This is a genomic window from Vibrio astriarenae, from assembly GCF_010587385.1.
In the GTDB taxonomy this organism is placed as follows: domain Bacteria; phylum Pseudomonadota; class Gammaproteobacteria; order Enterobacterales; family Vibrionaceae; genus Vibrio; species Vibrio astriarenae.
In genome coordinates this window covers 2,421,544-2,479,214 of sequence record NZ_CP047475.1, presented here as the reverse complement: position 1 = coordinate 2,479,214, position 57,671 = coordinate 2,421,544, and the positions used below count along the sequence as shown (strand labels likewise).

Here is a 57,671-nt window from a genome sequence, read left to right as displayed (position 1 = left end):
GCTTGGTGTGGGTAGTCGCTATATTCGCTGACGGCGAGCAGCTTATCCCCCAAACCGGCGCTGAAGGCAAGTTCAGTGGCAGAAGGTGCAAGTGAGATAACCCGTTGTGCAGCGTTGGGGGTGCTGTGTATTGGGTTTGCAATCGCAGAAGCGGATAGACAAAGTAGACTCAATGAAACGAGTGTTAGGGGCTTAAACATCGGGAATCCTAATATGATGCGCTTAAACAGATTACTGTTATAAACCTTGATGGAATATAGCCAAGAGCAAGCTAGTACCGAGTATCCACACTGTCAGTCGAGAAAACATCAACTGCCTGAGTTGTGAAAGGTGAATGGCAGCGGGGGCAATCCGGCCACCTATTTTGGCTCGGAGAGTTTTACGTGTGTCATAAATCGCTGGACCACCGAGAGAGAGTTCATACTTGGCGGCACTCGTAATGAGCAACCAACTCGGTCCTGGCAGAGGCCACGATTTATGTTGTTGCTTGAGTAATAAAAAGCTCTGCTGGGTGCGATGTCCCACCAAGATCATGAGACTAAAGAGTCTTAAAGGCAGGAAATCTAACAGCGCAGTCAATCGCGTAGCAGCACGGCCAAATGAAGCAAAGGTTTGTCGCGTAGGAGACCAAACGCGCGCTAGCTCAAAAGTGAGTCGATAGACAAATGCACCGATTCCACCAAAGAGACAGTACCAGAAGAGCACCCCAATTACGCCTCTCCCCATGGCTAATAGATAGGTTTCTGCACCAGCTTTACCGAGGCCAAGCAGTGAAAGCGTTTCTGTCTCTCGATTAACCCATGGCTTAAGAAGCTCACGAGCTTGCTGCTTGTTCTCATGTGCCATAGCGGCGCTTAAATGGCGAACGAGAGCATCGGTGTTGCGCCAATCTAGCGCGAGTAATAGCAGGGCGAGTTGATACAACTCATTTTGCCAAACTAAGGGTTGGAGAGCGAGTAGAATAACAATAGCGGGAAGCAGCATAAGAGCAACAGACAGCCAACCAGCAAGCGATGCTTGCCTCGGGTTGGTGCTGTTGACTTTATCAGACAGAAGCAAGGCAAAGCGTCGCCAAAGAGCCATAGGGTGGCTTTGCCTTGGGATGGGCACAACAAGCTGCAGTACAATGGCTGCCCACATAATGAGCACCATCCCATTTCCATAAAGCGGTTGAATGATGTCTTCCATGACGTTCTTCTAAATAGGATTACTTCAGAAAATCAACCATTTTGATCACCATCTCTGATGAGCTCTTCGCTGCAAGCGGTAGGAACTCTTCAAAGCTCATTGGTGACTCTTTGTCGGCTACGTCAGAGATAGCGCGAACCACAACAAATGGTGTATTGAACTGATGACAAGCTTGTGCAATCGCTGCCGCTTCCATCTCAACGGCGATGACTGAAGGGAAGTGAGTACGGATGAACGCTTGACGCTCTGGTGTGCAAACAAACGCATCACCAGTGCAGATTAGGCCACGCACTGCGTGTTTATCTTCCATTTGCTCAAGTGCTTGCTCTGCGATTGTCATCAGCTTCTCGTCCGACTTAAACGCTGCAGGCTGACCCGCCATTTGACCAATCTCGTAACCAAAGGCCGTTACGTCAGCATCGTGATGGCGAACTTCAGTAGAGATCACCACATCGCCCAAATTCAGCGTTGAATCAAAACCACCTGCAGAGCCGGTGTTGATCACGACATCAGGTTGATATTCATCAAGCAAAATTGCAGTACCAACAGCAGCAGCAACTTTACCAATACCTGATTGCAGTAGTACCACGTCTACGCCATTGAGTTGACCTGAGAAGAACGAACAACCGCCTTTCTCTACATGCTCAAGGTTTACAATTGCGTTTTTAAGGATAGAAACTTCTTGTTCCATCGCACCGATGATGCCGATTTTCATAATGGGTTCCAAGTATCAGGGATCAAGTTATTTGTGGGGTAAGAATAACAGAAGTCGCGATTGAAGTTCTATTGTTGAAGCGCTTTCAGGGGTGGTTTGTTGGAAATAATACCCAAGAGTGTTTGAACTATGTTGCTCATCATTTATGTGTTTGGTTTACGTTGCATTTTGTCGCATCAAAACTGTGGAACAAGATCACGAGTAAGGCTCAATGCAATAAGACTGACATGAGATTTAAACTGAGCTGTCATCTAAAGCCTCTAGTGTTCCCATCAATTTGTATTACTAATTAGAGTTGAACGATGAAGTTAAAAACGCTGTCACTGGCGATGCTGAGTACAATGACCTTATTAGGTTGTAATTCAGACTCGAATGATGAGCCAAAACCAGTAGAGCCGATCACGGGTCTAAAAGTCGCATTTATGCCAGATATTCACTTCCACGATGTTTATGGTGTATTCGAAGATGGTTCATTTGACGGTTTGCCAAACAGCATCTCTGGTAAGAACGCGACTATACGTACCATGCAAGCACAGATGAACTCGACTCGTCTGTTCAACGAAAACTACTTTGCGATAATTGCTGCGTTAGATGATGTTGTTGCTCGTGGTATTAAATATGTCGCGCTACCAGGTGATTTTAGTGATGACGGTCAGCCGATCCATATGCGTGGTTTGGTTAACATCTTTGATGAGTATCGTGAAAAGCATGGCCTGCAGTTCTTTGCGGCACCAGGTAACCACGATCCTGTCCGTCCATTTACGATTGATGCGGGTAAAGGCGGTCCTACTAGTGGTGGTGACGGTGGTTTCCTCGGTGAAGACGGTGAAGAAATCCGTATTTTCTCAACTGGGCATACGGTCTGTATTGATGGTGATGGTAGCGATATGCAAACCATTTGTACCGATGAAATGGTTGAGTGGGGCTACTTTGAGATCATGGACATCTTAGGCCACCACGGCTTCTTCCCTCAGTCTGAGTATGTTTATTTCGAAACGCCTTATAGCTCAGATGAAGCTCGTGAGAACTACTCTCTAGCACTCGCCCAAAAAGAGGCAGCCTTTGAGAGACGCCAGTATGAGATCTGTCACCAAGGTAGTGGCGGTGAATACAAAGAAGAGGACTTTACGGACTGTTCTTACATTCCAGATTCCACCTATCTGGTTGAGCCTGTTGAAGGGCTTTGGTTGATGGCGATTGACGCTAACGTGTACAAGCCAAAAGCGGGCTCGGGCGATGGCTCTACTGACGGTAATGACTTTGATGGCAGCTCGAATGCGGGTTACAACATGATGTTGACGCATAAAAAACACGTTATCGAGTGGATTGAGGCGACGGTAAAAGCGGCGAAAGAGCAAAACAAAGTTCTATTCTCGTTCAGTCATTTCCCGATGACAGACTTCTACAACGGGGCTTCAGAGGAGATTGAAGATATCTTCGGCGAAGGTAACTTCCAATTACGCCGTGAACCAGAAGATGATACCAGTAAAGCGCTCGCTCAAACCGGACTGAGCATTCACGTAGGTGGCCATATGCACTTCAATGACACCGGCATGAAACAGTATGATATCGATGGTGAAACATACACCCTCTTTAATATCCAAGCGCCTTCTCTTGCTGGCTATATCCCTGCTTATAAAATTTTAGAAATCAAGCCGGACAATCAAGTTGAAGTAGAAACCGCCATTATCGAAGATGTGCCACGCTTTGATGAACTTTTTGAGCACTATGCAGAAGAGCAAGCTCACCTGCAAGCTATCGATAAAGAAGATCGTTGGAACGCAGATATCCTAACGGCTGAAACTTACTATGAGTTAACCGACTGGCATATTCGTGAACTTACACGTTTGCGCTTCCTTCCAAGGGAGTGGCCAGAAGATGTCAGAACGATGCTATTTAACATGGATGGCGATCAAATGCTGACCTTGTCTCAGCTTGATACCGACATCACGGTTTGTCAGCTGCGTCTCGCTTTGAGTGAGGTTTCTGATGTAGAGCCATGTGCAGAGTCAAAAAATGGTGAAGATACGCTAGAACAGTTTATGCGTGAGTGGGCAATCGCTAAACTCAAAGCGCGTGATCTTGCTCGTAGCGAAGGTCTCACACTTGCTCACTTCGCCTTGTGGAATGGTCAAAACTTGGCAGAGGATTTCTATCGTTTACGTAATGCGGATGAGCTGGCTTTCCGTGATATTGAAACAGACCGTTTAGCGCAGTATAAGGTATTGAGTGAAGCCTTGTCTGAGATTGAATTTGATGTATCGATTGAAGACGAAGATGCGGGAGATACCACTGTGGGAGAGGTGTTCAAAGTACGCTTCGGTACGCTTTTCTACATTATTGACCGTTTTGCAACGGGGCAAGCTTCTGATAACTTCTTGATCGATGTTGACAAAGGTGAGCTTTACGATCTGAAAACGGCTTTTGATCGCGATAGTCTTTAACACGATGGCGCGCCGATAAGGTATTGAGAATAAAGCCAGTACATTGTGACTGGCTTTATTCTTTGCCACTGGTCAAATAGCGGTTGCTAACCCTAAAGGGTTCGCATATAATTCGCGCTCCTCGTACCGGCTGAATCAGAGATTGGCGGTACAAATATTAACCTTACTCTTATTAGGAGAGAATTATGTCTCTGAATGCAGAAACTAAAGCAGCAATCGTTGCAGAATACGCGCGCACTGAAGGCGACACTGGTTCACCAGAAGTTCAAGTAGCTCTACTTACAGCTTCTATCAACCACCTACAAGGTCACTTCAAAGCTCACAAAGGCGATCACCACAGCCGTCGTGGTCTTCTACGTATGGTTTCTAGCCGTCGTAAGCTTCTAGACTACCTAAAAGGTAAAGATCTAGGTCGCTACCAAGAGCTAATCAAACGTCTAGGCCTACGTCGCTAATCAGCGTCTGCATAGAATAGTTTGTAAAAAAGGGGCTTATAGCCCCTTTTTTGTTGTCTAAATTTAGCCAAACCTCATTTATGCCGTTATACTACGGGCGGCAAATCCTGATTAGGATTTTCAATTAGCTCATTGCATTACAATTGCCATTTGGGCCAGTCATAGAATTTAGTTTCTAGCTTCTCGTCATACTCAGAAAAAAATTCTGGGAGCTAGAAACTAAACTCTAGACTGTTTAATTCGTAATGCCTTGAGTCTTAATCAACTTTTTAGATTCAGCTCCTTAAGTGACGAATCTAGACACAAGGAATAACAATGTTCGAAAAACCAGTTGTTAAAACGTTCCAGTACGGTAACCACACAGTTACTTTAGAAACTGGCGTTATTGCACGTCAAGCTACCGCTGCCGTTATGGTTACTATGGACGATACAGCCGTATTCGTTTCTGTAGTTGGTAAAAAAGAAGCAGTTGAAGGTCAAGACTTCTTCCCGCTAACAGTAAACTACCAAGAGCGTACTTACGCTGCTGGTAAAATCCCTGGTGGTTTCTTCAAGCGTGAAGGTCGTCCTTCTGAAGGTGAAACGCTAACGGCTCGTCTAATCGACCGTCCAATCCGTCCACTTTTCCCAGACGCATTCAAAAACGAAGTACAAGTTATTGCAACGGTTGTTTCTGTTAACCCAGACGTACAGCCAGACATCGTAACGATGATCGGTACTTCTGCAGCGCTAGCTATCTCTGGTATTCCGTTTAACGGTCCTATCGGTGCAGCACGTGTTGGTCACGTTGATGGTCAACTTGTTCTTAACCCAAGCAACACTGAGCTAGAAACGTCTAAGCTTGACCTAGTTGTAGCGGGTACGGAAGGCGCTGTTCTTATGGTTGAGTCAGAAGCGGATAACCTAACTGAAGAAGAGATGCTATCTGCAGTGGTATACGGCCACGACCAACAGCAAGTTGTGATCAACGCAATCAACGAATTCAAAGCTGAAGTTGCGACTCCTGCTTGGGATTGGGTTGCTCCTGAAGAGAACACAGCGCTTGTAAACAAGATTGCTGAACTAGCAGAAGCTAAGCTGGTAGAAGCTTACCAAATCACAGAAAAGATGGCTCGTTACGACCGCATCCACGCGATTGCTGGTGAAGTTAACGATGTTCTTCTTGCTGAAGATCCAGAAGCAAACACTAAAGAAATCCACACTATCTTCCACGATCTAGAGAAGACAGTGGTACGTCGCAGCATCATCGCGGGTAACCCACGTATCGATGGTCGTGAAAAAGACATGGTTCGTGCGCTAGACGTACGTACAGGTGTGCTTCCACGTACTCACGGTTCATCACTATTTACTCGTGGTGAAACTCAGGCGCTTGTTACTGCGACTCTTGGTACGCAGCGCGATGCTCAAATCATCGACGAGCTAACGGGTGAGCGTAAAGATCACTTCCTTCTACACTACAACTTCCCTCCATACTGTGTAGGTGAGACAGGTTTCGTTGGTTCTCCTAAGCGTCGTGAAATCGGCCACGGTAAACTGGCTAAGCGTGGTATTGCTGCTGTAATGCCATCAGTAGATGAGTTCCCGTATACAGTACGTGTTGTATCAGAAATCACAGAATCTAACGGTTCTTCTTCAATGGCTTCTGTATGTGGTACGTCTCTAGCACTTATGGACGCGGGTGTGCCAATCAAGTCTTCTGTTGCGGGTATCGCAATGGGTCTTGTTAAAGAAGGCGACGACTTCGTTGTTCTTTCTGACATTCTTGGTGATGAAGACCACCTAGGCGACATGGACTTTAAAGTAGCAGGTACTAACACGGGTATCACTGCACTTCAAATGGACATCAAGATCGAAGGTATCACTAAAGAGATCATGCAAATTGCTCTTAACCAAGCGCAAGGTGCACGTAAGCACATCCTATCTGTAATGGATGAAGCTATCTCTGGCGCTCGTGAAGACATCTCTGAGTTCGCTCCGCGTATTCACACAATGAAGATCAGCGCAGAGAAGATCAAAGACGTTATCGGTAAAGGTGGTGCAGTTATCCGTGCTCTAACTGAAGAGACGGGGACAACGATCGAAATCGAAGACGACGGTACAATCAAGATTGCTGCAACTGAAGGTACAGCGGCGAAAGAAGCAATCCGTCGTATCGAAGAGATCACTGCTGAAGTTGAAGTAGGCCGCATCTACACAGGTAAAGTTGCTCGTCTAGCGGACTTCGGTGCATTCGTGACAGTACTTCCTGGTAAAGATGGTCTAGTACACATCTCTCAAATCGCTGACAAGCGCGTTGAGAAAGTGTCTGACTACCTAACTGAAGGTCAAGAAGTGAAAGTTAAAGTTCTTGAGATTGACCGCCAAGGCCGTGTTCGTCTGAGCATGAAAGAAGCGGTTGAGTCGACAGACGCACCTGCAGCTGACGCAGAATAAGCTATTGAGTGCAGGCTAAATTAGCCGTACGCACTTAAGCGTGATATAAAAGGGGGCATTAGTGCCCCCTTTTTTTATTTGTACCCAAGACAGAATTGGTTTTGACAGTGAAAGCTCTGCTATTCTCTATCTGCATCAGAGCGAAGTATTTTCGGGTATACAAGGAGTTTTCTACGTGAAATGGTTTAAAACGGCGACATTGGGTGTTGCATTAGCGCTTCTTGGTGGTTGTGCTTCAATGGAGTCGGCGAGTGATAACGGCAGCCAGTGGATGTATCCACCAATGGCAGTGCCTCTGCAAGCGAGTGTTCAGCAAGAGGTACAGATTGCTCGATTGAGCCAATTATTGTTGCGTACCGATCTGAGTGATGAGATCCGCGCTAAGATGCTTTATGAGCGTGGTAACTACTACGATAGTGTTGGTTTACGTGACTTAGCTCGATTAGACTTTAATCAGTCCCTGAGCTTGAACCCAGCACAGCCTGATATTTTCAATTTGCTTGGGGTTTATTACACGCAAATCGCTGAGTTTGATGCGGCTTATGAAGCTTTTGATTCAACCTTAGAGTTAGACCCAAGCAACAGTTATGCAACGCGTAATCGCGCGATTGCTTTATATTACGGTGGTCGTCTTGAACTAGCACTTGAAGATATGCAGGCGCATTTCGATGAAGATCCGAACGATGCATTCCGTGCACTGTGGCTATACATCATCAAAAGTGAGGTGGAGCCGGAGCAAGCGCGCGCGGAGTTGCTGGCACGCTATGAAGATCGTGACGAGCAGTGGGGCTGGGTGTTGGTGGCTCTAATGCTAAATGAAGTATCTGAAGAGCAAGCATTTAAAGTCATTTACTCTACTAGTACCGACAACATGGTACTTGCAGAGCAGCTAACGGAAGCTTACTTCTACTTGGCTAAGCGCTATCAACAAGAGAAGAAATATGCCGATGCGATTTCTCTCTACAAGCTTGCGATGTCATTTAATGTCTATGAGTATGTTGAGCACAGATATTCGTTCCTAGAATTAGGAAGAATCTATACTCAACTGCGCCAAGAACAGGTAGAGGCGGGAGAGTAACTTTCGCATCGACAAAAAATGAATGCCGCCTTCGGGCGGTTTTTTTGTTGCCTTAATAAGTGAGCAATCCTAAAATAGTTAGCCTGGCTAACTAAATTTTGGAGATAAGATGTCTTTGGAAGAAACGCTAATTAGGCTTGAAAGCCAAAGTGCTAAAGCTTGGCGACGTTATGCCAGCCAAGATGCACTATCGAGTTTGAGTTTTAATGAGTTTGAGTATTTAAGAGTCATTAAAGAGTCCGGTGAGAGCGGGATTCGTATTACCGACATCGCACACGAGATGTCGGTGACTAAGCCCTCAGCTTCCAATATGGTCGCAAGGCTTGAAAAAAGGAACATGGTGAAACGTATCTTGTGCGCTGAAGATGCACGTTCAAAGCGTATTGTCGTCACTGGCGAAGTTATTGAAAGTTGGGCATTGGAGAACGTGGTTTATCAAGACTTAGCCGAGAAGATGCGCACAAAGTTGAGTGGCAGCGAAGTAGAGCTATTAGAGCAACTGCTAGAAAAATCCTTGGGCTGAATCTGAGTCTTATTTTGTCTATTTAGTTAGCTAAGCTAACAGAGTTAAAGTGTTATGAAAGCTGAAGTTACTCGCCAATTTTGGCGCTATACCATTCCGACCGTTGCTGCCATGTTGGTTAACGGTCTGTATCAAGTGGTGGATGGTATCTTTATCGGTCGCTATGTCGGGGCTGATGGTCTGGCTGGAATCAATGTCGCTTGGCCACTCATCGGCACGATACTGGGCATAGGTATGCTGGTGGGCGTGGGTACGGGTGCTTTAGTGTCGATACGCCAAGGCGAGAAAAAGACCGCAGATGCAAAGCGCATTTTGAGCACTGGCTTGCTGTTGCTTGTTGTCGTGGCACCGATGATTGCCTTCGCTTTGCACCATCTCGCTGATGACTTTATGCGCTTGCAGGGCGCGCAGGGGCGCGTGTTTGATCTGGGTTGGCAGTACATCTCAATCTTGATCTATAGCTGTTTTTTTTCTCTCGGTTCAATAGCAATCCCGTTCTTGCTGCGTAATGACAATAGTCCGAATCTCGCGACGGTATTGATGGTGATAGGCGCTGTCGCCAATATTGTTTTTGACTATTTGTTCATCGCTTGGTTGGGCTGGGAGTTGGAAGGGGCTGCGATGGCCACTGCGTTATCACAGATGATTGTGACGGTGCTTGGTATTGGCTATTTCTTCTCGCCGTATGCAACGTTAAGAATCGAGCGCAAAGACCTGCGCATTCAGTGGGCAGTCATTCCTCAAATATTCGCTATTGGTACCTCCAGTTTCTTTATGTACGCCTATGGCTCAATGATGGTGGCTCTGCACAATGGCCTATTTGCTAGCTATGGCAGCCCAGTATTGATTGGTGCGTACGCTATTTTGGGCTATATCGTGACGGTTTATTATCTTACAGCTGAGGGCATCGCCAACGGTATGCAGCCTTTGGTGAGCTATAACCATGGTGCGGGTAAACCTGAGCATATCCGTACTCTATTGAGAGTGGCAATGAGCAGTTCGGTACTGGTGGGTGTTGCGTTTGTGGTGATTCTGAACCTGTTCCCATACCAGTTCGTCGCCATCTTTAATGGAGAAGACCAAGCATTATTGGATGGTGCCGTGATGGGGATACGCTTGCACATGTTTGCGCTGTTCTTAGATGGCTTCTTAGTGGTTGCCGGCGCCTACTATCAAGCGATCAATAAGGGCAGCAAAGCGATGTTTGTGACGCTGGGCAATATGCTTATCCAGCTACCTTTCTTATACGTAATGCCGAAACTTTGGGGCGTGACAGGCATTTGGTTGGCGTTCCCACTGTCGAATATTGCTTTAAGCTGCTTGGTGGGATGGATGCTGTGGAAGGATGTTAAGCGAACACTTTCTTCTGCGCAGACAAACCGCTGCTATGCTTAAGGGGCAATAGTTAAGACAAGGAGATTATTGATGAGAACTGTTCTTCTAATGAGTGCTTTTTTGTTTCCGATATTGGCGAGTGCAGATGTAACAATATCAGGCGATAAGATGGAGTTGAGTAAAGATTGTCTTCGCCTGGAGGGAGATAACGTCAAAATTACCTCTGAAGAGTGCAAGTCGTCTAAAAACAAACACGATAAAGACGGAGATAATCGCAGTGTTCATGGCGATGACAACCCAGGCAAAGGTCACGGAAAGAAGAAAGATAAAGATTAGAATCAGCTCCCCCATTGTTGAGTGTTCAATCGTTGGGGGAGCCTCAGACAGTGAACTAGATATTTTTTACATCTAATCCAGCAAGTTGATGCCAGTAGCCGTTACATTGTCGGTCTTCAATTTTTTGCGGGTGTTGACCGGTTTCATTGTTACGGAACTGCTCGAGCTCAGAGAAAGTGCTCACACCAAGAGGGCTTAAGCGCACGATATCCACCAAGCCTTTCATGCCTGGAAGGTCATTGATTAGGTTGTAGCAGTAGCCTGACTGGGTCTGGATACCATTGAGATTGAACACCTCTTGCCCTTCTTGGCTGCGCACTTGAATACCGGTTGGGTACTTGATGCAGCAGGTTTCACAGTCATCTTTAGAGCGGTTCTCTGCGCGAGCAGTAAAGCAACGAGCAGAGTATGCCAATGGCAAGTAACCGTGGCTGAACACTTCCACTTCAAAGTCACCACGAATACCAAGCTCATCACACTGGTTAAGTGTGTTAGTTAGCCAATCACGAGACAGTTCAACGGGCATACACCAACGAATCATACCTTGTTGGCGAAACAGCTTTAGTGTGTGCGCGTTGTAGGTGTTAACCGCAGGACCAACAACAAATGGCACCTTCTTTTCGCTGGCGAGTTGAATCGCTGATACATCGTTGGCTTCAATAGCAAAGTCACCGTTATCGATGTACTTTTTCATGACACTGACTTCGCTTGGCGCTTCTAGCAGTGCCATGGTTGAGATCACCACTTGTTTACCCGCGGAAGAGAGCTCTTTGGCAATATCAAACCAGTGATTAACCTTCATCTCTCGGCGCTTTGAACAAACAGATTCACCCAGATAAACAATATCTGCATTGCTGCTCATGGCTTGTTGATAAAAAGCTTCCACATCTTGTTTCGGCCAAAAATAGAGTAGGGGGCCTAGCGCGTATTTCATCAATTGTTCCTTTATTGCCATTTACGGTGGTATGCACCGAGTGTGGTTTGTGAGCCTTCAGAGACGTTGGCTAGTGCGGCATCCCATGCAGGTTCAACAGAATAGCCTTCAGGGTTGGCTAAGTAGCGATCGATGGCTGCACGCCATGTGCGAGTGACCTGCTCAACGTAAGCAGGGCTGCGTTGGCGACCTTCAATCTTAACCGAGGCGACATTGGCTTTAAAAAGCTCAGGTAACATTGAAAGCGTATTAAGACTCGTTGGCTCCTCTAAAGCATGGTAGCGCTTTTGTTCACCTGCAAGATCTGTGGTGAATCGACCCTTACACAAGGTTGGATATCCTGCGTTCTCTCCGTCGGCATAACGGTCAATCAAGATATCATTGAGGCGCGACTCAAGACCATTGTCCGTTTCTTGCCAGCGAACATATTTGGCTGGTGAACATGCACCGACGGTGTTTGGTGACTCTCCCGTCATGTACGAAGAGAGGTAGCAGCGACCTTCGGCCATGATGCACAGACTACCGAATGCGAAAACTTCTAGCTCTACATCGCTGGTGATATTGCGTGACAGTTGCTTAACTTGATGAATCGACAGTACACGAGGCAATACAACACGTTTAACGTTGAAGTTCTGCTTGTAGAAATCAATCGCTGCAATGTTGGTGGCTGAAGCTTGGACTGATAAGTGAAGCTCTAAGTGCGGGTATTTGGTCGCGGCATATTCAAGCACTGCGATGTCAGCAACGATCAGCGCATCAACGCCCAATTGTGCCGCTTGGTCAACCGCATTTGTCCAGCGTTCAAACCCGTCTGGGTGAGCAAAGGTATTGAGTGCCACATGAATTTTCTTGTTGCGGTCGTGAACGTATTGCACCGCTTTATCGAGTTTTTTTCCAGTGAAGTTCAATCCAGCAAAGTGACGTGCGTTGGTGTCATCTTTAAAGCCGATATAAACCGCATCTGCACCGCAATCTATCGCGGTCTTCAGGGCAGGTAAGTTACCTGCTGGGCATAGTAATTCCATTGCTCTGTTTCTATTTGTTATCGAGAGTTCAGCGATTTTATGAAGATATGTGAACGGTAGATTTGATGTAAGGCAGTTTTCGGGCAACTAATCGGTAAATACCCAGTAAGAAGTAGGAATTTGGTCTGCGATTAGAGACCTTGTGTTAATTCTTGTGGCGACGGTTTTGTGCAAACAGTTCCTCGACCTCTTGTTTTGGTTGAGGACGATAAAAATGGAAGCCTTGAATCGAGTGACAGTTGAGGTTCGATAACAGAGTGGCTTGCTGCTGGGTCTCAACCCCTTCTGCAACCACAGTGAGATCGAGAGATTTACCAAGATTGATAATGTTTTCGATAACCGTCACTTGCTTTGGTAGTTCATCAATATCGTTGATAAAAGCACGGTCGATTTTCAGCTCATCAATCGGGAAACGCGCAAGATAAGACAGAGATGAGTACCCGGTGCCAAAGTCATCAATGGATAGAGAGAAGCCGAGTCTTTTTATCGCACGTAGCATCTGTATGGTGTGCTCTCCATCACTCATTACCGCGCTCTCGGTGAGCTCAAAGGTGATGCAGCTTGAGTCTAACCCTGTCGACTTTAAAAGTTTCTCCATATAGTCGATCAGCTTAGGGTTACCAAACTGCTCCGGAGAGAGGTTAATGGCTACTCGACCAGGTAAGATGCCCTGCATGCGCCAGCGCTTAACAGTGGTAAATACTTCGCGCATCACCACTCGACCTAGTTGCTCGATCAAGCCTGCTTTTTCTGCTACCGGGATGAAAGAACCAGGACTGATGTAGCCTTCAACCGGGTGCTTCCAGCGAATAAGAGCCTCAGCACCATTGATACTGAAATCTTTCGCACTGACTTTCGGTTGATACCAAACTTCCAAGCCATTTTGTTGCAGTGCTTTTTGTAGCTCGATCTCCAACCAAAGACGCATACGCGCCTCTTTGTTCATTTGGTCATTGAACTTAATCAGCCGGTTTCGCCCGCGATCTTTGGCTTCATACATAGCAGTATCCGCATTTTGCAGCAAAATCCGAGCGTCATTGCCATCGCCGGGATAGGCAACACTGCCAATGGAGCAGGCAAGGCGCTTACTAAAGTGGTGCAGATCAAACGGTTGGTTGATGAGGCTGATAATGCGTTCTGCTAACGACTCAACCACAACAGAACTTTCAGGCTCAGGCAGAATAATGCCGAACTCGTCGCCCCCTAAATGACCCAAAGTTGCATGCTGGGGTAGTAGGCGTTTTAGACGAGAAGAGACCTCTTTAATCACCTTGTCGCCGATGTGATGACCAAGCGAGTCGTTGATATTTTTGAAGTTATCAATATCAAGGTAGAGCATCACTAAGGGAGTCTCATTCGCGATATACTGTTCTAGTTTTTTGGTGAATCCGAAACGGTTAAACAATCCAGTTAACGAATCAATATTGGAGAACGTTTGTGTGGGTGTCGCCTGTTTTGCTTGTTGGTCAGCATCTTGCAGAACAACGATATGAGATGGTGAACCCATCACGTTGAGTTTGTCACAGTACAATCGAACTCGACGTTCTATATGACAGCGTGGGCCACTTAAGCACTCGAGTGGAGCTGTGCTTAGAATGTGCAGAAGCTTTTGATTGAAGACGGCTTTGGTTTTTTGATCGACAAACAGTCGTGACAACTCTTCACCCAGCAACTCCGTATGGGAGCTGAACCCTAGCAAGTTCGCTGCAGCGTCATTAGCGGACATGATGTAGTCATCTTCAACAATTAAGATGCCTTCAGGGATCAGGTATGAAATCTTGTTGAATTTGTCTTCTGACTCCTCCAGGGAGCGAGCTAGGATCTGTTTTTCAGAGGTGTCGATGGCATGCAGAACAATGTGTTCGATTTGTTCGCCATTGAACATTGGAGAGAGACTGAAGTGAAAACTCGTTTCAGTATCCACGAGATAGAGCGTAATTTCAGCTTCGATCTGTTCACCAGAGAAAGCACGTTCATAATAAGGTTTGAGGTGGTGATAAACATGCGTACCTAACACATCGGTGTCATTCATCCCGATGAGGCTGTCAGTATCTAACCCAGAGATCTCACAATATTTCGAGTTTACCGTTACGTATCGGTGCTCGACATCCAAAATAGCAAAATAGAACGGACTATTAGATGTAAATTTGGAGAACCAAGTTTTTAATTCAGAGGTAGGCATTAACTACAACCAACTCGCTTATTCATCAACGTCCTTTTTGCTAATTCCTGTACTATAACGCGCTATTGCGACAGATAAAAGTACTTGCTCAACTGAGGGTTTTCTTGATACACAACAGGAATCATGAAACGTAACTCTCTTAATATAGAGAGCAGTAACGACAAATTAACGGAAAAGACGCGTGATTAACAAGATTCGCACTCAATTAGTTCAAAATGCAGCTTCGATTTTGAGATCTCCGATCCATTTATTGCCGAAAACTGTACAAAAAAAAGCCCTTCTTGAAGGTCTGAAGTTAGTTTTTCAAGAAGCGCTAGAAGATGGTGATTTTGAATTTCTAGAAGATAAGTGGCTGAAAGTAGAGGTATCAGACTTAAACGTGAGCTGGTTAATCAGTTATCAAGATGAAAAACTTGTGGTTGCTGATCAACCCGTTCAAGAAGACGTGAGCTTTAGTGGCAGCTTGAATGATTTGGTGTTGATCGCTGGTCGAAAAGAGGACCCAGACACCCTGTTTTTCCAACGTCGCCTCTCTATTGAGGGAGATACTGAACTTGGGCTTGAGGTGAAAAATCTGATGGATAGCATCGATTTAGACTCTTTACCAAAAGCGATGCAAGTCATGCTCAATCAACTGGCCGATTTTGTTGAGAAAGGTCTCAATGATGCTCAAGCACCTAAAGAGGTAAGCAATGCTTATTAGAACCGAAGCTCCTGCAGATATGCTCGTGATTGGGCAACTGCTACGTGACACTTTTGAAACACAAGCTGAAGCTGATCTCGTTCAGACACTGCGTGAAAATGGGCGTATCACTCTGTCACTGGTCGCTTGTACTGACGAGGGGCAAATTGTTGGTCATGTGCTGTTTACACCGGTTGAAATCGAAGGCCATGATGTGACTTGGCAAGGGTTAGCGCCACTTTGTGTTCATCCTGAGTTCCAGAAGCAAGGTATTGCTCGTCAACTACTTGAAGAAGGCTTCGACTCATTGGCGGAGCTTGGCTATAACGGCTGTGTCGTACTCGGCGATCCTAATCTTTATGGTAAGTTTGGTTTTGAGTCAGCAAACCAGCACGGCTTCCATTGTCAATGGGATGTGCCTGAAGGCGCTTTTCAGATTAAGCCACTGATTCCTGGTGCTTTTGATGGTCAACAAGGCCTGATTCGTTACTGCCCAGAATTTGCTGAACTATAGAGCGCTCATATCGATACTATCTCTGATTGACGGGGATAGCTCAGTGGAGATATTCGCTGTCTTTTGCTAGTATCTCCATGCTCAAATATTAGGTTCAACGCATCTCATGACTCACCTCAATCAAAGTCAACGTCACGCTGCTTATCTCAAAGAGATGGGTATCACTCAATGGACAGTCACACACCCAGAACGTCTCGAAGCTATCGAGGTCTCTAAGCAGACACTTGATGCGTCGTGTCGTCTATTACTGGTCTCTCCCTCTTGCCCTCAGGGCGCCTTGGTTGAGTTTTTAGCAAAAGTGCTAAAAGCGATGAGCCTCTCGTTAGAGCAGATCAGGCATATCGAACCACAAAACTGGTCTCAGATTGAACTAGAAGGCGTTGAATGGGTTTGGTTTGCGGGATGTCCAGAGCAAGAGTCGACAGCAAAAGTGCTGACGAGCCCGTTACTTGAACAGATCGACGGTAATAACCAGCAGCGCCGTGCGTTGTGGTCTCAAATTCAATCACAGCAGTAACTCTTATGACTCAATTCTCCGTTGTTGCGCTTGATGCTTCGCATTTAAGTGCCATTAATCTCATTGAAAAGTGCGCCCATACTCACCCTTGGAGTGAAAAGCTGCTTGGAGATATCAATAGTCGTGGTGCGGAGCACCATGTCATGCTTAAAGACGACCAAGTGATAGGGTACTTCTACGCCCAAAACATTGTTGGAGAGGTGACGCTGCTTAATATTGCTATTGACCCGGCACACCAAGGTAAAGGGTTCGGTAAGCAACTGCTGAACGCGTTTCTCGATCGCTGTGAGGCACTTAAAGCGGACAGTGCCTGGCTTGAGGTTAGAGAGAGTAACACTCGTGCTTTTGAGCTTTATCAGGCGGAAGGCTTTAATGAGGTGGATCGTCGCCGTAACTACTATCCGACTGAGACTGGCAAAGAAGACGCCATTATCATGAGCTATCTTTTCTTGTCATTCTAAGTTGACTTGGCTTTTAAAGCTGCAGAACTATAAATAGTGACTTGGCTCTTGGCTATAAAGAGTCGCGAACATAGCGACTTTTCTGTATAATCCGCGCACAAAATTTTAAGGTAGAGAGTGGCGAAACCCTCTCTGCGCTTCACTCATGAATCAAAGCAAAGGGCGTTTATGTCTTTTCAACAAGAAGTAAGCAAGCGTCGCACGTTTGCGATTATCTCGCACCCTGATGCGGGTAAAACCACCATCACAGAAAAAGTACTTTTATTCGGAAACGCGATTCAAAAGGCGGGTACGGTTAAAGGTCGTGGCTCAGCACAACACGCTAAGTCAGACTGGATGGAGATGGAAAAAGAGCGTGGTATCTCGGTAACGACCTCGGTGATGCAGTTCCCTTATAACGACTGCCTAGTAAATCTGCTTGATACTCCGGGACACGAAGACTTCTCTGAAGATACATACCGTACCCTGACTGCGGTTGACTCATGCCTGATGGTTATCGACGCGGCGAAAGGTGTCGAAGACCGTACGCGTAAGCTAATGGAAGTCACCCGTCTGCGTGATACCCCTATCGTGACCTTCATGAACAAATTGGACCGTGACGTTCGCGACCCAATGGAAGTTCTGGACGAAGTAGAAAGTGAGCTAGGTATGGCGTGTGCGCCAATCTCTTGGCCTATCGGTTGTGGTAAAGAATTTAAAGGTGTTTACCATATTCACCGTGATGAAACGATCCTATATGAATCAGGTCACGGCCATGAAATCCAAGAAGTTCGTATTATCAAGGGCTTAGATAACCCTGAGCTGGACGAAAAAGTCGGTGCTGACCTAGCCGAGAGCGTGCGTGAAGAGCTTGAACTTGTGATGGGTGCTTGCCCAGAGTTCGACCTAGAGCTATTCCTAGCCGGCGAGCTAACGCCAGTGTACTTCGGTACCGCACTGGGTAACTTCGGTGTTGACCATATGCTTGATGGCCTAACAAAGTGGGCGCCTGCGCCGAAAACTCGTCAAGCGGTTGAGCGTGATGTTGAAGCGACAGAAGAGGACTTCTCTGGCTTTGTATTTAAGATCCAAGCGAACATGGATCCTAAGCACCGTGACCGTATTGCCTTCATGCGAATTGTATCGGGTACCTATAAGCAAGGTATGAAGATGAATCACGTCCGTACAGGCAAAAAAGTCAGCATTTCAGATGCGGTGACCTTCATGGCTGGCGATCGCTCTCGTGCCGAGAATGCGTTTGCGGGTGACATTATTGGTCTGCACAACCACGGTACTATCCAGATTGGTGATACGTTCACTCAAGGTGAAGCGCTCAAGTTCTCTGGTATTCCAAACTTTGCACCGGAGCTATTCCGTCGTATTCGCCTAAAAGATCCATTGAAACAGAAGCAGCTACTAAAAGGTCTCGTACAGCTTTCTGAAGAGGGCGCGGTACAGGTATTCCGTCCACTGCAGAACAACGACCTGATCGTTGGTGCCGTTGGTGTGCTTCAGTTTGATGTGGTTGTGGCTCGTCTGAAAGCAGAATACAACGTAGAAGCTATCTACGAAGGCGTTAACGTTGCGACTGCACGTTGGGTTGAGTGTGGCGACGAGAAGAAGCTGGAAGAGTTTAAGCGTAAGAACCAAGCAAACCTTGCTCTGGATGGTGGTGACAATCTGTCATACATCGCTCCAACCATGGTCAACTTAAACCTAGCGCAAGAGCGTTTCCCGGATGTAGATTTCCGCGCGACTCGCGAGCACTAATACGACGAGTGCGCTTTGGGTTCACCGCTACTGTTTATTAGATATTGAAACAAGTTTAATATGACGCGCTATTAGCAATATGAAGTGCTGATAGTGATTTAAAGTGCAGATGGTCATGTGATTCAGGATGTTTGTGATTTCATATACCCAATACAGTGCCATCCTGAATATCAATGTCATCCTGAATTTATTTCAGGATCTACTAAAAGCGCACTTATGACTTATTGTTAGTCAAGCCTAAAAAATAAAAATGCCACTTCAATCGAAGTGGCATTTTTGTATCTGATTCAGCGTAGAAAATTATTTTTTCTTCTTCGCGACTTTCTTCTTCGCGCTTTTTTTCTCTACTTTCTTTTTGTTCTTTTTCTTGAACGTTGGCTTTTTGTGTTTCGGGCGCAGCTCTTTAATGAAACGCTCTTTGATGTCCTCTTTCACATAACGAGCGACACGATCCATCATAGGTTGGTCATGCATCTCAACCAGTGAAATCGCATTACCTTTCTTACCCGCACGCGCTGTACGACCGATACGGTGCAGATAAACATCAGCGGTACGCGGCATGTCATAGTTAATCACATGGCTAACATCTGGAAGGTCGATACCACGCGCAGCAACATCGGTAGCCAGCAGTACATTCACTGTACCATCGCGGAAGCGTGAAATCGCGTTGTTACGGCGATCTTGCGGCATTTCACCTTGAATCCAAGAGCATGGGATCTGTGCGCTCTCTAATTGAGCACGTAGCTCTGCTAAGCGCTCACGTGTCTTAAGGAAGACGATGGTGCGCTCTGCTTGCTCAGTGATGATCACTTTCAGCAGGGCAAGTTTGTGTTCCATGTCATCGGCACGGTGATACCATTGCGCGATTTTCTTACGCTCACGGCGTGATGGTTCAGCATCGACCTCTGCAGGATTTTTTAGTAGATCCGCAGTAAAGCCTTCAACACCACGGCCTTCAAGTGTTGCAGAGAACAGCAGTGTTTGTTTACGCCAGCGGCACTCGCCAGACAAACGGTCGACAGTTGGTCCAAAGCCCATATCCAGCATACGGTCAGCTTCATCTAAGATTAGCCATTCAATTGCGCGGCAGTCAAAACGTTCTGCATTGATGTATTCCATCAAGCGGCCCGGGGTTGCTACAACAATATCTTGTGTTGTTTTGAGGATATCTGCGTGCTCTTCATACTGGACGCCACCGGTGATGGTGAAGATGTTGAGCTTGGTGTTCTTAGCCAGTGCGCGCGCTTGGTCAGCGACTTGCATTGCCAGCTCGCGAGTCGGTGTCAGGATAAGTACGCGGGCAGGACCTGCCTTCTTGCGAGGGAAGTCTTGCAGATATTGCAGAGCAGGGATCACGAATGCAGCTGTTTTACCCGTGCCGGTAGGCGCAGAGGCAAGAACATCTCGACCTTCAAGCGCTTGTGGAATCGCTTCTGCTTGAACTTGAGTTGGGCGAGAAAAGCCCATTTCTTCGATGGCATCCAGCAGGTTAGGATCTAGGTCTAAATCTGCAAACGTTTTAATCACAGTGGTTTCTCCACAAGCAGGGTAAAAAGTAAAGGGCGCGTATTATATACCCAGTCGAAATAAGAAGCGAGCTTGAGTGATCTAGATCACGACATCTAACCGGCTTATTCCGCTGACTTGCTTACATTTTAAGGTAAAACTCACGAGTGAGTTGAGTAAATTCGGCGCTGTATGTTCCATCTTGCATAATGGTGAGTGCGCTGTTTTCGCATTTATTAGCCTGGTGTTTGAGCTCAATAAGCAATCGAGAGGCTGGTTTGGTATTGGTCGGATGAACATAGCAGAGTCGAGAGGCGTACAGATGGTGACGTTGTGCGAGTAGCAGAAATTGTTCTCCCTCAACAACCGGAAGGATCAAGCTCGCTTTGCCGTGATGGTGAAGTAACTGACTGATATCTCGTGCCAGAGCTTCATGGCTAAGTTGTTGAGTGTGTCTAGCGGTGGCTCTTTGCAAGCTTTGCGCAGTTTCCCCACTATTGAAATAGGGTGGATTGCATATGATATCTGAGAATAATTTACCGGATTGGGACAAAGCGTATTGTTCAAGTGGTGCCAGCTCGACACATATACGTTGAGCCCAAGCACTCGAGTGGACATTGTGACGTGCCGCTTCAAAAGCATGTGGATCAATATCAATGGCAACAATCTTTTTCTCTGGATATCGCTGGGCAATCATGAGGCTAAGTAGACCTGTTCCGGTCCCAATATCAAGTATCTCACCACTGGAGTGACACTGACTCCAGGCACCAAGAAGTACGCCGTCGGTACTTACAGCCATACCTGCACTACCACCTTCAATACTAAATTGTTTAAATCTAAAGCTTTTTGTCTTCAATTGTTTATTTTGTGTCATGGCTTATACGCAGTTATATGCTTTGTATTGTTAATGTTATGTGGTGAATGATACTAAATGGTAGTAATGTCATTTAGATAATGGAAAGTCAATAAAACCGCAATCTGAGAGAAAAGGCAGTGAATATAACTGGTTTTTTCTGGTTAATTTGAATTTATATGGTGTTTTTAACTGCGCGCTTGAATGTCCTGTGTTGATTGTACATTATCCTTGCACTCTAAAGAATGTGATCTTGGATTGTCTTTCGCTCAAAACACAATAAGAAAAACACCAACGATAATCGCAGTCTCGTTTTGAAGTTCGGTTGTTGGATCAACCAATACGAGGAATACGTTGTGAACCAGAATTTAAAATTAGCCGATATTGTCGCTGTTGGCTTTATGTTATTTGCCTTTTTCTTGGGCGCGGGAAATATTATTTTCCCACCTATAGCAGGACAACTTGCTGGTGAAAACCTAATGCCAGCGATGTTAGGGTTTCTGTTAACGGCAGTTGGCTTGCCATTGGTGACCGTCATTGCTCTTGCTTTTGCTGGTGGTAGTTGGCAGCACATGACCAAAGACCTGCCGAAAGCCGTCGCCACCCTAATTACAGTGTTAATCTTTATTATTATCGGTCCTGCTTTCGCTGCCCCGAGAACAGGGCTTGTGGCTTATGAAATGGCATTTCGTCCATTCTTAGCTGATGCGCAGCAGTTCCACCTGACTCTTTTCTCTATTTTATTCTTCTGTGTCGCGATGTTTTTCGCATGGTCACAGGGCAAGCTCATCGACATTATCGGTAAGTTTCTAACGCCGGCGCTGTTTTTGGGGTTGATTGTGCTCGCTTTTGCTGTGTTTGTTGATCCGCAGGGTGAGATGATTTCAGCTCAGGGTGATTACGCTCTACAGCCTTTCACCACAGGTTTCCTTGAAGGTTATAACACCATGGATACCTTTGGTGCACTGATGTTCGGTATGCTGATCGTTGATGCGATTCGCAGTAAGGGTGTAACCGACACGACAGCGACGAAAAAGTACTTAGTGAGCGCAGCAGTGATTGCCGCTGCAGGACTCGCGTTTGTGTATGTATCTCTGTTTTACTTGGGTGCAACCAGCGCAGCTGTAGCAGCGGGTGCGGATAATGGCGGTGCAATCTTAAGCCTCTACGTTCAAGCACTGTTTGGTCCTTATGGTCAGATTGTACTGTCAGTTATCGTGTTGCTTGCGTGTCTAACTACAGCAATTGGCTTGATTTCTGCCTGTGCAGACTATTTTTCGTCACTGACATCGATTACTTACAAAAAGTGGGTAGTGATCAATGGTATTGCTTGTGCTGTAGTGGCAAATGTAGGCTTGTCTCAATTGATTGCACTTTCGGTTCCTGTTTTGTTTGCTCTTTACCCTGTCGCAATCGCACTCGTTGCGCTGGCGTTTGTTCGTCCATTCTTGGCGAATCCAAAAACAGCGTCGCGCGTTGTGGTTGCAGTAGCCTTGTTGTTCGCATTGATTGACGCCGCAAAAGTAGCGGGTGTTGATGTGTCAGTGTTCGAAATTCTGCCTCTATTTAGCGTTGGTATGGGCTGGTTATTACCTACGGCACTGGCAATCACGGCAGGCTTGTTCATCGGTCGCACTGCTGGTGCGCAAGAGCCTAAGCAGATGGTGTAAGCTTAAAGTTGCTATAAATCTACGAAGCTGGCTGCATAGCCAGCTTTTTTGATCTATATCTAGAGACATTGACAATGATTTTTTCTGTATCTTCGTCACATTTTTGAGTACACTTTCGCGGTTAAATTCTATTCTAAAATGTTGAGACAACATGTTTGAAATCAATCCTATTAAAAACCGTCTGAAGGACGTGACTGAGCGCACGAATGTCCTTAGGGGGTATCTTTGACTATGACGCCAAGAAAGAGCGTCTAGAAGAAGTTAATGCAGAGCTAGAACAACCGGATGTATGGAATGAGCCAGAGCGTGCACAAGCGCTAGGTAAAGAGCGTGCATCTCTAGAAGCGGTGGTTGAAACTATCGACTTGCTTGATCAAGGCGTAGAGGACGTCGATGGTCTTCTTGAGCTTGCTGTCGAAGAGGAAGACCAAGAGACATTTGATGAAATTGAGCCAGAGCTTGCTGAACTGGAAGGCAAACTTGAGAAGCTTGAATTCCGCCGTATGTTCTCAGGTGATCATGACGAATCAGATTGCTACATCGACCTGCAATCAGGGTCTGGTGGTACTGAAGCGCAAGACTGGACTTCAATGATGCTACGTATGTACTTGCGTTGGGCTGAAGCGAAAGGCTTCAAAACCGAAGTGATTGAAGTATCAGAAGGCGAAGTCGCAGGCCTTAAAGGTGCAACGGTAAGAATCTCAGGTGAGTATGCTTATGGTTGGTTGCGCACTGAAACGGGTGTTCACCGCCTGGTTCGTAAGTCACCTTTCGACTCAAGTGGCCGACGCCACACGTCATTTGCTTCTGCATTCATCTATCCAGAGATTGATGACAACATTCAGATCGATATTAACCCTGCCGATCTCCGCATTGACGTTTACCGTGCGTCGGGTGCAGGTGGTCAGCACGTTAACACCACGGAATCGGCAGTACGTATCACGCACGTACCAACCAATACCGTTGTACAGTGTCAGAATGATCGTTCTCAGCACAAGAACAAAGATCAAGCAATGAAGCAGCTTCGTGCAAAACTGTTTGAGCTAGAGATTCAAAAGCAAAATGCTGAGAAACAAGCCAACGAAGATGCGAAATCAGATATTGGTTGGGGTAGCCAGATTCGTTCATACGTACTGGATGACTCACGTATCAAAGATTTACGCACTGGCGTTGAAAACCGCAATACGCAGGCGGTTTTAGACGGCGACTTAGACAAATTTATTGAAGCTAGCCTGAAATCAGGCCTATAAGCTTTTCACCGCATAAGAGAAAACAGGATACATCGAAAATGACTGATGCTGTTCAAAACGAAAACGTACAAGAAGAAAACAAGTTAATTGCTGAGCGCCGCGCAAAACTGGATCATATCCGTCAGAGCTGCAAAGCAAATGGTCACCCAAATGACTTCCGTCGTGAACACCTAGCTGGCGACCTTCAAGCGGAATTCGGTGAAAAGACCAAGGAAGAGCTAGAAGAGCTAAACCACGTTGTTGCAATCGCTGGCCGCGTAATGGCTAAGCGTGGTCCATTCCTAGCGATTCAAGAAACATCTGGCCGTATCCAAGCATACGCAGCGAAAGATGTTCAAAAAGAGCTTAAAGAGAAATACCAAGGCCTAGATATCGGTGACATCATCGGTGTTAAAGGGGCACTTCACAAGTCAGGTAAAGGCGATCTTTACGTGAACATGGAGTCTTACGAGTTGCTAACGAAAGCACTTCGTCCACTTCCTGAGAAGTTCCACGGTCTGACTGACCAAGAGATGCGTTACCGTCAGCGTTATGTTGACCTAATCGTAAACGAAGATTCTCGTAATGCATTCATCGTGCGCTCTAAGCTAGTATCATCTATCCGTAACTTCATGAGCTCAAAGGGCTACCTAGAAGTTGAAACGCCGATGATGCACGTGATCCCTGGTGGTGCAACGGCTCGTCCATTCATCACTCACCACAACGCGCTAGACATCGACATGTACCTACGTGTTGCACCTGAGCTTTACCTTAAGCGCCTAGTGGTAGGCGGTTTTGACCGTGTATTCGAGATCAACCGTAACTTCCGTAACGAAGGTCTATCGCCACGTCATAACCCAGAATTCACAATGATGGAGTTCTACCAAGCGTACTCTGACTACAAAGATCTAATGGATCTGACTGAAGAGATGCTAAGTACAGCAGCGATGGACGTTCTTGGTTCAACGTCCATGCCTTACGGCGACGAGACAGTAGAGTTCGGTGGTCAATACGCTCGCATGAGCATGTTCGATGCGATCAAACACTACAATCCTGAGCACGCTGAGATTCAAGCACTAACAGAAGCAGACCTACAAGATCGTGAGAAGATGGTCGCCATCGCGAAATCTGTACACGTAGAAGTAGAAACGTTCTGGACTTGTGGCCAGCTTCTAGAAGAGATCTTTGGTGAAACGGCTGAGCCTCAGCTAATTCAACCAACGTTCATCACAGGTTACCCAGCGGATATCTCTCCTCTAGCACGTCGTAGCGACGACAACCCGTTCTTCACAGACCGTTTTGAGTTCTTTATCGGTGGTCGTGAAGTCGCAAACGGCTTCTCAGAGCTTAACGATGCACAAGACCAAGACGAGCGCTTCAAAGCGCAAGTTAACGCGAAAGACGCAGGTGATGACGAAGCTATGTACTACGATGCAGACTACATCACAGCGCTTGAGCACGGTCTACCGCCAACAGCGGGTCAAGGTATCGGTATTGACCGCCTAGCAATGCTGTTTACCAATACACACACCATCCGTGATGTAATTCTATTCCCTGCAATGCGTCCTCAGGCGTAATGTAAAATATATAATATTTTCAAAGAGCTGCTTTCGAGTAGCTCTTTTTTTTGCTTATAAAAATTAGTAAATATTCGGTGGAAGAGGGGTTATAGTTTGATTTCAAAATTAATGTACTAACTTATAAATATCGGATCAGTACCAAAGAAGATTTGCCAATTTAGGTCCTTGAATGATGAGTTTTCCGACTTAAATCGAGGGAATAGGCACTTTTTCATTAATTTCCAACTAGAATGTTACAAAATGTTACGTTAGTCTTAATGCTGATACTTGATATGTTTTATTGTCTCAAGACTTCACTAGTTTGTATTTAGGATAATGATTAAAGGATTGAACATGGGCTCTCATTTTAGACAGGATTCTACCCCTGGCTCATTGATTGTAGTCGGCGGGACGCCTGAGCCTTGGTTGAAGGTATTAGAAAGCGCCGGATGGAGCTGTACTATTAGTGGTGACCTTCGCAAAGCGGATATATTATTTAACGAGACAGGGCCGTGTATCGGTATTGTTGATTTAAGCCATGATGAATTTTCCCTCAATGGTATTGCGAGCTTAGTAAGCCAACATAAACACGTGCGGTGGATGGCACTGATTCGAGAGTCTCAACTTAAATCTGATACGATTTGCCAGTTTATCGTTAACTTCTGTATTGATTTCTTCACCTCACCTATTCCTGATACGCAGCTTCTTAGTACTATCGGTCACCAACTTGGCATGCTTAAACTTGAGACGAAAGTCTGGCCACACTTTGGCAGCAATAGTGATATGGGGCTGGTGGGTGAGTCCATGCCAATGAAGCGTTTACGCGATCAGGTAAAACGTATTGGTCCCACCGATGTGAGTATCTTGATCTATGGTGAGAGTGGCTCAGGAAAAGAAAAGGTTGCAAGAGCGATCCACAAAACATCATCCCGCTCGCAGCGCGAATTTATTTCAGTCAACTGTCGCGCACTTTCAGAGCAAAGCTTAGAGAGTGAACTGTTTGGTATAGGCATTGAAGCTGGGACTCGGTCAATGCTGGAGCGCGCAGATGGTGGCACGATTCTGCTTAATGATATCCTCACGTTGCCTAAGTCTCAGCAGCTCAACTTATTACGTTTCCTCCAAGAGGGGACGGTAGAGACCAGTGAGGGCCTTAAAAAAGTTGACGTGCGCATTCTTGCTGCAAACTCAATGGATATCGAGAAAGCACTAATAGATGGCGATTTTAATGAAGACCTCTACCACTACATTAATGTGCTGAGAATTAATGTTCCTAGCCTCAAAGAGCGTTCTGGTGATATTGCGTTGCTGGCTCGCCATTTCTTACAGGTCTATGCGAAAGATTATAATGCCCAAGCACGCAGCTTTAGTGAAGATGCCATCAAGTCCCTAGCTCGTTATCACTGGCCTGGCAATGTTCGTGAACTGATGAACTTAATTAAGCGCGTTGTTCTAATGTCAGAGCAACCAATTATCGAAGAAAGTCAGCTCGAAATGCCAAAAAGAAATAACGGCAAGCAGAGCCTCAAGAGCATTCGTGAACGCAGCGAACGCGATGCCCTGATGTTGGTGCTTGAGTCACACGATGGACAAGTATCTCAGGCGGCGAAAGAGCTAGGCGTATCTAGAGCGACAATGTATCGCTTGCTGAATAAACACAACCTGATCAGTGAAAATTCCATGTAGTCGTGAATTTACTAGATAGTTTTATTAATAGATGGCAACCGACGGGTTGCCATTTTATATTTCATTGATCTTTCTGCCTTTCGAGCAAATAACCCACGCATAATAGGTCTTCCTGCTCACATATTTATAGTTAAATATCTTGTAACAGTGGCCACTATTTACTAATCAAGAGGTGATAATTTTATTTTCACTTAAAGAAAAACAATCACCTTGCAATACTCATCTTGTTGAGTAAAAATTAACCGTGAGTGAAGACACTCTAAAGTAATTAAGTTTGTACAACAGGCTTTATTACTCTCATCTTATCAGGAACTTATTTAGCTAGGAGGCTCATATGATTACTGTCAAAACGTTTGATTTCGTATGGGCTATGCATGCCGATTTTTCAGCAAACAAACACTCTGCCTCCACGGCTGAGTGTGCGTCGAAACGCATGCCCGCACGAGATATTAGCGCTAAATAATCGTTCCGTAGTCTTATCTAAGCTGCGGTTAACTGCAGCGAAGACATCACCATAGATCCATTTTTTGCTGCAGTTCTCCGCGTGATTTATCCAACAGGAGAAATATTATGCGTCATTCAATTTACCTTAAACTTGCAGCATGGCTTGTCGTAGCAGACCTTAAACAAGAAGAGAGAGCGTGGCAAAGAAGAGTACGAAAAAGTGCTCATCACCTTCCTTTTCACAGTGCACACCTGTTGCGTGATATAGGTTTGGATCTTTCTGGTCGTCCAATAGGAAAAACGGAAGCGCCAAAAGACACTGCCGAACGTCGAGTAAGACATTTGAGAAGGGTTCTACAATCTAGAACGACAACGTAACTCAAAGGGAGAGTGAGGAATCACTCTCCCGTCACTCTATCTGTCGCAATAAAAAGACAATTGACACACTAACTTAGCTTAAAGTGTGATGAACACAGTGATGTCCCTCCATCCTTGACTACAATTTCAATGATGGAGGTGCAAGATGCAAAGAAGACAACTAGATAAATGGTTGCATGGCTATCATAAAGAGACCTACCGCACTCCAAAGATCTTTGTGATAGGGTGTGCCGACCTGGCTAAATATCAATTAGCAGTGGAATATAAACACAAACTCGAACCAGTGACGGTTGATAATGAGCCAGTACATTACGACTCATTGGAATTGGTGAAAGAGGATCTGACGCGATTAGGCTTTGATAAAGCCTACTTGCGTTTACACAACGCTTACGACGAGTGTGGCTCAGAATCAACGATTGGCTACAGTGACATTGAGTTGTCTCTAGTGACTCACTAGCTACGGATCAGGATGCGTAGTAGGCATCAAGAATTGCTGCAGTGAATTGAGTTCGTAAATAGAAGCCTCTAGGACGCGTTTTGATTATTTTTCCACTGAAACCATAGGCTTCAGTTAGCGCTTTGCCGTTTGCGGCTTTAGGGCGTAGCTGAAGTACTTCTCCGTGCCTAGCGGTTACCTTTTCAATCTGTCCCAGCACAATCATCTCCATTAGTTCCTCCCAATCTTGGCGAAGTTGGCGCTCTTCCTCTGGGCTGGGGGACCATATCAATGGCGCTCCTACCTTGCGCTCTGCTAACGGAATTTCTCGTTCTCCTTCAATTGGAACCCAAAGTACTCTTGAGAGTTTGTTTCTTACATGGCTATTTTGCCAAGTGAGCCCATGCAGCCCCATCAAAGGAGCCACACAAACGAAGGTGGTCTCGAGAGGTTTCCCCTGATAGCCGATCGGAATGGTTTTCAGCTCAATACCGAGCTGTTCAAAGTCTTGTTGGGGTTTGCTGCCTGCGGTTGCCCCGAGGTGCCACTCTATCAACTGCCCAACCCATCCTTTATCTCTTGTAAGATCTTTAGGGACTTCCATAGAGGCCTCTTTGGCCAACTGCTCAAATGTCATGCCTGCGATGTGCCATGCTCTATCGAGTAGCTCTTGTTCTGATTGGGGTTCGGTTTTCATGTCACGTGGTACTTGCAAGTGGTGCGATTAGTTTACCAGATGACTCGTCACAATGATTGATCTGTCATGGTTTAATTCCCCCCATTATTGAGTAACGAGTTACTTAAATCAGAGTTATCCACAGATCGTTTTGAGAAAAACAAGGATTGATAAAAATATGTATGAATAAACAGGGGTTTTGAGGCGGATAAATGGTTGAAAAATTGAAGATACGACGAATAGTCAGTTTCTGGTGTGGATAACGTTCTTGGTGGTTGATCTTTGACCAGTTGTTTTTTTAGTTATTCAGGAGAGTTTGAATAACAGATGTGAGGTCATTATTTTTTATCTAACTTCCTGTATTTTAAATATTTATTCTCCATTTTTAATTTTGGTTAAGGGTTTGGTCCCCTTCGTGTGTTGAGTTTTTGATCTAATGATTCGCTATTTTGCACATGGTTATTCACAGAAAAGGTGAATAAATGTGGCCCATGTCTCAAAGTAGTGTTGATAACTATACGTGTGGCTAAAAGTTATCCATAAAGAGCGGCTTGTTGCACAAATAACGCATTAATCACACTTGTGGGTTTGCTGTTATTGGGGATATGTGGAAAAATCACGGTCATTAAAGATTTTATTTGAGGTCGGCCAGTGATCGATGGCGATGGTTACCGCTTAAATGTCGGTATTGTGATTTGTAACAACCATGGTCAGGTATTCTGGGCTAAACGATTCGGACAACACTCATGGCAATTTCCTCAAGGGGGAATTGATGACGGTGAAACACCTGAAGAAGCCATGTACCGTGAGTTATACGAGGAAGTCGGCTTAACAAAAAATGATGTGAAGATCGTTGCAACGAGTCGTCATTGGTTGAGGTACAAACTCCCCAAACGATTAGTTCGATGGGATTCCAAGCCGGTCTGTATTGGCCAAAAACAGAAGTGGTTTCTGTTGCAGTTAGATTGTGATGAATCGCGAGTTAATATGCAGCGTGGAAACATGCCTGAATTTGATGGATGGCGCTGGGTGAGCTATTGGTATCCAGTGAGACAAGTGGTCTCTTTTAAGCGCGATGTTTATCGTCGAGCCATGAAAGAGTTTGCTTCTGCTGCGATGCCTTTCCATGAGCGCAAACTAAAGTCAAAGCGTAAGCACAAAAGAGGATAGGAATGCTCTCTCAACTAAGGGACATAGTTGAACAAGTATCTAGAGTCGATGACCTTCATCAGGCTTTGTCTATCCTTGTAAAACAAACCTGCAGCGCGATGAGTACAGAGTGCTGCACGGTTTATCTCGCCAATGAAGAGATGGAGCGCCTTGAGTTAATGGCAACCCAGGGTTTGACGTTCAAAGGCGACAGTATTCATATTCGTTTCTCTGAGGGTCTAGTGGGGCTAGTCAAGCGCACCGCTGAACCTATCAACGTTGCAGAAGCATCGAAACACCCCAACTTTAAATTTTTCCCTGAGCTTGGTGAGCAGGTTTACCAAAGCTTTCTCGGCACGCCGATTATTCACCGTAAGAAAGTGCTCGGTGTCTTGGTGGTCCAACAAAAAACACCAAGGTTATTTGATGAATCGGAAGAATCATTTTTAGTGACCTTATCTGCCCAGTTGGCGGTGCTTATTGCCCATGGACAAACTCTGGGTCATTGGTTACCCAACCATCACTCAAGAACGTTAGTCGGTGTACCCGCTTCAACCGGCGTCGCGATTGGACGATTTTGGCTGGATAACACGCAGCCTAACCTAAATGAAGTTGCACCCGCTTCAGCGATTGACGTTGACCAAGAGCAAGAGCGTTTAGCCATGGCTATGGAGGCGGCTCAAGCGGACTTCCGTCGCATGCGTAAAAAGCTTGAGGGTGAGCTTACCTCCGATGCAAAGGGTATTTTTGATCTCTTTACTCACTTGCTCAATGACCCGATGCTAAAGAACGATCTTCGTCAGCAGATCCAGCAACATGATCGAGCAGAGTGGGCACTGCGTCAGGTAATAGAGTCCTATTCCAGCCGCTTTGCAAAAATGTCAGACCCGTATTTGCGCGAGCGAGCGCAAGACTTTAAAGAGCTCGGTCAGCGTCTACTGTTTTTCTTGCACAATACGGAGCAAGAGCAGCAAGAGATAGAAAAGCCGATCATTATGGTGGTGCAGGAGCTGACCGCTTCTATTCTTGCCTCGGTACCAAAAGACAAGTTGCTGGCAGTCGTCTCTATTGAAGGTGCAGCTAACTCGCACGCCGCGATTTTATCTCGTGCGCTAGGTATCCCAGCCATTATGGGACTGGAGTGCGATATTACTCAGCTCAGTGGTTTGGCTGGAATTGTGGATGGTTATAGCGGGAAGTTGTTTGTTTCTCCTAACCGCCAACTACTGCAAGAGTATCGTGGCCTGTTACACGAAGAGAAAGAGCTCACTCGCATGGTGAGCCGCCACTCGGACCAGCCAGCGATAACACTTGATGGATTAGGTGTGGATATTATGCTCAACGCTGGTCTGAGCGCGGATAGCAGTATCGCGATTAACCAAGGGGTTGATGGCGTTGGTCTGTACCGAACGGAAATATCATTCTTACTTCAGCACCGCTTCCCGTCAGAAGATGAGCAAGTCGGGCAATACCAAGCGGTCTTGGCCTCTTACCCAAGTAAAAATGTGGTCATGCGTACCCTCGATGTCGGTGGAGATAAAGCATTGCCTTATTTCCCGATAGAAGAGGAAAACCCATTTCTAGGTTGGCGGGGCATTCGTTTTACGCTCGACCATCCTGATATCTTTTTGATTCAATTACGAGCAATGCTGCGCGCGAGTCAGGGTAACGATAATCTGAGTATTCTTCTGCCGATGGTCTCGAACGTTCAAGAGCTCGATGATGCGATCACGCTATTTGAGCAAGCCTACCAAGAAGTGAGTGAGCTTTGTGAGCTGAAGCGACCGACAATTGGTGTTATGGTGGAAGTGCCTTCCATGCTCTACCTGTTGCCACACATTGCAGAAAAAATTGATTTTGTTTCGGTGGGTACCAACGATTTAACCCAATATCTGCTCGCCGTCGATCGCAACAACAGCCGGGTTTCGACTCTATACGAAACCATGCACCCTGCAGTACTCTCTGCCCTTAAGCATATTCAAGTGATTTGTCAGTCGGTTAACTTGCCTGTTTGCGTATGTGGAGAGTTAGCGGGTGACCCTATGGGGGCATTATTGTTGGTTGGTATGGGTTATCGCTCTCTTAGTATGAACACCTCGAATGTCGCCAAAGTAAAATATTTACTTTGCCACAGTCAACTTGAAGAACTAGAGCAACTGGCAGATTACGCACTGGGTCAATCCTACGCTCAATCTATCTATGATATGATGCTCAACCATTTTGAAAGTAAAGAGTTTGCAGGCTTTATTCGAGCGGGTAAACACTAAGGAAACAGCGTGTCCATAGAACTTATCGTTGTCTTGTGCTTGCTTGGCGGTTTTGTTGGCCTGATGGCTGGCTTGCTAGGTATTGGCGGCGGCTTGATTGTCGTTCCAGCTTTGACATTCCTCTTTCCTTTAATCGATGTTCCTTCTGATATTATTATGCCAATGGCGTTAGGCACTTCTCTGGCAACGATTATTGTGACTTCAGGTTCGTCAGCATTAAATCATCTTCGCCTGGGAAATGTCGATTTCTTTGCGGTTAAATGGCTGATGCCCGGCGTTGTCGTGGGTGGTTTTCTGGGGGCTTATGTTGCAGAGTTCATACCATCGGCCTATCTACCCAAAGTTTTTGCCGCTATCGTTTTTTGCCTCGCGCTACAAATGTTGCTGTCGTCACGCAGTCAAAAAAACTATCCAATGCCCTCAAAACCAGTCACTCTGTCTATCGGCTCGGGTATCGGGTTAGTATCAAGCCTTGCAGGGATAGGGGGCGGCTCGATGTCAGTGCCATTTTTGAATCGCCATGGCATCGAAATGCGCCGTGCAGTAGGGTCGTCTTCGGTTTGTGGAAGTGTGTTAGCTATAGCGGGAATGGTGGGTTTTATATTGAATGGTGTCAGTGCTGATGACCTTCCATCGTATAGCCTCGGCTATATCTACCTTCCGGCGCTGCTTGCCGTTTCACTGGTTTCAGCATTAACGACGCGCTTTGGTGCTATGATGGCCACGAGTATGCCAACCGTGCAGTTGAAGCGCCTATTCGCCGTATTTTTATTCTTTGTAGCAGGTATCATGCTACTCAAATAGTATTATCACAATTAGAGAAAGTAACTATGTCTCAAGGATTTATTGAATTTCCTAACATTGACCCAGTGCTGTTTAGTCTTGGGCCTTTGTCCGTCCGTTGGTACGGCTTAATGTACCTAGTCGGTTTTGTTTTTGCCTTGTGGTTGGCTAACCGCCGTGCAGATAAAAAAGGCAGTGGTTGGACTCGTGAGCAAGTGTCAGATTTGTTGTTTGCTGGCTTTTTAGGTGTGGTCATTGGCGGCCGTGTTGGCTATGTCATTTTCTATAACTTTGATCTTTTTATTCAAGACCCGCTCTATCTCTTTAAGGTGTGGACAGGGGGGATGTCTTTCCATGGTGGTCTGCTCGGCGTGATTACCGCCATGTTCTGGTATGCAAAAAAGAACGGTCGAACTTTCTTTGGCGTAGCGGACTTTATTGCACCACTAGTGCCATTTGGCCTTGGTATGGGGCGTTTGGGCAACTTCATGAATAGTGAGCTTTGGGGGCGTGTGACTGATGCGCCTTGGGGGGTGGTATTCCCGAACGGTGGTCCGCTGCCTCGCCATCCATCGCAGTTGTATGAAATGGCACTCGAAGGTGTGGTGCTATTCTTTATCCTGAATTGGTTCATCAAGAAACCACGCCCACTTGGATCTGTATCAGGTTTATTCCTGCTGGGGTATGGTACATTCCGTTTCCTCGTTGAGTATGTCCGTGAGCCTGACGCTCACCTGGGTCTATTTGGTGACTTTATTTCGATGGGACAAATCTTGTCTCTACCTATGATTATTATTGGTGGACTCATGGTGGCTTGGGCGTATAAGCGTGGCCACTATTCAGACCAATCAAACGCAAAGAAGAGTGAATCGTGAAACAGTATTTAGATTTATGTCAGCGCATCGTTGATGAAGGTACTTGGATTGAAAACGAGCGTACGGGTAAACGTTGCCTGACAGTGATCAACGCTGACCTGACTTACGATGTCGCGAACAATCAATTCCCTCTTGTAACAACGCGTAAGAGCTTCTGGAAAGCGGCGGTTGCTGAGTTGCTTGGCTACATTCGCGGCTACGATAATGCTGAAGATTTTCGAAAGCTCGGAACCAAGACGTGGGATGCGAATGCGAACTTGAACGAAGCTTGGCTGAACAACCCATATCGCAAAGGTGAGGATGATATGGGCCGAGTGTATGGAGTACAAGGCCGCGCTTGGGCAAAACCGGATGGCGGCCACATTGACCAGCTGCGCAAGATTGTCGACGATCTTACCCGTGGCGTGGATGACCGTGGCGAGATTCTAAACTTCTACAACCCGGGTGAATTCCATATGGGTTGCCTACGTCCGTGCATGTACAGCCACCATTTCTCTTTGCTCGGTGATACTCTGTACTTGAACAGTACCCAGCGCTCGTGTGATGTACCACTAGGTCTGAACTTCAATATGGTTCAAGTGTATGTGTTCCTTGCTATCATGGCTCAGATCACGGGTAAGAAGCCAGGGGTTGCTTATCACAAGATCGTCAATGCGCACATTTATGAAGATCAGCTTGAGTTAATGCGAGATGTGCAGCTTAAACGCGAGCCGCTAGCCGCACCACAGTTCAAGATTAACCCTAAAATCAAATCACTTGAAGATTTAGAAACTTGGGTAACACTGGATGATTTTGAGGTAGTGGGTTACGAGTCACATGATCCAATTCGTTACCCATTTTCGGTGTAGCCGAACCGTTTAACTCTCGACTTTAAAACGAAAAGAGGATAGCCACTTGGTCTATCCTCTTTTTTATTCTTAATGAACTCTGAACGTTATAGCCCTTTCAACAAAAGGTTCTCACCTTTCTTTTTAGGCTTACGCTTGAGCAGGATGACCATTAACAAGCCACACAAGAAACTAAGAGCAATTAAGCCATACATGTAGCGGTCACTTTTTCGGTAGAAATGGTCTGATACCGCGGTTACGCGTCCTGTTTCAAAGGTGATACGCACAAAGCCAATGATGGCACCATCACTGATCACAGGCTCTACCAATTGCTGACGTCCTATTCTTGCTGTGGAAAGTGGGGTATCAAGACCAAGTACTTCTCTCGCACTGAGAGCTCCCTCACTTGCGGCGAGCTTGATGCCTTCGGCGTCATAGACAGTCGCATCGAATACCAAACGGTCTTGAGCAAGCTGATTAGTCAGGGTGAGAAGGCGCTCTTGATCCTCTTGCTCGATCATTTCACTGGCAGAGAGTGAGGCTTGTGAGATGAGTATTTTAGTCAGCGTTTCCAACTGGTTTGCTTGGATACGTTCATTCTCTTTGCTGATGCGTAAGCTGTTTACCGCGATCACGGCGACCATGGTCGTGAGCAGGATAAAACCGACGACTTTTAGAGCATTGCGAAAGGAGAATAGTGACTGGTTCATAACCTAAGCTCATGAAATATTCATATTCACGTAATATTGATACTTGCGTTTATAAAAAGCAATAGGGTAACGTTATTGAAACTTCGACAGGATGAGAAACATGGATTTGTTACGTAAATTACCCATTCGCAAACACACAGCACTATTGAATCGTTTTCCAGAGGTGCACGCGAGCTCGCAGTTAGAAAAGAGCAAAGCTAATTGGGTTATTTTTGGCCGCTCACTGGCGTGTGCTCAGTTAGATGACATCGATTTCTACACTGGTTTCTACAACCACATTGTTGATGTGTGGCAAGTCGGGCCATATGAAGTCGCCTTGATGCGCGGAAATATGACAGTAGAACACAAGGCGATTTTGGATGAGCTAGAGCTGGAATATGCGACCTTGCATGATGTGCCGGACTTGTCTAAACCAGGGCTGATTGTGTTTGATATGGATTCAACGGCCATTCAGATTGAGTGTATTGATGAAATTGCCAAGCTCGCAGGTGTGGGAGAAGAGGTCTCTGAAGTCACAGAGCGCGCTATGCAGGGAGAGTTAGACTTTGAGCAAAGCCTTCGCCAGCGAGTAAGTAAACTCAAGGGTGCCGATGAATCCATACTTGAGTCTGTACGCAGTACCTTACCTTTGATGCCTGACTTGACTGCCCTGATCAACGCGTTAAAAGGTTTTGGCTGGAAAACCGCCATTGCTTCGGGTGGCTTCACCTATTTTAGTGACCACCTTAAAGAGATGCTTGAGCTGGATTATGCCCGCTCGAACCAACTGGAAATTGTTGATGGTAAGTTGACTGGCAACGTGCTTGGTGATGTGGTCTCTGCTCAAACTAAGGCAGATATCGTGCATGAGTTAGCTGAACAGTATGACATTGAAATCCACAATACAGTTGCAGTGGGTGATGGTGCAAACGATCTGGTTATGATGGGAGAGGCGGGCCTTGGCATTGCCTATCATGCTAAGCCCAAGGTAGAGCAAGAGGCACAGACAGCGATTCGCCACATTGGGTTAGGCGGAGTACTTTGTATTTTATCTGCTCAGTATGCCAAGCAAGGCAAGGTGAGTTGGAAAACCAAGTAAATCAAACCCAAATAGCCTTTAACAAAAATGACCGCGAATGCGGTCATTTTTGTGTTACCAGATTATCGTTTTATCGGGTGAGCTCCAAGCGAACTAGAACTTCATCAGTCACATCGACAACCTCGCTGTAACCCACAATGCCGAGGATCTCTTTTTCGAGATTTCTCGCCTGAGTCAGGCTTATCGAAATGAGTTCATCAATATCTTTGCGCAGCAAGCTAGTGATGGGATCAAAAACCGGCGCAGAAGAAATGCGTAGTGCGAAGAAGCGACCAACGGTCTGTGCTTTCTTAATAAATTGCAATCGCTCTTTGACAGAATCGAACTCTGTCGACAAGCGTGTTTGTACCCGTTGAGTACGCTCATTGAGCAGCATAGAGTGTACATACACTTCGAAGTAGTGTGGGCCAGCGCCATCAATACGCTTCATTGGCTGCGCAATGAGAGTATTGGTTCGGCCCTTAAAGATCGGGTCGAGTACAAATTTACGCTCACCGCCCAAACGAGCGAAAGGCATTAAGCAATCTGCGAGAGGCTGGTTAATACCAATAACTCTTGGTTTGATATTGTTGTTTTGCTTTTCAAAAAACAGCGGAGCACTGACGACCTTATCGAGCAGGATATTGTGTAGGCCTTCTAGAATGGCGTTACTTGGTAGTATCTCGTTCTTTTCTATCAGTTTGCCTTCATTGTGGCGTATGACTTTCTCAAAAAAGGCAGCAACACGGCTGTTTTCAGTGTTGTACTCAAGTTTGAGTTGAATCTGTTTACCTGTCGAGCCAACACGAACAGCCTGATAGCTAACTTTGCTTAGCGGCAAAGACTTATCATAGAGCTGTAGCTCTTTAAAGTTGAGATGACACATCTCGTCAGCAATCAGATTGATGGACTCGTTGAGTATCACCCCGAGGCCATGTTTTGAGATGTCAGTTGTCACACCCGCGACGGTTTGCCCTGAATGATTGCTCAGGAAAATCGGAGAGCGAAGCTTATAACGTGGCTCACGGCGTCGAGTACAAGCATCGAAGTAGAGAGAGAGTACTCGGTTATCCGTTGCTCTAGATTGTCTGAACTTATTCAGCACCTTGGTATCGAGCAGTGGCTTTTCTGATAATAGGTAGTCTCTGGCAGATTGTGTGTCAGCCAGTTCCTGCAAAACGCCACAGTGTGTCAGCTCTTGAGCATCCAGGTTTAGCTCATTCGCATGACGAGCAAGTTCTTCTCGTTCTTCACTGTCTAGCTCAAACACATGAAGCTTAAATACCTTCCAACTCGCCCGACGAGCGCCGACATGCCAAAACAGTTTACGCTCTTCTCGATTGGCCTCTGGCACCATCATCGAGTAGAACAGGGATTTATCTTGGTGTTTGTGTTTAAACGAATAGAGAATATTGCTGGTGGACTTCACTCCTGTCTGAGCCATGAGAGACATGCGCTCTTTGCTAAACAGAGAGCTGAGTGCTTGTTGATTGCGCTCATCCTGCCAATATTGCCAGATGGATTTGTTGTTTTCTGTCATCAGGACGAGTTTCAGCTCATTTTTGCTGAAAAAGACGGGCAGGTTGCAGGTGTGCTTAAGAAAAGTATGTTCATAGCCACGCGTTCGCGCACGAATGATCTTATCTTGGTTATCATGGCGCACGCGCTGGCTGGTGTTCTTCAGCGCTTCTCGAATTAAGCGATCAGGAAGATCGCTAGGAGAAAGCTTGATCGTACGTAGATACTTTACGGCATCATTCTCATAACACTGGTCGATACCGACGACTCGATAGTCTAGATGATTATCGACATCTTCAATCTTTGAACCTTTTGCCAGTTCTAAAAAGTAGACGTCGATGACTTCACCGAGTTTGTAGTTGAACGCTGTCGGCACTTTAAATTTAGCGCCAGAGTCAGAGAGATCGACAGTCACAGCGTGAATCTGCTGCCCCTGCGAGAGTTTCATTTCAACTTGAGAAGCCACTTTGAGGCGATTCTCTTTTCTTTTCAAGTCAAAGCCCAAGTGTACGGACTCGACAGAAAACTGATACTCTTCGACGCCATTCGGGTTTGTCGTTGCGCGGTTCTTCTGAGTCATTACGCGGTAGTTATTGCGCGTGTTGACCATCGCTTCCCAAACGCCCTCAGTATAGCTTCCGTACTTCTTAATATTTTTGTGATAGGCGTTAAAGGCCACATCATCTAACCAGTGTTGAATACCATCAAGCGTAAACTCGCGACATTCACCTTGAACCCTCCCACGGAGATCGATTTTTTTTGTGCAAGGTGACATAAGACGATTCATTTCCATCTTAACCAATAGTTTAGCGGTCGGTGAGTGATCACCAACGACTTGGTCTAATACGGTCTCAAAGTCTGCCGCATGGTAGGCAGGGAGAAGGCGCTCAACGATGGAAAGGATTTCGGCTTGTTGCATGTTTTTGTTAGACTTCGGGCTTAATTAAAATTATCGACTGTATAACGTTAATCTTTAACGTTATTCCTTGTTGCATTTTAGAAGTAGCTATCACTCTCACTCAGTGTGTCTTGCGCTGTGACTTTAGATGAAAGTCATGGTGTTGATGCCGTCAGTGAGTTAAGTCTTTATTGACCAATCATGTGCGCTTAAAATAGCGGCTCGTTAGTATCTTTTATATTGTTCAAATTATCAAATAGGTAGTTATGGCTAAGGCAAAACGCGCATACGTATGTAATGACTGTGGCGCAGATTTCCCTCGTTGGCAGGGACAGTGTAATGCGTGTGGTTCGTGGAACACCATCTCAGAGGTACGCATGGCGGCCTCGCCGACCGTAGCGCGTAATGAACGACTTTCAGGTTACGCAGGCGCTGCTGATGCGCAGGTGCAAACTCTGGCAGAGATTGACTTACAAGAAGTCCCTCGCTTCTCAAGTGGCTTTAAAGAGCTTGATCGGGTGTTGGGTGGCGGCATCGTGCCGGGTGCAGCGATTTTGATCGGTGGCAGCCCTGGCGCGGGTAAGTCAACACTGTTGCTACAGACCATGTGCTTATTGGCTAGCCAGATGCCGACATTATATGTTACCGGTGAAGAATCTCTGCAGCAGGTCGCATTGCGTGCATCTCGTTTGGGTTTACCGAAAGATAATTTGAAAATGCTCTCCGAAACGAACGTCGATCGCATCTGCCAAATTGCGGAAAAAGAGCAGCCTCGATTGATGGTGATTGACTCGATTCAAGTGATGCATGTATCCGATGTGCAGTCTTCACCGGGCAGCGTAGCGCAAGTACGAGAAGCGGCAACGGCTTTGACCCGCTACGCAAAGCAAAATAACGTGGCAGTGTTCATTGTTGGTCACGTAACGAAAGATGGCACACTCGCGGGACCTAAAGTACTAGAGCACATTATTGACTGTTCGGTACTGCTTGATGGTGGTACCGATAGCCGTTTTAGAACTCTGCGTAGCCACAAGAACCGCTTTGGTGCTGTCAATGAGCTTGGTGTGTTTGCCATGACGGGGCAAGGGTTGCGTGAAGTGAGCAATCCTTCTGCTATATTCCTCTCGCGTGGCGAAGAGGAGACTTCGGGTAGCTCGGTCATGGTTGTGTGGGAAGGCACGCGCCCATTGCTGGTGGAGATCCAGGCGCTGGTTGATTACTCGCAACTGGCTAACCCACGACGCGTGGCAGTAGGCCTAGAGCAAAACCGACTTTCTCTATTACTCGCTGTACTGCATAAGCATGGTGGTCTACAAATGGCTGACCAAGACGTTTTCGTAAATGTGGTTGGCGGTGTGAAGGTAACAGAGACCAGTGCTGACCTTGCACTCGTCATGGCTTTACTCTCTAGTTTTAGAGATCGCCCTTTACCCAAAGATGTCGTGGTGTTTGGTGAAGTAGGGCTGGCTGGAGAGATCCGCCCAGTACCAAGTGGCCAAGAGCGATTAAACGAAGCATTTAAACATGGCTTCAAGCGTGCTATTGTGCCCGCAGCAAATATGCCGAAAGGTGGCATTGAAGGGATGCAAATACACGGAGTTAAGAAACTATCCGAAGCGATTAGCGCATTTGATGAGTTGTAACAGACAGCTCAGAACTTCCTGAAAGTAGCGCTAGGTGTCGGTAAAATTTGTACAAATACAAATTTTCACCTAGCTTTTACCTACCAGACCGAATAAAAGCACGGCCTTTCTTGGCTGTGTGACTTTTTTTTCACCCAACCGCTCGCAGGGCTATGAGTTTTAACCGAATGTGCTATACTCTGCGCGCACTTTATACCTTATTAACAGAGTAAGACAATGGCAGATTTATCGAAATACAGAAACATTGGTATTTTCGCGCACGTTGATGCGGGTAAAACAACTACCACTGAGCGTATCCTTAAGCTAACAGGTCAGATCCACAAAACTGGTGAGGTTCACGATGGTGAATCTACTACTGACTTCATGGAGCAGGAAGCTGAGCGTGGTATCACAATCCAGTCAGCTGCTGTAAGCTGTTTCTGGAACGGTCACCGTCTAAACGTTATCGATACTCCGGGACACGTTGACTTCACAGTAGAAGTTTACCGTTCTCTTAAAGTACTTGATGGCGGTATCGGTGTATTCTGTGGTTCTGGCGGTGTTGAGCCTCAGTCAGAAACTAACTGGCGTTACGCTAACGAATCAGAAGTATCTCGTATCATCTTCGTAAACAAGCTGGACCGTATGGGTGCAGACTTCTTTAACGTTGTTGATCAGGTGAAGAACGTACTAGCGGCTAACCCACTAGTAATGGTTCTTCCAATCGGTCGTGAAGATGACTTCGTTGGTGTTGTTGACCTACTAAGCCGTAAAGCTTACGTATGGGATGACTCTGGCCTTCCAGAAAACTACGAAGTTCAAGACGTTCCAGCTGACATGGTTGACGACGTAGAACAGTACCGTGAAGAGCTAATCGAGACTGCTGTAGAGCAAGACGATGACCTAATGGAAGCTTACATGGAAGGTGAAGAGCCTTCTATCGAAGACCTTAAGCGTTGTATCCGTAAAGGTACACGTGACCTAGCGTTCTTCCCAACATTCTGTGGTTCTGCGTTCAAGAACAAGGGTGTTCAGCTAGTACTAGACGCTGTTGTTGATTACCTACCAGCGCCAACTGAAGTTGATCCTCAGCCTCTAACTGACAAAGAAACTGGTGAGCCAACGGGTGAAGTTGCAACTGTTTCTGCAGAAGAGCCACTACGCGCACTAGCATTTAAGATCATGGACGACCGCTTCGGCGCACTAACGTTCATCCGTATCTACTCTGGTGTTATGAAGAAGGGTGACACTGTTCTTAACGCTGCAACAGGTAAAACTGAGCGTATCGGTCGTATGGTTGAGATGCAAGCAGATGAGCGTAACGAGCTGACTGAAGCACAAGCTGGTGACATCATCGCTGTAGTTGGTATGAAGAACGTTCAAACTGGTCACACTCTATGTGATCCTAAGCACGAGTGTACTCTAGAGCCAATGATCTTCCCTGAGCCAGTAATCTCAATTGCTGTATCTCCGAAGGACAAAGGTTCTACTGAGAAGATGGGTATCGCTATCGGTAAGATGGTTGCAGAAGATCCATCATTCCAGGTTGAGACTGATGAAGAGTCAGGCGAAACTATCCTGAAAGGTATGGGTGAACTTCACCTAGACATCAAGGTAGATATCCTTAAGCGTACTTACGGCGTTGAGCTAGAAGTAGGTGCTCCTCAGGTAGCTTACCGTGAAACTATCACTCAACCAGTTGAAGATAGCTACACGCACAAGAAGCAGTCTGGTGGTTCTGGTCAGTTCGCGAAAATCGACTACCGTATCAAACCAGGTGAGCCAAACTCTGGCTTCACGTTCTCTTCAACAGTTGTTGGTGGTAACGTACCTAAAGAATTCTGGCCTGCAGTTGAGAAAGGCTTCGAAGGCATGATGGACAACGGTGTTCTAGCTGGCTTCCCTACGCTAGACGTAGAAGTTGAGCTATTCGACGGTGGCTTCCACGCAGTTGACTCATCAGCAATCGCTTACGAAATCGCTGCTAAAGGCGCATTCCGTCAGTCTATGCCAAAAGCTGGCGCGCAACTTCTTGAGCCAATCATGAACGTTGACGTGTTCACTCCAGAAGACAACGTTGGTGACGTAATCGGTGACCTTAACCGTCGTCGTGGTATGATCAAAGACCAACAAGCTGGTACTACTGGTGTTCGTATTAAAGCTGACGTACCTCTATCAGAGATGTTCGGCTACATCGGTCACCTACGTACTATCACTTCTGGTCGTGGTCAGTTCTCTATGGAGTTCGGTCAATACTCAGCTTGTCCAGCAAACGTTGCTGAGCAAGTAATCGCAGAAGTTAAAGAGCGCAACGAGAAGAAGTAATTCTTTTTAAACGCTAGATAGCTTTATAAAAGCCCCGTCAGTGAAAGCTGATGGGGCTTTTTTCGTTGAGGACTGTATAACATAAGTACAGACGAAAAAATCCGCCTTTTAGTAGCGGATTCTCAAGGAGTTTACTGGTACAGCTTTAGAGGTTCTCTTCCCACTGTACTAGTGTGCCTTTCGGCCAATTCTGACCAATATCGTGGTATTTCTTCTCAAGAACATGACGTTTGATCTTCAGCGTTGGAGTGAGGATACCGTTCTCAATACTCCATGGGTCGTCAATCATAAGCACCCCTTTAATCTGCTCATGCGATTCAAGCTGTGCGTTCATCTTGGCGACGACTTTGTGGGTCGTGCGCTCATAGCGCGCTTTGTCGAAGTTAGGAAAATCATGTGGAACGACTAACAGCACAGGTGAAGGCAGACCAGAGCCAATCAAACACATCATCTCTACACGACTGTATTCAAAAAGCTTCTTCTCAATGGGCACTGGGGCCACAAATTTACCTTTGGCCGTTTTAAAGGTGTCTTTCTTACGGCCTTGAATAGTGAGGTAGCCTTCACTGTCAATTGAGCCAATATCACCAGTGTGTAACCAGCCATCGTTGTTAAATGACTCTTGCGTGGCGATATCATTCTTGTAATAGCCTGAGAACAGACCTTTACCACGAACCAAAATCTCTTCGTCTTCAGCGATTTTCATCTCGATACCAGGGCCTGCTTTGCCCACTGAGCCGATCTTATCCGCCCTAAATGGGTAATTGAGGGTGCTGTAGGCAAAGGACTCCGTCATCCCCCAAGCTTCAGTAATGTTGAGGCCGACACTGTGATACCAATCGAGCAGAGCTGGAGAGACGGGAGCTGAACCACACCCCAGCACGCGAGCTTGGTCTAAACCCAAACCATCGGCGAGCTTCTTCTTAATTAGGCTATTAATAAAAGGGATTTTCAGCAGAATATTGAGTTTCTTCTGCGGCAGTTTGTCTTGAATACGTTGCTGGAACAGTGTCCACAGTCGTGGCACCGAAATGAATAAAGTAGGGCGGTGCATCTTTACATCTTCAATAAAGGTATCGAGTGATTCTGGGAAGGCAGTGCATACGCCGCCCGCAATCGAAGAGCCAAAGATATAAACGCGTTCAGTAATGTGCGCCAGAGGCAAGTAAGAAAAGAGTCTATCGCCGTCTTGAATACCAATCAGAGATTTAAGTTGTTCAACTGACCAACTGAACGCGCCATAAGTCAGCATCGCGCCTTTGGGCAGACCAGACGTGCCAGAGGTATACACTAGAGACATGACTTTATCATCGTAATGTTCAGGACGACTCGCGGTCGGCTCGTTCTGCTCAATCAGTGTTGAAAAGAGGTGCTGACATTTCGGAGCGGTATCATAAGGAAGAGCGATAGATACGACGTCAGGGTTAGCATCAATCACCTCTTGAGTCTCCGCGGGATCATCAAGTTTACCCGCAAGCAGAATCTTACTTTCGCTATGGGTGATACAGTACTCTATCGTATCGGCTGCCGCGGTTGGGAAGATAGGCACACTGACAAAATCACCGAGGCTCATAGCAAGATCGCAAATAAACCATTCAGCACAGTTTTTAGAAATCAGGGCAATACGATCACCAGGTTTGGCACCTAAATTTTGCAGGGCACTGGCTAGCCTCAACGCTTTGTCTGCGACTTCTGCAAACGTGAACTCGACAAACTGACGATTGATGATCTGTTTTAAGTAAACTTCATTAGGTTTTTCTTCAGCCCACTTAAGGATCAATTCGTTCGGTGGGGGAAGAGTGCAAGATTGTTGGGCTGCTAAGTTCGGCTGACTCATTGTTGTGCTCCACGTTATGCGCATTCAGTTATAGTTATATGTTAAATTCTTGTTAACATTAGCACAGGCAAGCACAAAGTAAAAAGCCAACTGTGTGATTATCTTCAATATTGTTGACGATAACCTGCAGGAGTTAGCCCTGTTTTCTTCTTAAAAATTCGCGAGAAGTACGAGACATCTTTGTAACCGCATTGATACGCCACGACTGCAACCTTGGTTTGTTTATCTTCCACCAGCATCTGTTTGGCCAGTGATATCCGTTTTGAGATCACGTAGTCACGAAAGCTGATCCCCATCGTTTTCCTAAAAACTTTTGAAAAATAGGTGACAGAATAATGGCATTGCTCTGCAAATGCTTCCTCTCGCAGCTGGCTTGGCAGGTTGGAGTTAATGTAACTTACTACTTGATCAATATCTGGGTTATTAGATGCTTTTAACGTAGGCGTTGAGTCAATAACTCCAGAGGTAGGATATTTAGAGTAATCCAAACGTATTTTTAAATTCAGTGATGTTACCCAGTTCTCGATGTCCTCACATTCTGTAGATATAGAAGAGTAAATGTAGCGACCAGTCGAAATTGATTGGTGGTTAACTTCTCCAGAATAAATGACAATAGCTTTCTTATTTAAATTTTTACATATCCTGGTCAACGACTTAAATAGGTTGATGTCGTCATGGCTTTTGATAAAGAAAAAACAAAGAGGAATATCAGGTTCACTGATTATCGATATATCGTTGCCGCATTCGATAATCTCAAAGTAGTTGGTGATCTCATTGTACATTGGCTTTGCGAGTTCCCGAGGAGTAGAACCAAACCAATAGGCCTTGTGAAGTAGTTTCATAACATCCCTAAAAACAACAAATAAAACAAAATCGAAAAGCATACAAAGCTTAGGAGAGTGGCTTGCCACTGTAAACTAATTGACGATATTTGTCGGTTGAATCCTGTCTTTGTCTAGCCATTAAGAGGTAAATATCCATCGTGTTGGTATTCAACCTGATGAAAAACAAACTGTCTCAAAAATTAGAGAGAAGTTTTACGTTTTTTCAGCCATTTGGTTCATATTTTTAGTGTTTTTCTAATAATATTATTAACTATTAGTGAGTTACTCGTCTTGTATGACCATCTTATTAGTTAGAAGCATCCATCTGTTGCATATTGTAAAAGGCGTATAAGTTATTGATTTAGAGTATTGATTCTTTTTTGTGTGGCAAAAAAGTACCAATGATAATCAAGAAAGTCCTAACCCCTAAGTTTATTCAGTCCTAAATTTTGAATTAGTTAAGGCGCAGCAAGTCAGATAGGAACGCTGCAAGTTCAATGAAGGAGAGAAAGTCATGAAACAGTTAACTAAAAACATCAAAGCGTTTATGCAAGATGAAGAGGGGCTCACGGTTGTTGAATATGTCGTGGGGGCTGCGCTCTTAGTTATTGCACTTGGCGTAATGTTCCAAAATTGGGGCACAATTCTACAAGGTGAGCTTGCAGACATATTCACTTAAAAATCTGCTGCACCTAGAATAAAGTTCGCTTCTATCAGTAGCATGATAACCCTCTTTAATTCTGAATATCCATCAGATTAGGAGGGTTTTAATTCACTAGAACAAGGAAACGCTCAATAAAGCAGATAGTAATACCAGTGTTATAAGGATTTTTGCTATCCAAATTATGTCAGGCGTTATTTAGTTGGTGAAAAAATGATACTCACCATTTTGATATGGACGAATCTCGTAGTAATAGCAACATACGATGCGAGAGAACATCGAATCCCAAACATATTGGTCTTGACTCTTGTCGTTATAGCTTTGCTCAACAATTGGAGCTTATTTCGGAGCTCTACTGAACTGACACTAAGTATTTTAGCAGGATGCACTCTTTTCTTGTTGAGTTTTTTTCTGTTTGTTCTGCGAGCGATGGCGCCTGGTGATGTAAAACTATTGGGTGCGGTTGGTTGCTTGCTAGGTTGGCCAAATTTAGGTAACGGAGTGCTTTGGATATGTGTTGCCACCGTTTTGGTCGGTTCATTTTATGCCGCTTATCAAAGCGCCATAGTGTCCTCTGGACGCAAAAGCACAGCTACCTATATAGACATTCCAATACTATTGAATCCGAAAGCTATCTCTATAGCACATAACGTACTGGCGAAGCCCAGTCCATTTGAAAAGAAGATGGTAATGCCTTTTGCTCCAATAGTTGTTATTGGGTTGTCCATGTATAGCTACTTTAGTTAGAGAGGGGAACATGGCGCAAGTGATGACTGAAATTAATTTTGACTCGAAACAGATGCCTCAAATTAAAGCACCACGAGTGCCGACGACGTTTGAGGAGATAGAGGTTCCGAGAGTTGTGCTCGACAATTTAATGCTCAAGCAACTCGCCGCGTACCCAAAATCTGACGTTCTGGAACTGACCAAGTTAATAGGGCTTAACAGCCATATTGTTGAAGAAATATTGGCAGGTTTAAAGCGTAAGTCTCTAATCGAGGTGTTCCAAGCCGATGGACCGTCACCGATGCAAAAAGGGCTTGGGCATATAAGGTTTGGATTGTCCGAAGCTGGTAGTTTGGAGGCGGATGAAGCTTTTTCGAAAGACGCATACCTCGGCCCTGCCCCCGTTTCAGCCGAACAGTATAATAAAGTCGTAGTATCACAGGATGTTAGACTCAATTTAATATCTCGCGATGATATAACGAAAGCACTATGTGATGTGTCGGGGAGCGAACGTCTCATCGATTTGCTAGGTCCCGCCGTCAATTCAGGCCGCGCACTTTTGCTGTATGGCGAAGCTGGTACAGGTAAGACTTATGTCGCAACACGTATTCTAGATTCTCTCAACTCTTCGGTGTTTGTTCCTTATGCAGTCTACACTGCCGGTAACATAGTGAAGGTGCTTTCGCATCAACACCATAAAATTTTGGATGATGGGGCGTCCTCAGGGAGTTTGATATTTGAAGAGCAGTTCGATCGTCGTTGGGCACTATGTCACAGACCAAATATCCAAGTTGGAGGTGAGCTAACAATGGATATGCTGGAAGTTAACCACTGTGACCACAGTAGAGTGTGGATGGCACCACTACAAATGATGGCAAACAATGGCGTATTAATTATCGATGACCTTGGGCGACAGGCTGTATCGGTCGATAGGCTACTGAATCGATGGATTGTTCCAATGGAGCATCGTTTTGATCAGTTTGTTTTACCTAATGGCCAACAAATGTCTATCCCTTTTATTTTGACGTTGGCGTTTTCAACCAACCTGGCCCCGGAAGATATTGGTGATCCCGCTTTCTTAAGGCGATTAGGTTATAAGATTGAATTCGGCCCTCTCACAGAAGCAGATTACTTGGAACTATGGTCAATGGTTTGCAGTGACAAGGGTTTGGATTTACCTGAAGACACCCTAGAACACCTTTTAGCACTCCACAAGCAGCGCGGAGTTAGTTACTACCCTTGCGTGCCTAAAGACTTAGCAGGAATTAGTAACGATATAGTGGCATTTGAGCAGTCAGAGAACATTGTAACACCAACAGTTTTGAGTCGAGCGTGGGAAGTGTACTTTACTGCTGGAAGTAAAGGAGGAAGCACCAAATGAGTAAGGGTCAGATAGTTTTATTGTTTTTACTATCCGTGGTTTTGGGTCTTGCAGCTGTTTTTTTTGCTAAGAAATGGATGGATGGACAAGTACAACCACAAGTAGAGGTCGAGGTTGTCGAGCGCGAGCCAGTGGTTGTAGCGGCACAAGAAATTCAGCCTGGCACAATACTAACCAATCAGCACTTGACGATAAAATTGCTGGAAAAAGATTGGCGTAGTGAAGACCAATACATATCTGAGGAGGACCTGGTCGGGCAGATAGCAGACACTCTGATATTGGCCAATGAAATCATTACTAAGCCTCGAATTGCTCTTCCGGGCGAGGGTTCAACACTAGCTGCATTGATACCAGACAATAAGCGAGCAGTTACCATTCGTGTAAACGACGTTATTGGTGTCGCCGGATTTCTATTACCAGGTAATAAAGTGGATGTGTTGAATACGGTTAAATTAGGAAGAAACTCTGCTAATACATCGACGATTTTAAGAGACATCCGAGTGTTGGCTGTAGATCAGACCGCAAAAACGGATGATAACAAGCCGGTTATCGTTCGAGCAGTTACTTTGGAGGTGAGTCCTACAGAGGCGGAGAAGTTGATGACGGCACAGAGTAAGGGGGATATTCAATTAGCGCTAAGAAATCCTCATGACGACTACAAGCCCGTTGCGAAAAAGCGTTATGTAGCACCAAGTGTGACGATAATAAAAGGAACGGAATCCTCGAAAATTCGAGTGAGCAATTGAGGTGATTCATGAAGCATATAAAGATAATAATATTTTCGATTATTCTAATGTTCAGCACTACTGGAATAGCAGCCACTCAAACAGGTCAGGTAGTGACAGTACCTCATCACAAATCGACACAGTTAACACTGTCCGGGAAAGCAAAGCGAGTATCGTTAGGCGACCCGGATGTTTTAGACATAGTGATGCTGAAGTCAAACGAAGTCTTCTTGATTGGTAAAAAACTCGGTTCCACTAACTTAATGGCGTGGGATAGTCGTGGCAGATTGCTGGAGTCGATTAATGTTCAAGTCACTCATGACCTTAATAGTTTGAAAGGGAAGTTGTTTGAATTCTTACCCAATGAGCCAATTGAAGTACACAGTGCCCAAAATCGTCTAATCCTTAGTGGACAGGTGAGTAACCAAGCTGCAATGAGTATGGCTCTCAGAATTGCGGAAACTTACGCTTCAGGTAACCCGGTAGACAAAGAGACAGAGTCGCTTAGTGCCCAAGCTGATCAGACAGGTGTCATTAACTTAATGACGATCGGTGGAGCACAGCAAGTAATGTTAGAAGTTACTGTTGCTGAGGTGCAGAGAAGTTTGGTGCGTCGCTTTGATGCTGATTTTAATTTCTTCCAAGACAACGGCAGTTTCTCTTTTGGTGCAACTTCTGCTGGTGGTGCTCTTTTAGGTGGCTTGGGTCCGATTTTCAATGCTCCTGCGGTAGAGAGTACTGGCTTGCTCGGGTCGTTTATTGATGATAATACGCTGTTCACGTTCGCATTGGATATTGCAAAGCAAAATGGCACAGCAAAGGTCTTAGCAGAGCCAAATTTAACGGCTTTAAGTGGTTCTAAGGCAGAGTTTCTTGCGGGGGGTGAGTTTCCGATTCCGGTGCCGGACGATGATGGGATCACTATTGAGTACAAAGAATATGGTGTTGGCTTGAAGTTTATTCCGACCATATTGAGTGATAAAAAGATCAACTTAAATCTGGCAGTAGATGTTAGTGAAATTGCAAACTCAAGCTCATTAACGCTTGAGCCAGGCGCGACAAACAGCGTTTATGTCATTCCCCCCATTACACGCCGAAGCGCGAGTTCTACACTAGAGCTAGCAGACGGGCAGACCATAGGTATAGCAGGGTTACTTAGCGAGAACGTTCGAGATGTAATAGAAGAGGTACCAGGCTTTAGTGATATCCCTGTACTTGGGCAGATGTTCAACAGCCAGGAATATATCTCAGGTGAGACTGAATTGGTCATTTTGGTCACTCCACGTCTTGCACAACCGATAGATCGTAACCGAGTCACTTTGCCGACAGATGCGTTTGTTGAGCCTAATGATTTTGAATACTACTTACTGGGTAGAGGCGCAGCCATAGACAACGAGGCAGCACGTGATAACCCCCCCAGAACGTCCTCATCTACTTCGATAATTGAAAACTCGAAGGGCGGCACCGAGGGATCTTTTGGTCACAGTTTATAGGGTAAAATCTGATGAAAGTACTAAAATTAAACTTAGTCACTTTGATGACTCTAGTCGGAATGGTTGGGTGTGCAAACTACGAACCGCTGGGTGAACACGTTGCAAAATTGCGAGCAGAACAGACATATAATCAGAATGCAAGCTATGAAAACTTGGGTGTAGTGCCTACGGGGAGTGGTGAAAGAATGGAAGGTGCTTATCAAGCCTACACTGGTAAAAACAGTGATGACTTACAAGGCACAGATAGTCAATTTATAGAAGGGTTTTCAACAGAGTAATCCTTAAGGACAGATTATGAGTAATCGTCTTTGTTCACACCCCAGCAAACAGAAAGGCCTTGTTGCGGTCATGGTTACCATGGCCATGATTGGTGTATTAGGCGTTGTAGCACTAGCAGTCGACGTCAACCACGCGCTGTTAAACAAAACGAGGTTGCAAAATGGTGTTGATGCAGCAGCACTTGCGGGTGCGGTTGTTTTAGATAGTGGAGGGTCGCCTGCTCAGGCTACGACGGCCATCAATGAGACACTGACTAACGTAACAAATGCTTCTGGAAACGATGAAATGACCTTTTCTAGTGGAACGCTGATCATTCAATATTCTAATGATCCGAGGGTATTTCCCGATTCGGATTACACGGTCTCTGATGACAGTTACGTTCGAGTTTCTGTTAGTAGCTTCCCTCTAGAAGATTTCTTCGCTGGTATTTTTGGCATAGCAAAAGATATAGACGCGAGTGCAGTCGCTGGCCCAAGCCCCGGTATAGAAATATTGCAAAACGTTGTCCCAATAGCAGTGTGCTCTGGTGGTGAAGGGTTAGGTGCAACTGGGTACCTCCAAGACAAGATATATGCACTCAAAATGGCGAGCCAGCAGCAATCGGAAATGGGGCCGGGTAACTTCCAGCTTTTGGATTTTGGTTCTGGTGCGGCGACTATTAGAGATGCACTCGCTGGTGGGTACGAGGGTGAGATAGATATATCTGAGGACGTCACCACCAAACCCGGCGGCTCAGTCGGACCAGTAGGTCAGGGGCTAAACACTCGTTTCAATGTCTACGAGGGCGGGGGGGTAAATTCTTCAGATTACCCGCCAGACATATACACTAAAGAGCCGGTAACCAAAGCGACGTTAGATAGTGCTGGTGAGGTTGTTTACGAGGATACAACTGGAGCTGACGGTAACCCATGGATGTATAGCGACTACCTCAGCGAGTTGGGTTGTAATACAGATAACACAGGGGCCTGTACATGCACGGCTGGCTCAGCCAATTGTACAGTGGACCAAGGCGGGCAACCGGACAGACGCATTTTGCCAGTACCTATTGTTAATTGTGATAGTGCTGATGGTGGTACTTCGACATATAGCATAGAAGCTATTGGATGTTTCTTTATGCTCCAGCAGGCTCCTACCAGTAATTCTGGTAAAGAACCTGTATTCGGTGAGTTTATTGAGGATTGCACTGTTACAGGGGGCACGCCAGGTGATAACTCAAGCGATGAGGGACCATACAGAATAGTCCTTTATGAAGATCCATACAGTGAGGATTCGTAGTATGTGTGTGGAAAAGCAAAATTTGAGGCAGCAAAAAGGGCTTGCGGCCGTGGAGTTCATTGTGACCATTCCAGTGTTGTTGCTCATTGTTGTTGGTATGGTCGAGGTTGGAAATGCGCTGGTTAAGTACAACACCCTTAATAAAATGGTGCAAAGCGGTGTTCGTTACGCAACCTCAGATATTCAAGGTACGTCCAGCTATGATCAGATCGCTGATACCACAGCGATAAAAAATATGGTTGTCTACGGCGAAAGTTCTAGCGGCGGTAGTTCTCTACTCGAAGGTGTGGGGGTAGATGATGTGACGGTCACACACTCAAGTGGCTATGTGACGATCACCTTAGCCAGCTCTTATACCCCAGTACTACTCGGGCTCCCTGACAGTTCTCTATACAGCGTGCCACTGAACGCGTCTGCGGTTATGAGGACAGCACCATGAGAGCGGGCTTCAAAAAACAAAGCGGTTTAACCATTGTCGAACTAACATTAGTTGCGACGGCGTTACTAGTGACTTTGATAGCAGTTATAGAAGTCGGTAGGTACGTGTATTCACTTCAACTAATCAATGATATGACGCGTGTGTCGGCTCGATTGGGGGTTGTGTGCCAGGTGGACGATAGAAATGATATACCTGATCTTGTCGTCCCGTCTTACGCACCGGATGGTTTTACGGCAGACAATCTTGTTATTGACTATCTTGATAGTGATGGGGCAGTTGTCGATCTCAGTGGCGCTAATGCCTTCAACTCTATTCGTTTTGTAAGAGCACGAGTGGTCGATTTTACTTACCAGTTCACAGGTATTTTAGGAGTATTTGCAGCATTAGGAGTCATCAACGTTCCAGAGTTTGAATCCATAAGGCCAAGAGAAAACCTGGGCTACATCAGGAAGATTGACGAAAATTCAAATTCGACCCAAGACATAGTAACGGATTGCTAGGAGATAGGTATGGGAGAGGCAGTGAAGATAACGCGAGAACAGGAAGAACGCCCAAGGTTGCGGACAAACTTGGTTGTTTGGGTCTTCTATATGTCGGAGACGTTTGTCGAACACATAACTGAAGAGATGAAGCGTTGTGACAATCTGCATTTTGAAACAGTACCACTTATGAAAGTGACGCTTTTAGAGTTATCTAAGTTAACACCTCCCGATGTCATTTTTGTTGAAACAGGATTAAATTGGGCGCAAAAAATAGTTGAGTTACAAAATCTGGACAAGCCAATCGTTCCTGAAGGTAATGAAGCTTCGCTAATTGTGTTTGGTGATGAAGATGACAACAGTGCGTTGAGAATAGCTTTAAAGCTTGGAGCAAGCGACTTTATATCGAGTTCATCACCGTTGATGGGTTTTTACCCAATTTTGAAGGGTGTTGCAGAAGACAAAATTTCACGCAGAAACATGGGGGAGTTTATTGTCTTTATCAACAGCAAAGGTGGAAGTGGGGCGTCTACGCTTGCTCTCAACTCAGCTTTAGAAATAGCAACTCACCACCCTGACCAAGTGTTGTTGCTGGACTTGGATCTTCAGTTTGGTGTTATTGAGGACTACTTGAACATTACATCAAGCTACAGTCTTGCCGACGCGATAGCTCAAGTAGGCGACATTGATGAGAGTTCTCTCGGAGGTCTGGTTACTAAGCACGATTCGGGTCTGCATGTATTGGCTTTCAACCACGACAACCCTCACGATAACTACGAAAAGGCACACCAAATCAAGAAGCTATTACCAGTTCTAAGGGAGTACTACCTTTACGTTATTGTGGACTTGTCTAGGGGAATGGATCGTCTTTTTGCTAGTGTTATCGCACCGGCCACAAAGAGCTATATTGTCGCTCAACAAAACCTAGTCTCGATAAAAAGTGCCAGTCGCATTGTAAAGCAACTCTCATATGACTTCGGAATAAGTAAAGATCAAGTCGAGATAGTAGTAAATAGGTATGAGAAAAAAGGCACGATTGGCGTAAAGGATATGGAAGAGACAATTAATGGTGTAAAGCTTCACCTTATCCCCAACGATTTTAAAGTGGCGATTGAAAGCGCGAACTTGGGTAAATCCTTGTTTGATGTGAAGAACAATAGTGCAGTCAGCAAGGGCGTGAAAGAATTTGCTCACACAATGATGCCAGAGCAAAACATTAAGAAAAGTTGGATCAAGCGTTTATTTTCCTGATCCATTATTTGAGGGGTGATTATGTTTTTTAAAAGAAAAAATATAAACCCTGAGTTACAGGAAAAAATAGCTACTGCAGAGAGACACGCAGGAAAGTCACAGGATGATGCTAGTTTTGAAGTTGGTCAAGATTTACAACCCGTACCTGCTCAGGATATAGGCGAGAAGGAAGCTGAGGCGAAAGAGCAAGCAGTTCAAAAAGCCTTAAGACAGCTTAGACAGGAACAAGAAGTAAAGCATTTTTACCATCAAAGGTTGTTAGAAACGCTGGATCTAGGTTTATTGGCGAGTTTAGAGACCGATAAAGCGAAAAAAGATCTTCACGAAGCTATCTTACAATTGATGACAGCGGATCAGTCTCATGTCCTGAGTGCTGAGGGAAGAAAGCGAGTAATTCAACAAATTGAGGACGAAGTGTTTGGGTTAGGCCCGCTTGAGCCTCTTCTACACGATTCTACGGTATCAGACATTCTGGTTAATGGCCCAAAAAATGTCTATGTTGAACGACACGGGAAATTGGAGAGAACGCTTTATACATTCTTAGATGACCGGCATTTGAGAAACATTATCGACCGAATTGTAAGTCAAGTAGGACGTCGGATTGATGAGGCTTCTCCAATGGTTGATGCTCGCTTGATGGATGGCTCGCGTGTTAACGCCATCATTCCACCTTTAGCACTCGATGGACCATCTTTATCCATACGTCGTTTCGCTGTTGATAAGCTTACGATGGACAATTTGTTAAGCTTTAACTCACTCTCTGAACATATGGCACGATTCCTTGAGGCTGCGGTTCAGGGGGAGCTTAATATTCTTATATCAGGTGGTACTGGTTCAGGTAAGACCACCACACTCAATATATTTTCAGGCTTTATTCCAGAAGAAGATCGTATTGTAACAATAGAAGACTCTGCCGAATTGCAACTTCAACAACCTCATGTTGTTCGTTTAGAAACACGACCAGCGAACTTAGAGGGAAAGGGAGAGATAACTCAGAGAGACTTAGTTAAGAACTGTCTCCGTATGCGACCGGATAGAATTATACTTGGTGAGGTTCGTGGAGCAGAGGCTGTGGACATGCTAGCTGCGATGAACACGGGTCATGATGGATCGCTTGCCACGATTCACGCTAATACCCCAAGGGATGCGTTGAGTCGGGTGGAAAATATGTTTGCCATGGCTGGTTGGAATATGTCAACCAAGAATTTACGTGCTCAAATCGCATCAGCGATCCACCTTGTGGTTCAAATGGACCGTCAAGAGGATGGCAAGCGAAGAATGGTTAGTATCTCTGAGATTAATGGTATGGAAGGCGAGATAATAACCATGTCAGAGATTTTTAAGTTTCATCGACAAGGCGTTGATGAAAAAGGAAATGTTTTGGGATATTACACTTCAACCTCGATAGTTCCCGACTGCCACGACCAGCTAGTAAAACGTGGACTGGATGTACCCTTTGAGCTTTTCAATGAAACTAAAGGTTAAGGATAATCAAAATGCAATCAGACCCTAGCTTTTTCTTCTTCCTTTTATTTTTAGCGGTAGTTTTTATTTCGCAGGCGTTGATTCTACCTGCAGCAGGTAATAAAGCTAAGCATAAAGAGCTAACCAAGCGTTTAAAAAACTCTCAGTCTAATATTGATGAGGAAACCCAGTCTTTAATTCGTGAAGAGTATTTAAAGGGTTTAACCCCTCTTGACCGTAAATTAATTACCTTCAAAATTTTCTCTTCTCTGAAGCGATCAATAGAGTTAGCTGGATACCCTTGGAGCCTTTCGATGGTACTAGGGTATGGGTTATTAATGTCATTGACGTTAGTTGGTTTGAGTATTTGGTTAGCACAGCCTTTATATGTCTCGATAGCAGCATTTGTGGTTGTTTGGGTTGCTATTCATTTTTTCTTCCAATTTAAAATAAGTCAACGACTATCAGCTTTTGAGGAACAACTCCCTGAAGCTCTGGATATTATGAGACGGATGCTTCAAGCAGGGCAACCAATAAGTCAGGCTTTTGGCGAAGTTGGGAAAGAGATGCCTGCACCGTTAGGACCAGAATTCACGAATGCATTTAACTTGTTAAATTATGGCTGCGATATGCGACTGGCCATAATGCAAATGGCTGAAAGAACCCCAACGGTTTCAATGCTCGCTTTCTCGAGTGCTGTTTTACTGCAAAAAGAGACAGGTGGTAACTTGTCCGAGAATTTGGAAAAAGTGTCTAAAGTTTTGCGCTCGCGCTTCAAGCTAGCTAGAAAAATAAAAACAATATCAGCAGAGAGTCGTCTTTCTGCTTGGATACTAGTTTTATCACCTTTTATCCTTTTTTTAGCCCTATCGGTGATCAACCCAGGATATGTGAATACCTTAATAGAAGATCCAAGAGGTATGGGATTGATATCATTCGGTATTGTAAGCCTGGCTATAGGCTCGGTATGGATACGCAACATAGTCAATTTTGAGGTGTAGTATGGAGTTTATTGCGCAGATGATTGAGCAGTATGTTGGAGATGAACAAACAATATTTTTAGGGCTCGTATTAGTGTGTACGATTTTGATTGTGTTAACAGTGTCTTTTTTGCTGTTAGGTACACGTAGTCCGATACAGGATAAGTTGGATAGCATAAAAGAGGATAATAGTGTCGGTTCAACGTCCTCCGACAAATCCAATAGATTAAGTAACACCTTGGAATCGTTAGCGCCTATTATGGCACCTAGTAGTGGCAAGGAGCGTGAGACAGTAAGACATAAGCTAATGCACGCTGGTTATCACGACGCTAATGCACTAAATGTTTTCTTTGCTATAAAGGGGGTGTCATTCATTATCGGTGCGGCGATTGGCGCACTTCTCTACTTTTTTATGCCGGATTTGGATAATCTACTTTTGTGGATTGTAGCCAGTGTGGCAGTTGGTTTATTTCTGCCTAACATCGGTTTGAGCCGCTTAGTGAGTAAGCGTCAGTCAAAAATTCGCGCAGGGATACCAGACGCTTTAGATTTGTTAGTAGTCTGTACGGAATCAGGGTTAGGTTTCAATGCTGCCCTAAGACGGGTGGCGGATGAACTTGTTATATCTCATCCAGATTTAGCCGATGAACTCGATACGGTGTGTAACAAAATCAAAGCAGGTGTAGAAATGTCTGACGCTTTCCAAGAGCTTGTGGATAGAACAGGTTTACAAGAGATTGCAGGCCTAGCTTCAATGCTCGCACATGCCTCAAGGATTGGTGGTAGTTTAGCTCAAACACTCCGCGAATATACAGAAG

53 protein-coding genes (2 of these 53 only partly in view) are annotated in these 57,671 nt (G+C 45.5%); 40 read left to right on the top strand and 13 right to left on the bottom strand.

Features of this window, described 5'->3' with window-relative positions:
- The 3 genes in view from btuF to mtnN are tightly spaced (at most 37 nt apart) and all read right to left on the bottom strand, a layout consistent with a single transcriptional unit that may run on beyond the window.
- A protein-coding gene (btuF, locus tag GT360_RS11590) for a vitamin B12 ABC transporter substrate-binding protein BtuF (RefSeq protein WP_164649027.1) crosses the window boundary here: on the bottom strand, positions 1–200 show its start. 658 nt of this gene lie to the left of the window's left edge; the window shows 200 of its 858 coding nt (coding positions 1–200); its start codon is at positions 198–200; the stop codon falls past the left edge of the window.
- Between the two features lie 37 nt (positions 201–237).
- On the bottom strand, positions 238–1,188 hold the full coding sequence (locus tag GT360_RS11585; RefSeq protein WP_164649026.1) for a cobalamin biosynthesis family protein: 951 nt from the start codon (positions 1,186–1,188) through the stop codon (positions 238–240).
- A 19-nt stretch (positions 1,189–1,207) separates the two neighbouring features.
- Positions 1,208–1,903: a 5'-methylthioadenosine/S-adenosylhomocysteine nucleosidase gene (mtnN, locus tag GT360_RS11580; protein WP_164649025.1), complete on the bottom strand. Its 696-nt coding sequence runs from the start codon at positions 1,901–1,903 to the stop codon at positions 1,208–1,210.
- 302 nt (positions 1,904–2,205) lie between these two features.
- On the opposite strand from mtnN, the gene GT360_RS11575 reads away from it, so the two are divergent.
- The 7 genes from GT360_RS11575 to GT360_RS11545 all read left to right on the top strand — a co-directional run bounded on the left by GT360_RS11575 (position 2,206) and on the right by GT360_RS11545 (position 10,507).
- Positions 2,206–4,347: a metallophosphoesterase family protein gene (locus GT360_RS11575; RefSeq protein ID WP_164649024.1), complete on the top strand. Its 2,142-nt coding sequence runs from the start codon at positions 2,206–2,208 to the stop codon at positions 4,345–4,347.
- A gap of 185 nt (positions 4,348–4,532) precedes the next feature.
- The gene (gene rpsO / locus GT360_RS11570; RefSeq protein WP_164649023.1) at positions 4,533–4,802 is read left to right on the top strand and encodes a 30S ribosomal protein S15; all 270 of its coding nucleotides are present in this window, start codon (positions 4,533–4,535) and stop codon (positions 4,800–4,802) included.
- A 315-nt stretch (positions 4,803–5,117) separates the two neighbouring features.
- Complete coding sequence (gene pnp, locus GT360_RS11565; protein ID WP_164649022.1) at positions 5,118–7,235, top strand: polyribonucleotide nucleotidyltransferase; 2,118 nt, start codon at positions 5,118–5,120, stop codon at positions 7,233–7,235.
- Between the two features lie 175 nt (positions 7,236–7,410).
- Positions 7,411–8,313 carry a lipoprotein NlpI gene (gene nlpI / locus GT360_RS11560; RefSeq protein ID WP_164649021.1) on the top strand — a complete coding sequence of 301 codons (903 nt, stop codon included), beginning with the start codon at positions 7,411–7,413 and terminating at the stop codon, positions 8,311–8,313.
- 109 nt (positions 8,314–8,422) lie between these two features.
- On the top strand, positions 8,423–8,836 hold the full coding sequence (locus GT360_RS11555; protein ID WP_164649020.1) for a MarR family winged helix-turn-helix transcriptional regulator: 414 nt from the start codon (positions 8,423–8,425) through the stop codon (positions 8,834–8,836).
- A gap of 54 nt (positions 8,837–8,890) precedes the next feature.
- Complete coding sequence (locus GT360_RS11550; protein WP_164649019.1) at positions 8,891–10,231, top strand: MATE family efflux transporter; 1,341 nt, start codon at positions 8,891–8,893, stop codon at positions 10,229–10,231.
- A gap of 30 nt (positions 10,232–10,261) precedes the next feature.
- Positions 10,262–10,507, top strand: coding sequence for a CG2 omega domain protein (locus GT360_RS11545; protein ID WP_164649018.1), 246 nt, complete (start codon positions 10,262–10,264; stop codon positions 10,505–10,507).
- A gap of 55 nt (positions 10,508–10,562) precedes the next feature.
- Here GT360_RS11545 and GT360_RS11540 read toward each other — a convergent pair whose 3' ends face one another.
- The 3 genes from GT360_RS11540 to GT360_RS11530 all read right to left on the bottom strand — a co-directional run bounded on the left by GT360_RS11540 (position 10,563) and on the right by GT360_RS11530 (position 14,648).
- Positions 10,563–11,441, bottom strand: a complete 879-nt coding sequence (locus GT360_RS11540) for a U32 family peptidase (protein ID WP_164649017.1) — start codon at positions 11,439–11,441, stop codon at positions 10,563–10,565.
- Positions 11,442–11,452: 11 nt separating this feature from the next.
- Positions 11,453–12,466, bottom strand: coding sequence for a ubiquinone anaerobic biosynthesis protein UbiU (gene ubiU / locus GT360_RS11535; RefSeq protein WP_164649016.1), 1,014 nt, complete (start codon positions 12,464–12,466; stop codon positions 11,453–11,455).
- Between the two features lie 145 nt (positions 12,467–12,611).
- Complete coding sequence (locus GT360_RS11530) at positions 12,612–14,648, bottom strand: putative bifunctional diguanylate cyclase/phosphodiesterase (RefSeq protein WP_164649015.1); 2,037 nt, start codon at positions 14,646–14,648, stop codon at positions 12,612–12,614.
- A 181-nt stretch (positions 14,649–14,829) separates the two neighbouring features.
- On the opposite strand from GT360_RS11530, the gene ubiT reads away from it, so the two are divergent.
- From ubiT to prfC, 5 genes are all read left to right on the top strand, one after another.
- A complete protein-coding gene (gene ubiT, locus GT360_RS11525) occupies positions 14,830–15,351 on the top strand; it encodes a ubiquinone anaerobic biosynthesis accessory factor UbiT (RefSeq protein ID WP_164649014.1) in 522 nt (173 codons plus the stop codon).
- A complete protein-coding gene (locus GT360_RS11520; RefSeq protein WP_164649013.1) occupies positions 15,341–15,844 on the top strand; it encodes a GNAT family N-acetyltransferase in 504 nt (167 codons plus the stop codon). The genes ubiT and GT360_RS11520 overlap by 11 nt, the downstream gene beginning before the upstream one ends.
- A 106-nt stretch (positions 15,845–15,950) precedes the next feature.
- Positions 15,951–16,361 (top strand): DNA polymerase III subunit psi, encoded by a 411-nt coding sequence (locus GT360_RS11515; protein WP_164649012.1) that lies wholly within the window; start codon positions 15,951–15,953, stop codon positions 16,359–16,361.
- A gap of 5 nt (positions 16,362–16,366) precedes the next feature.
- Positions 16,367–16,822, top strand: coding sequence for a ribosomal protein S18-alanine N-acetyltransferase (gene rimI, locus GT360_RS11510; RefSeq protein WP_164649011.1), 456 nt, complete (start codon positions 16,367–16,369; stop codon positions 16,820–16,822).
- Positions 16,823–16,990: 168 nt separating this feature from the next.
- Positions 16,991–18,571 (top strand): peptide chain release factor 3, encoded by a 1,581-nt coding sequence (gene prfC / locus GT360_RS11505; RefSeq protein WP_164649010.1) that lies wholly within the window; start codon positions 16,991–16,993, stop codon positions 18,569–18,571.
- Between the two features lie 300 nt (positions 18,572–18,871).
- Here prfC and srmB read toward each other — a convergent pair whose 3' ends face one another.
- Positions 18,872–20,098: an ATP-dependent RNA helicase SrmB gene (gene srmB, locus GT360_RS11500; protein ID WP_164649009.1), complete on the bottom strand. Its 1,227-nt coding sequence runs from the start codon at positions 20,096–20,098 to the stop codon at positions 18,872–18,874.
- A 121-nt stretch (positions 20,099–20,219) separates the two neighbouring features.
- Positions 20,220–20,951 carry a tRNA1(Val) (adenine(37)-N6)-methyltransferase gene (locus GT360_RS11495; RefSeq protein ID WP_164649008.1) on the bottom strand — a complete coding sequence of 244 codons (732 nt, stop codon included), beginning with the start codon at positions 20,949–20,951 and terminating at the stop codon, positions 20,220–20,222.
- 335 nt (positions 20,952–21,286) lie between these two features.
- Between GT360_RS11495 and brnQ the strand changes: the two genes are divergently transcribed.
- From brnQ to GT360_RS11465, 7 genes are all read left to right on the top strand, one after another.
- Complete coding sequence (gene brnQ, locus GT360_RS11490) at positions 21,287–22,600, top strand: branched-chain amino acid transport system II carrier protein (RefSeq protein ID WP_164649007.1); 1,314 nt, start codon at positions 21,287–21,289, stop codon at positions 22,598–22,600.
- Positions 22,601–22,751: 151 nt separating this feature from the next.
- A protein-coding gene (gene prfB, locus GT360_RS11485; RefSeq protein ID WP_164649006.1) for a peptide chain release factor 2 occupies positions 22,752–23,850 on the top strand; the annotation gives its coding sequence in 2 pieces (ribosomal slippage) (positions 22,752–22,826 and positions 22,828–23,850; 1,098 coding nt in all).
- 38 nt (positions 23,851–23,888) lie between these two features.
- Positions 23,889–25,406, top strand: coding sequence for a lysine--tRNA ligase (lysS, locus tag GT360_RS11480; protein WP_164649005.1), 1,518 nt, complete (start codon positions 23,889–23,891; stop codon positions 25,404–25,406).
- Between the two features lie 336 nt (positions 25,407–25,742).
- Positions 25,743–27,074: a cyclic-di-GMP-binding transcriptional regulator VpsR gene (gene vpsR, locus GT360_RS11475; protein ID WP_164649004.1), complete on the top strand. Its 1,332-nt coding sequence runs from the start codon at positions 25,743–25,745 to the stop codon at positions 27,072–27,074.
- A gap of 334 nt (positions 27,075–27,408) precedes the next feature.
- Positions 27,409–27,537: a hypothetical protein gene (locus GT360_RS22000; protein ID WP_275426969.1), complete on the top strand. Its 129-nt coding sequence runs from the start codon at positions 27,409–27,411 to the stop codon at positions 27,535–27,537.
- A gap of 107 nt (positions 27,538–27,644) precedes the next feature.
- The gene (locus GT360_RS11470; protein WP_164649003.1) at positions 27,645–27,896 is read left to right on the top strand and encodes a DUF1127 domain-containing protein; all 252 of its coding nucleotides are present in this window, start codon (positions 27,645–27,647) and stop codon (positions 27,894–27,896) included.
- 145 nt (positions 27,897–28,041) lie between these two features.
- Positions 28,042–28,353 (top strand): DUF6482 family protein, encoded by a 312-nt coding sequence (locus GT360_RS11465; RefSeq protein ID WP_164649002.1) that lies wholly within the window; start codon positions 28,042–28,044, stop codon positions 28,351–28,353.
- Between the two features lie 7 nt (positions 28,354–28,360).
- Here GT360_RS11465 and mutH read toward each other — a convergent pair whose 3' ends face one another.
- A complete protein-coding gene (mutH, locus tag GT360_RS11460) occupies positions 28,361–29,029 on the bottom strand; it encodes a DNA mismatch repair endonuclease MutH (RefSeq protein ID WP_164649001.1) in 669 nt (222 codons plus the stop codon).
- A gap of 630 nt (positions 29,030–29,659) precedes the next feature.
- Here mutH and rppH point away from each other — a divergent pair.
- From rppH to GT360_RS11435, 5 genes are read left to right on the top strand one after another with little or no spacing between them, the layout of a single operon-like run.
- Complete coding sequence (gene rppH / locus GT360_RS11455; RefSeq protein WP_164649000.1) at positions 29,660–30,178, top strand: RNA pyrophosphohydrolase; 519 nt, start codon at positions 29,660–29,662, stop codon at positions 30,176–30,178.
- Positions 30,179–30,180: 2 nt separating this feature from the next.
- Positions 30,181–32,424: a phosphoenolpyruvate--protein phosphotransferase gene (gene ptsP / locus GT360_RS11450; RefSeq protein ID WP_164648999.1), complete on the top strand. Its 2,244-nt coding sequence runs from the start codon at positions 30,181–30,183 to the stop codon at positions 32,422–32,424.
- Positions 32,425–32,433: 9 nt separating this feature from the next.
- Positions 32,434–33,228 (top strand): sulfite exporter TauE/SafE family protein, encoded by a 795-nt coding sequence (locus GT360_RS11445; protein WP_164648998.1) that lies wholly within the window; start codon positions 32,434–32,436, stop codon positions 33,226–33,228.
- A 26-nt stretch (positions 33,229–33,254) separates the two neighbouring features.
- Positions 33,255–34,082, top strand: coding sequence for a prolipoprotein diacylglyceryl transferase (gene lgt / locus GT360_RS11440; RefSeq protein ID WP_164648997.1), 828 nt, complete (start codon positions 33,255–33,257; stop codon positions 34,080–34,082).
- Positions 34,079–34,930, top strand: coding sequence for a thymidylate synthase (locus GT360_RS11435; RefSeq protein WP_164648996.1), 852 nt, complete (start codon positions 34,079–34,081; stop codon positions 34,928–34,930). Before lgt ends, GT360_RS11435 begins: the two co-directional genes overlap by 4 nt.
- A gap of 86 nt (positions 34,931–35,016) precedes the next feature.
- On the opposite strand, the gene GT360_RS11430 is transcribed toward GT360_RS11435, so the two are convergent.
- Complete coding sequence (locus GT360_RS11430; RefSeq protein WP_164648995.1) at positions 35,017–35,619, bottom strand: YtjB family periplasmic protein; 603 nt, start codon at positions 35,617–35,619, stop codon at positions 35,017–35,019.
- Between the two features lie 100 nt (positions 35,620–35,719).
- Between GT360_RS11430 and serB the strand changes: the two genes are divergently transcribed.
- The gene (serB, locus tag GT360_RS11425) at positions 35,720–36,697 is read left to right on the top strand and encodes a phosphoserine phosphatase (protein WP_164648994.1); all 978 of its coding nucleotides are present in this window, start codon (positions 35,720–35,722) and stop codon (positions 36,695–36,697) included.
- 70 nt (positions 36,698–36,767) lie between these two features.
- On the opposite strand, the gene GT360_RS11420 is transcribed toward serB, so the two are convergent.
- The gene (locus GT360_RS11420; RefSeq protein WP_164648993.1) at positions 36,768–39,113 is read right to left on the bottom strand and encodes a PilZ domain-containing protein; all 2,346 of its coding nucleotides are present in this window, start codon (positions 39,111–39,113) and stop codon (positions 36,768–36,770) included.
- A 245-nt stretch (positions 39,114–39,358) separates the two neighbouring features.
- On the opposite strand from GT360_RS11420, the gene radA reads away from it, so the two are divergent.
- Both radA and fusA read left to right on the top strand, forming a co-directional pair.
- The gene (gene radA / locus GT360_RS11415) at positions 39,359–40,735 is read left to right on the top strand and encodes a DNA repair protein RadA (protein ID WP_164648992.1); all 1,377 of its coding nucleotides are present in this window, start codon (positions 39,359–39,361) and stop codon (positions 40,733–40,735) included.
- A gap of 216 nt (positions 40,736–40,951) precedes the next feature.
- Entirely contained in the window at positions 40,952–43,039 is a 2,088-nt protein-coding gene (gene fusA, locus GT360_RS11410) for an elongation factor G (RefSeq protein WP_164648991.1), read from the top strand.
- Positions 43,040–43,184: 145 nt separating this feature from the next.
- On the opposite strand, the gene GT360_RS11405 is transcribed toward fusA, so the two are convergent.
- Both GT360_RS11405 and GT360_RS11400 read right to left on the bottom strand, forming a co-directional pair.
- On the bottom strand, positions 43,185–44,876 hold the full coding sequence (locus GT360_RS11405) for an AMP-binding protein (protein WP_164648990.1): 1,692 nt from the start codon (positions 44,874–44,876) through the stop codon (positions 43,185–43,187).
- A gap of 104 nt (positions 44,877–44,980) precedes the next feature.
- Complete coding sequence (locus GT360_RS11400) at positions 44,981–45,718, bottom strand: helix-turn-helix domain-containing protein (RefSeq protein ID WP_164648989.1); 738 nt, start codon at positions 45,716–45,718, stop codon at positions 44,981–44,983.
- A gap of 496 nt (positions 45,719–46,214) precedes the next feature.
- Here GT360_RS11400 and GT360_RS11395 point away from each other — a divergent pair, with 496 nt between their 5' ends.
- The 13 genes from GT360_RS11395 to GT360_RS11335 all read left to right on the top strand — a co-directional run.
- The gene (locus tag GT360_RS11395; RefSeq protein ID WP_164648988.1) at positions 46,215–46,379 is read left to right on the top strand and encodes a Flp family type IVb pilin; all 165 of its coding nucleotides are present in this window, start codon (positions 46,215–46,217) and stop codon (positions 46,377–46,379) included.
- Positions 46,380–46,574: 195 nt separating this feature from the next.
- Complete coding sequence (locus GT360_RS11390) at positions 46,575–47,108, top strand: prepilin peptidase (protein WP_164648987.1); 534 nt, start codon at positions 46,575–46,577, stop codon at positions 47,106–47,108.
- 10 nt (positions 47,109–47,118) lie between these two features.
- The gene (locus tag GT360_RS11385) at positions 47,119–48,468 is read left to right on the top strand and encodes a P-loop NTPase family protein (RefSeq protein ID WP_164648986.1); all 1,350 of its coding nucleotides are present in this window, start codon (positions 47,119–47,121) and stop codon (positions 48,466–48,468) included.
- Positions 48,465–49,214 carry a Flp pilus assembly protein CpaB gene (gene cpaB, locus GT360_RS11380; protein WP_164648985.1) on the top strand — a complete coding sequence of 250 codons (750 nt, stop codon included), beginning with the start codon at positions 48,465–48,467 and terminating at the stop codon, positions 49,212–49,214. The genes GT360_RS11385 and cpaB overlap by 4 nt, the downstream gene beginning before the upstream one ends.
- An 8-nt stretch (positions 49,215–49,222) precedes the next feature.
- Complete coding sequence (locus GT360_RS11375) at positions 49,223–50,686, top strand: type II and III secretion system protein family protein (RefSeq protein WP_164648984.1); 1,464 nt, start codon at positions 49,223–49,225, stop codon at positions 50,684–50,686.
- A gap of 11 nt (positions 50,687–50,697) precedes the next feature.
- On the top strand, positions 50,698–50,964 hold the full coding sequence (locus tag GT360_RS11370; protein ID WP_164648983.1) for a hypothetical protein: 267 nt from the start codon (positions 50,698–50,700) through the stop codon (positions 50,962–50,964).
- Positions 50,965–50,980: 16 nt separating this feature from the next.
- The gene (locus GT360_RS11365; RefSeq protein ID WP_204274529.1) at positions 50,981–52,240 is read left to right on the top strand and encodes a pilus assembly protein TadG-related protein; all 1,260 of its coding nucleotides are present in this window, start codon (positions 50,981–50,983) and stop codon (positions 52,238–52,240) included.
- A gap of 7 nt (positions 52,241–52,247) precedes the next feature.
- Entirely contained in the window at positions 52,248–52,679 is a 432-nt protein-coding gene (locus tag GT360_RS11360) for a TadE/TadG family type IV pilus assembly protein (RefSeq protein WP_239502550.1), read from the top strand.
- A complete protein-coding gene (locus GT360_RS11355; RefSeq protein WP_164648981.1) occupies positions 52,676–53,179 on the top strand; it encodes a TadE/TadG family type IV pilus assembly protein in 504 nt (167 codons plus the stop codon). The genes GT360_RS11360 and GT360_RS11355 overlap by 4 nt, the downstream gene beginning before the upstream one ends.
- 9 nt (positions 53,180–53,188) lie before the next feature.
- The gene (locus GT360_RS11350; protein WP_164648980.1) at positions 53,189–54,409 is read left to right on the top strand and encodes an AAA family ATPase; all 1,221 of its coding nucleotides are present in this window, start codon (positions 53,189–53,191) and stop codon (positions 54,407–54,409) included.
- Between the two features lie 21 nt (positions 54,410–54,430).
- Positions 54,431–55,894, top strand: coding sequence for a TadA family conjugal transfer-associated ATPase (locus tag GT360_RS11345; RefSeq protein WP_164648979.1), 1,464 nt, complete (start codon positions 54,431–54,433; stop codon positions 55,892–55,894).
- Positions 55,895–55,905: 11 nt separating this feature from the next.
- On the top strand, positions 55,906–56,874 hold the full coding sequence (locus tag GT360_RS11340; RefSeq protein ID WP_164648978.1) for a type II secretion system F family protein: 969 nt from the start codon (positions 55,906–55,908) through the stop codon (positions 56,872–56,874).
- Between the two features lies 1 nt (position 56,875).
- Positions 56,876–57,671: the 5' portion of a type II secretion system F family protein gene (locus GT360_RS11335; RefSeq protein ID WP_164648977.1), read on the top strand. Its footprint extends 155 nt past the window's final position; 796 of the gene's 951 nt are visible here — the first part of the coding sequence; its start codon is at positions 56,876–56,878; the stop codon falls past the right edge of the window.

Coding starts and splice junctions, on each gene's coding strand:
- GT360_RS11585 (WP_164649026.1), bottom strand. CDS start 1,188: ATGGAAGACATCATTCAACCGCTTTATGGAAATGGGATGGTGCTCATT.
- mtnN (WP_164649025.1), bottom strand. CDS start 1,903: ATGAAAATCGGCATCATCGGTGCGATGGAACAAGAAGTTTCTATCCTT.
- GT360_RS11575 (WP_164649024.1), top strand. CDS start 2,206: ATGAAGTTAAAAACGCTGTCACTGGCGATGCTGAGTACAATGACCTTA.
- rpsO (WP_164649023.1), top strand. CDS start 4,533: ATGTCTCTGAATGCAGAAACTAAAGCAGCAATCGTTGCAGAATACGCG.
- pnp (WP_164649022.1), top strand. CDS start 5,118: ATGTTCGAAAAACCAGTTGTTAAAACGTTCCAGTACGGTAACCACACA.
- GT360_RS11555 (WP_164649020.1), top strand. CDS start 8,423: ATGTCTTTGGAAGAAACGCTAATTAGGCTTGAAAGCCAAAGTGCTAAA.
- GT360_RS11550 (WP_164649019.1), top strand. CDS start 8,891: ATGAAAGCTGAAGTTACTCGCCAATTTTGGCGCTATACCATTCCGACC.
- GT360_RS11545 (WP_164649018.1), top strand. CDS start 10,262: ATGAGAACTGTTCTTCTAATGAGTGCTTTTTTGTTTCCGATATTGGCG.
- GT360_RS11540 (WP_164649017.1), bottom strand. CDS start 11,441: ATGAAATACGCGCTAGGCCCCCTACTCTATTTTTGGCCGAAACAAGAT.
- ubiU (WP_164649016.1), bottom strand. CDS start 12,466: ATGGAATTACTATGCCCAGCAGGTAACTTACCTGCCCTGAAGACCGCG.
- GT360_RS11530 (WP_164649015.1), bottom strand. CDS start 14,648: ATGCCTACCTCTGAATTAAAAACTTGGTTCTCCAAATTTACATCTAAT.
- GT360_RS11520 (WP_164649013.1), top strand. CDS start 15,341: ATGCTTATTAGAACCGAAGCTCCTGCAGATATGCTCGTGATTGGGCAA.
- GT360_RS11515 (WP_164649012.1), top strand. CDS start 15,951: ATGACTCACCTCAATCAAAGTCAACGTCACGCTGCTTATCTCAAAGAG.
- rimI (WP_164649011.1), top strand. CDS start 16,367: ATGACTCAATTCTCCGTTGTTGCGCTTGATGCTTCGCATTTAAGTGCC.
- prfC (WP_164649010.1), top strand. CDS start 16,991: ATGTCTTTTCAACAAGAAGTAAGCAAGCGTCGCACGTTTGCGATTATC.
- GT360_RS11495 (WP_164649008.1), bottom strand. CDS start 20,951: ATGACACAAAATAAACAATTGAAGACAAAAAGCTTTAGATTTAAACAA.
- lysS (WP_164649005.1), top strand. CDS start 23,889: ATGACTGATGCTGTTCAAAACGAAAACGTACAAGAAGAAAACAAGTTA.
- vpsR (WP_164649004.1), top strand. CDS start 25,743: ATGGGCTCTCATTTTAGACAGGATTCTACCCCTGGCTCATTGATTGTA.
- GT360_RS22000 (WP_275426969.1), top strand. CDS start 27,409: ATGATTACTGTCAAAACGTTTGATTTCGTATGGGCTATGCATGCCGAT.
- GT360_RS11470 (WP_164649003.1), top strand. CDS start 27,645: ATGCGTCATTCAATTTACCTTAAACTTGCAGCATGGCTTGTCGTAGCA.
- GT360_RS11465 (WP_164649002.1), top strand. CDS start 28,042: ATGCAAAGAAGACAACTAGATAAATGGTTGCATGGCTATCATAAAGAG.
- mutH (WP_164649001.1), bottom strand. CDS start 29,029: ATGAAAACCGAACCCCAATCAGAACAAGAGCTACTCGATAGAGCATGG.
- ptsP (WP_164648999.1), top strand. CDS start 30,181: ATGCTCTCTCAACTAAGGGACATAGTTGAACAAGTATCTAGAGTCGAT.
- lgt (WP_164648997.1), top strand. CDS start 33,255: ATGTCTCAAGGATTTATTGAATTTCCTAACATTGACCCAGTGCTGTTT.
- GT360_RS11430 (WP_164648995.1), bottom strand. CDS start 35,619: ATGAACCAGTCACTATTCTCCTTTCGCAATGCTCTAAAAGTCGTCGGT.
- serB (WP_164648994.1), top strand. CDS start 35,720: ATGGATTTGTTACGTAAATTACCCATTCGCAAACACACAGCACTATTG.
- GT360_RS11420 (WP_164648993.1), bottom strand. CDS start 39,113: ATGCAACAAGCCGAAATCCTTTCCATCGTTGAGCGCCTTCTCCCTGCC.
- radA (WP_164648992.1), top strand. CDS start 39,359: ATGGCTAAGGCAAAACGCGCATACGTATGTAATGACTGTGGCGCAGAT.
- fusA (WP_164648991.1), top strand. CDS start 40,952: ATGGCAGATTTATCGAAATACAGAAACATTGGTATTTTCGCGCACGTT.
- GT360_RS11405 (WP_164648990.1), bottom strand. CDS start 44,876: ATGAGTCAGCCGAACTTAGCAGCCCAACAATCTTGCACTCTTCCCCCA.
- GT360_RS11400 (WP_164648989.1), bottom strand. CDS start 45,718: ATGAAACTACTTCACAAGGCCTATTGGTTTGGTTCTACTCCTCGGGAA.
- GT360_RS11395 (WP_164648988.1), top strand. CDS start 46,215: ATGAAACAGTTAACTAAAAACATCAAAGCGTTTATGCAAGATGAAGAG.
- GT360_RS11390 (WP_164648987.1), top strand. CDS start 46,575: ATGATACTCACCATTTTGATATGGACGAATCTCGTAGTAATAGCAACA.
- GT360_RS11385 (WP_164648986.1), top strand. CDS start 47,119: ATGGCGCAAGTGATGACTGAAATTAATTTTGACTCGAAACAGATGCCT.
- cpaB (WP_164648985.1), top strand. CDS start 48,465: ATGAGTAAGGGTCAGATAGTTTTATTGTTTTTACTATCCGTGGTTTTG.
- GT360_RS11375 (WP_164648984.1), top strand. CDS start 49,223: ATGAAGCATATAAAGATAATAATATTTTCGATTATTCTAATGTTCAGC.
- GT360_RS11370 (WP_164648983.1), top strand. CDS start 50,698: ATGAAAGTACTAAAATTAAACTTAGTCACTTTGATGACTCTAGTCGGA.
- GT360_RS11365 (WP_204274529.1), top strand. CDS start 50,981: ATGAGTAATCGTCTTTGTTCACACCCCAGCAAACAGAAAGGCCTTGTT.
- GT360_RS11355 (WP_164648981.1), top strand. CDS start 52,676: ATGAGAGCGGGCTTCAAAAAACAAAGCGGTTTAACCATTGTCGAACTA.
- GT360_RS11350 (WP_164648980.1), top strand. CDS start 53,189: ATGGGAGAGGCAGTGAAGATAACGCGAGAACAGGAAGAACGCCCAAGG.
- GT360_RS11345 (WP_164648979.1), top strand. CDS start 54,431: ATGTTTTTTAAAAGAAAAAATATAAACCCTGAGTTACAGGAAAAAATA.
- GT360_RS11340 (WP_164648978.1), top strand. CDS start 55,906: ATGCAATCAGACCCTAGCTTTTTCTTCTTCCTTTTATTTTTAGCGGTA.